The organism is Pseudomonas sp. A214 (assembly GCF_900156295.1).
GTDB classification, from domain to species: domain Bacteria; phylum Pseudomonadota; class Gammaproteobacteria; order Pseudomonadales; family Pseudomonadaceae; genus Aquipseudomonas; species Aquipseudomonas rhizophila.
In genome coordinates, this window is sequence record NZ_LT707062.1 from 3,929,514 (window position 1) to 3,986,711 (window position 57,198).

The following is a 57,198-nucleotide window of genomic DNA, read 5'->3' on the forward strand; positions in this document are numbered from 1 at the left end:
CCTCAAACGCGATACGGTTAGGTTCGGTGCAAGCTCTAGATCTCCCCTCAACATCAGCAGCTCCACCACATCCTGAGAGGTAAATCCGAATTTTTGCATCAGCCCCTGAAGCTTTCCGTAGAATTCCACGTCCTGCGCATAGCCTGGATCCTGCTGGAGCGTATCAATCCGTTGCTTGAGCGTTTCGATCTGCTTTTCTGCGAGGCGGATGCCGACTAAACCGTGTGGTGAGGGGCTCATAAGGACTCCGATGCTTGACCTTCGTGATCCGATAGGGAGAGTGTACTGCGCCACCCTCCCCCCCTAATACCGCCCGTCCGATTCAAAATCCAGATTGTTGCAACCTTGGTAACTCAGACCTGGCGTTAAAACGGGGCCTCAATAGATTTTTACAGATCTCGGTACAATGCCGAAAATCCGTAGGCGCCCTGCAATATTTGTGGCTCCAACCAAGGACTGCTTTAAGCATATATTGAAAGAGAAAAACTGCTCAGAAATTGGCCCCAGGTGCCGGGGGGGCCGAAAATTCAGCTCCCTCAGCGATGACACCCCACCAGGCCTGAGCCGCATGTCTTGATCGCTCGCAGACCCGTGCGGTTGCGAGAGATCGACTATGCCAATAATTGACCTTTGACGTTCCTGGTTGCTATGCCGAGCCGTCGTTGCACCGGCCAAGCGCGACAGTTTGGGTGTCTAGCCGCCCGTCCTGCACAGATTCAAATGCCCAGTCAGCCATACCTTCACAGCCCAGAGCCATCAGGACGTTAAGGCATCGGCGCTTCAAACCTGATTTCGCAGGGGACAACTGCGCTACGCCAAGCGGTCATCAATCCGAGTGGGAGAATGGGCGTTAATGGGTAGCGGCCCCTGCTACTCAGCCTTGATCCGTTTATTCACCGAAGCCAACCTGCGCTTAACGCCAATTTTTGGATTCAAAGCCAGCGCCTCCTCATAGACCTGGACTGCTTCCGGGTACTGGCCCAGCTGCTCGTGCGCAAGCCCCTGGACTTTGAGCGCTGTTGGCCTCCAGGCAGGGTTTTCATCTGCGCCGAGTGTACGAGCACGCTTTACAGCGGTCAGGACTTCCAGGGTGCGCTCGTCTGTCAGGTCGCCCTCCCCTAAAATCTTTTCTGCGGCGAGGATGATGCGGTCGTAACGGGATGAGTTGAGGTGGGCATCGCCGAGCTGATCAGCATCGATGAATTGGCCGTGGACGTTGTACCGGAAGCTCCCCATGTCCTTGAACAACGCCATGAGTTCTCCTGTGCTCTCGTCCACTTCGTAGCTATCAGGCCATCCGGCCTTCGGAGTGACGCTGTACATTTCGACCCGATTGACCAGGTCAAACAGGAACACCTTGTTGCCATGATCGGTTGGGCTGTTGGCGGTTGCGCAGAATGCGTATTTCCCGTGCCTGGAAATACCACTGGTGAGAATATTTGCCGTCAGCTCTTTAGCTAAGATCACAGAACCGCTGGGATCAAAAACGCTGAACGTCCCAGACAGGGTGCTACCAAAATGCCAATCTTCCAGGCAAAACACGCCGGAATCACACACATGGCCATTGTTTGGCCTAGGCATACTCCCATGGCAAACAACGATACCGCTGCTCACATCTGCAAGCACGTAAGCCCCTAAGCCGGATTCTCTGTGACCTCCCCGACCCGCGGATGGATCTGCGTCTCGCCAGGCGATCGCCCATTTCTTGGACTTTGACAGCTGATAGATGCCCGAGAAATCAAGCGATTCGACAGTGAGAAAAAGCTTATCTCGTCGGATCTGAGGAGCGGCCCGAAGCTCTGGCTGAGCGTTGAGGGATTGAGCCTGAGCGGACTGATGCTTTGCTGCGGTTTCGGATTTGGCAGCTTTGGGTCTGTTGAACAGCCAGCTGAAAATGCTCATCTCCTACTCCTTTAGACATTTGAGCGCACTGGGATGGAAGTGCATTCCAAGCAATACATCTGCGACTGTAGAAGCTGATGAGGATGAGGTTGATGCGCACTGTCGATGGGGAGGTAGGCCTCCCCATCAAACGCTTAAGGTACGTCGGGCCTTTCTACTTCAGCGTAGTGATGGATGTTGTCGAACCCCATTGCTCCATGCTTCCCAGCATTGAAGCCCTGAAACGAATGGCGTGATCCATCTTTGGAGTGGTCGGCCAGCACCACTTCGTTGATGACCCTTCCCGTAGATCGCGTTGCAATCTCACCGTCCTCATCCACGTATTCTTCTGACTCAAAGGTAGAGACGTGGAACCAGTACAAGCCTTCCGGTGCAGTTTCCTGATCGCATGGCTTCCAAACGAGTGACATGGTTTTCCTTAGCATCTTGCGGCAAAAGGCCAGTATAGAGGTGTGGGCGCCCCGGGCAAAGGTTGGATTTGACTGATGAACCGAGGACTGCTCGCCTAGCAGTTAGTGTTCGTTCAACTCACCCTACCCTGATCGGATCCGCGACCTAAGCCTAGCCACGCCCGTTGCTCCATTCGTATCCTGGAAAGACCCATAACGATAAGAACAAGAAGGTGCGCCCATGCCCAAAGCAATATCCACCATTCGCACAGTCAAATCCCCAATGGCAGCCGCGAGGTCTGTACCCATGCCATCGAGAAGAACGAGAGCCGGCAGCTCAGTAATTTTCAAGCGCTCGGTTACCTACTGCGCTGGGTTGATGCGCTATCCGAAGATCCAGCAGATCTAGCAGGGCCAATCGGGGCCATGCTGGGTTTCGATGCGGCGGTCGCAGCCCTGGGGTTTGAACCCTTCGACCCGGTGCACATATTGTCTGCGCCGACATGGAAAGACCGCATGCGTGCAGCTTGGTGCGTGATCGGTACGGCCGAGAGAACCAGAGCCCTGCAGCTTGATTACGACAAGCTACATAATTACTGGCCCAATACAGATTTCTGTAGTTCGGACTGGGATGTCGAGGTCGAGCAATGGTTAGCTCAACCGGCTGCGCACGATGTTAGCTATGAATTTAATGTTTGCTCGGTGGTGGGGAGCCCTCCTCGGCCTCAACTGGAGTTCAGGATCTGATAGCTGCCCCCATGGCGCTGGGGCTGAGCCAGGAGCTTTTTTTACAAGGTGAAGCATGCGATGGGGAGGATCTTAGATCCCTTCCCCGATTCAGATTCATCGTAGACCGAAGCCCGCGCCAGCTCCCCCAGCAGCTCCTCATGCCCATGCAGGTTAGGCACGCTCCGTAGCCTGCTGAGCACCTGCTCTGACCTGCCCGACGCCTTCTTCGCGCTGATAGAACGCACCCAGATGCTCATCGTAGTCCGCGAGAACCCCTCCTCGCCGTCGGCCGAGTAGGTTTCGTTCGGATGATCTCCTCCTGCGCACTGGTGGTCATCAGTACTAGCCAGCAGCGGTGTCTACCAGCGCCTGTAACTTGGCACGCAATTCCACCTGAGTAGCCTCGCTGCCTAGCCCCATCGTGGGTTCGCAACGTATTAGGCGGTGGTCGCGAGCTGGCCAACTGTGATCAGGATCATCATCAATTGCCAGCCAACGGGTGATGCCAGCGCGTGTAACAGCGGCACGTATTTGCTCATGCCTCGACCAACTGTCGTATCCCTCTATTGGGGATCGAGTCATTCGAGAGTGCCAGGTAGCCGACACTACGCGTGCTTGCAGCTCGGCCGGCAGTGCTGCCTTCGCTCGGCTGTAGCCCAGAAGCCTGGCCCAACTCGTGGACAGCACTATCCGAACCTCCGGAAAGTCCTGCAGCAAACTTGTGAGGATGTGGGCGTGCATCATCATTTCACCTGGTGCGCGCAGCTCCAGCCCGTGCTTTGTGTGGTACACAGCGTCAGGGTGCAGCACGCCGTCGTAATCCAAGAAGAGCACCAAGTCATTACTTTTCAGCTTGCGAGGCCTGGGATCCATCATCGTCTCAGAGACCTTAGCTGGCTCCGGCATTACTTCCGGACGCACTACTTGGGCGGCTCCGCTCAATGTCCAAACTTCCACCTAAAGGGCATCGTCTAGGCAACTCACGCAACAAACCCATGCTCCAGGCGCCTGATAAACTCGATGACCGTGTCCGTTTCCAGCCTCGTTGTGATCATGGCGGCAGGAGCTTTGCCACCAAACGCTGTAACGGGGCGCGCCATCCATTGCAGAGCTGCATCAAGGTCGCAGCCGAATAGGTTCTTTGCTGCTTCGAGTATTTCCAGGTAACGGTCGTGTTGATCAGGGGGCAAGGTGCTCATCTGAAGGCTCGCTCCGCTTTGGCGATGTACAGGTCGGGTATGTTGCTGTGTCAAGATCAAACGAGATCAATGGCCTGGGTACGATCTCTTAACTGCGGGCATCGTCGCTGAGAGATTCCCGGGTTCAACGTCCTCGCTGGGCTTGGTCAACGAGCCTAACGCCAATCAGCGCCAGACCTATGCTACGTGCTAGGCCAGTCATGCGTCCCCACAGTCGGAGCCGGAGACTGTGCTTCCCTACTCTGTTCGATTCCAGGCGTTCGATCTTGGTGATCAGCCTTGCGATCCCAGTTCGAGCTCTCTGCCGGCGTCCTTTCCTTCGCATCCGCTGCTCTCCGAATTGATCAAGCTTGGGCCATTCCGTTAGGTGAGTCAGGATGGTCAACGTACACCACTCGTTGGTGCAACATGAAATCTGGTTACATAGCGCCAGCGCCGTTATCAACTTATCAGGTAATGATCGAGCCATCGATGGCCATGATGGATCTGAACGCCACGCCATGAGCCTCGAACCCCAGCTTTGTCCATTCTGACCTGTAATCTAGGCAATCATGATGATGTCCATGCACGACCATTTTTGCGCCAATTCCCTGGGCGAGCTCATCGATCTCTGAAAAGCCGTGCGGGTGGCAGCTCGGAGCCTCGTGACAAACCAAAATGTCTGCCTTCTCCATCGCAAGAGAGAAGTAGTCGTCCGGGTAGATTGCAGAAAGCGCGTGCTGCTTCTTCGTCGCTACGATGTCTTCGTGCTGAGGTCTGAGCGCGAGGCGTTCGAGAAAGTCCCCGTAATTTTGGATGCCGGTATCAGGGCTGCCTGGTAGCCAGGCTTGCGACTCAAACGTGCCACCTAGCCCCGCTATACGACAGCCAGCAATCTCCACTACCCTGCCATGCAGGCTGCGATCAGCGAGGCCGCAGCCATGGAGGTTATGCCAGTAGTCCGGACGATCGCTGTCATGGTTGCCGTGAATGAACCAGATCTCAGTGATGTCGAGGATCGGGCGCAGGATCATATCCAGGGGCAAGCTGCATTCGAGGTCACCTAGGAACACCACTGCTTCGGGACGGTGAAGCTTCACCAGCCTGATCACATGATCAAAGCGCCCATGAACATCACCCAAAAACCAAATCACTCGTTTCCCTCATGCAATCGTAGCCAATGATGATGCCGCACTGGCACTACGCTTCGTGGTGCAGCACTGCCTGCTAGGGCAGCCGCCGCTTTACCTTCGCACGTCGGTCAGTGGATGGATAACCGACGCGGCATCCTGTCGTTCCGAAGGACTATTACTGCCCTGCTCCGGGCCTGCAGCGCTCTGAGCTGCACGACTCAGCGCCAACTGCTCTTGCATCCATTGCCCTGCCAATTTGAATTCTTGCATCATGTCAATGAACTCTTTGTCAGTCAGAGCCCTGGGAATATCTGGCCTCAACGTGCGCTTCCAAGCAACGAACCGGTTGGGATCAGAATACTTGATTTTCAGACCGGCATCGCTTCCGCTTTGAGATCGCCGCATCGTAGATGAGCTTGTGTCGGTGGAGGTGTTGAAAACCAAAAGCCTGCCCTTGAGCTGAGCCCACCAGCAATCGGCGATTTGCCTGAGGTACGTCAGGGTGGTCGATCATCGCTGCTAGAGAGCGTGCGGCGTTTTCTTTGACGAAGTACTCACGACAAATACTGCGGTAGGCATAGGGAGCTATCTGTTCGTGATCGAATGCCAGGCCGTCTAAAGGGAATTTGAATAGCGTGGACTTGCCCCGCGCGGATAGACTCATACTCACGGCGGCCCCTACGCGCCTTTGCTGGGCAGCGTAGACAGCTTCATCAAATCGCGAAAAAGTCTTCAGGGAAGAAAATAGATGGTGCAGTTCAACGATTGGTGCGATTGCGCTGATGAGCCTGTTGGAAACCACTTTCGCAGAGTGCTGACGGGTCAGATAGCCAACCGTCAGACAGGGGTTGAAGCAACCGCCTCTGTCATCCCAGGGCATTACGCCTCAGAAGAACGCATAGCACGTGCACTTGCGCGTCTTGGTAAGCCGGCTGCAGCAGAGTTAATTGAAGGGAAGCTTCCGACGTCCAAGCAGATTCGATCAGGTGACCTCGGTGAAATCTATGCAACGGAGTGGATTGATACGCAGAGCGGCGGCTTTCGGGCGTTGATCAAGAGACTTCGCTGGAAAGACCACCGGAACATGGCGATGCGAGGTGATGACGTCATTGGCATGCTGGAGGATCCTGCTACACACCGGCTGGTCTTTATCAAGGCAGAAGCAAAGAGCCGCGCCAAGCTCACCAACCAAGTGCTGACCGAGGCTCGCGAAGGTCTTGATAAGGACGGTGGTTTGCCTTCTGCTCACGCGCTCGCGTTCATCGCCGAGCGTTTGCTGGAGTTAGGCAATGAACCGTTGGCGGATGCTATCGATGATGCTCAGCTTATCGACGGTATACAGCCTAAGGACGTTCGGCATCTGCTCTTTACTTTTTCAGGCAATGCGCCTGAGGCGCTTCTGACCGCTGCTTTAGAACGCTATCCGGGGGCTATCAAGCAATGGGCTGTAGGCTTGCATGTGGATGAGCACCCCCTGTTCGTTGCGGCTGTCTATGACCGGGTGATCGTCAATGCCAACAACATCTGAAGCAATTGTCGCGACCATTGCCGAAGCGGCAACCCCAGGTTTCCGCGGCTGCCTCATCGCACGAGGCCAAGCAAGAGCAATTATCTGGCGAGACGGTGTGCTCCCCCCTGATGCCCCTGAATTCGCGCCCCAGCTTAGCTATGACCTGCACTCTTACGGCTACTCCCTACTCGGCCTGGGGTTAAGGTTGCGAGATCTTCAGGGCGACTCAGCGCAAGCTCGCACGGCTTTCGAACATGCGGCGACAGCTCTTGAGGCAGTGATCTCCAAGGGCAATCCCGAGGAAATAGATCGAGACTTTCACTTCGTCATGACAGCTGCGAGCTACCACCTGGCGCACCTCTCCGCTAGGGCCTACTCGTTGCTCCAGGTTGTAGTAGCTGAGAATAACTTCAGCTTAATAGAGCGTGCACTCGCTTTGCTTATGCGACGCAACCTCCAGGAGCTTCGCGCAATGGTCTTCGACTATCGTGCATCTGGGCAAGGTAGCGACGCTGCCATCGCTGCGGAGGTTCAGGGAAACCTCGACAGGTTGGAGGCTGCAGGAGAACCCTCGGAGGACAGCGACGACTTCCTTTTCGAAAGTCTCAGCACTGCATTGACCGATACGTTCATGGCGGGAATGGCGCTTTTCATATCCGCGCTTGAACGGGGTGAAGAAGTACTGCTTACGCAAGCGAAGGATCGGCTTGGAACTGGCCTCGCCATTTCCAGTGAAATGAACCTGCTTCCCCAGTGGTGGGCGTACCGAATTGCGATTCATTTGATCACAGACCTGTGGTCTAACACTTTCCACGTTAATGTACCGCCTCAACCCACCGGAGGAGAGGCAGCCGAGTGGCCACAGCTCCGAGAGCTGTTCATTGCCCTACTGCACCAGCGACCTCGTGCTGAGCTTGATCTTTGGCCCTCACAAATCGATGCTGCCCACCGAGCATCTGATCAAACTGACGATCTCGTGGTTTCGCTCCCTACCAGCGCGGGGAAAACCCGAATCGCAGAGCTTTGCATCCTTCGGTGCCTGGCTGCTGGCAAGCGTGTCGCGTTTATCACACCATTGCGGGCGCTTTCCGCTCAGACTGAGGTTACTCTGCAGAGAAGCTTTGGGCCTCTTGGTAAAACGATCTCTGCGCTTTACGGAAGCATTGGTGTCAGCGGCATTGATGAGGACTCAATCAGAGGCCGAAACATCATCGTCGCAACACCAGAAAAAATAGACTTTGCCCTGCGCAATGACCCAGACCTCCTGAACGACGTCGGTCTGCTGGTTTTCGATGAAGGCCATATGATAGGTCTCAACGAACGTGAAGTACGCTACGAAGTGCAAATCCAACGCTTGCTGCGTCGTGCAGACGCTGATCAACGCCGAATTGTGTGTCTATCGGCAATCCTTCCAGATGGCGATCAGTTGGAAGACTTCTCTAACTGGCTGCGCAAAGATCACCCAGGCGATCTGATCAAAAACGATTGGCGCCCTACCCGGCTTCGGTTCGGTGAAGTCACTTGGAATGCCTCCAACTCCACCGCCCGTCTCAGTCTGCGCGTTGGTGATGAGCGCCCTTGGGTGCAACGTTATCTAGAGGGGAGCGTTCCCCCAGCCTGGGTGCGGCCAAAACGCCGCCGGACGAAGATTTTTCCTAATGATCAACGCGAACTCTGCCTCGCTACAGCCTGGCGCCTTATTGATGAAGGGCAAACCGTACTCATCTTCTGCCCACAACGAAGCAGCGTCGAACCTTATGCGGATGTGATTATTGATCTCTACGAGCGCGAAGCGCTCCGATCTCTCCTTGAGGTTGATCCCGCCACGCTGAGGACTGCCATCGCACTTGGCGAAGAATGGCTCGGAGCAGAGAGCTCGATCCTGAAATGCCTGCGCCTGGGTGTTGCGCTGCATCACGGGGCGTTGCCTACGGCGTATCGCAAGGAGGTTGAGCGCTTGCTTCGCGAAGGTGTTCTCAGGGTCACAATATCCTCACCTACCCTGGCGCAAGGCTTAAATTTGTCTGCCACCGCAGTGGTGATGCATTCCTTGCACCGATCGGGCGAGCCAATTGATATTTCTGAATTCAAGAATGTTATTGGTCGGGCAGGACGAGCTTACGTCGATGTCGAAGGTATGGTGCTTTTCCCCATCTTCGACAAGGCAGGACAGCGACGGAAAAATTGGGAAGCATTGATCAGTGACCTAGGCGCCCGCAACATGGAAAGCGGACTAGTCCAGCTTGTTGGCACGCTGCTAGTGCGCATGTCGAAAAAAATTGGGGGCGATATTGACGCGTTAGTCGAGTACGTCGCCAACAATGCGATGGCGTGGAGCTTCCCTGAGCTTGACTCAGAGAAGCCTGAGGAAAGCCAGGCTGCTCGGGCCGCCTGGGAACGACATGTGGCCACTCTCGACACGGCTGTCCTGAGCTTGATCGGCGGAAGTGACGTTGAGGACAGCAACATTGAGTCTGCACTTGACGATATCCTTCAATCCTCGCTATGGCATCGCCGATTACTTCGTTGTGATGAAAACACTCAGAATGCGTTGAAAGCAGGTCTGAGGTCACGTGCCACACTGATTTGGAGCCAAACTAGCTCCGTCCAGCGTCGAGGCTACTTTCTGGCAGGTATCGGGCTGGCCACAGGCAAGACTCTTGACGCGTTGGCAGAGGAGCTCAATCTATTGCTGGTGACGGCGAACGCGGGAATAATCCAGGATGATGAAAGCGTTGCAATCGATGCTCTCACTGCTATTGCTCAACACGTGTTTTCCTTTTATCCCTTCATGCCCGACGCACTACCTGCAAACTGGCAGGACATTCTAAAGCGATGGCTGCAAGGTCAAGCAATAACCAGCCATTCTGCTGATGAAGCCTCAGAAACCCTGAGATTTATAGAGAACGGCCTTGTCTATCGCCTGCCTTGGGCAATGGAAGCGATCCGAGTTCGGGCAGAAGCTAACGATGATACGGTCGTTGAACTACCCCTCGATAATTTTGAGCTTGGCTTGGCCGTCGCAGCAGTTGAAACTGGAACGCTGAACCGGGCAGCGGCACTATTGATTCAAGCGGGCTTCAGCTCAAGGATGGCTGCCATCAAGGCCGTCACTGATACCGGAGCCACATTCGATACAAGTGATGGGCTCCGGAGCTGGCTTCTTTCAGAAGAAGTGACACAGCTAAACGCTTCGCCCAATTGGCCGACCGCCGAAACGAGGAACATCTGGCTCGACTTCATGGGCAGTTTCGAGCCGCGTGAGAGTCACACGTGGGCCAAACGTTCTTATTGGGGAAAGGTCGACTGGCTGGACGCCTCACCACCTCCAAGTACCCCGCTTCAGCTGTACGAACATGCAGGAAAAGCGCAAGTGTTAGCGGTTGACGGCGCACTCCTAGGAACTCTGCAGAATTCGATGAATCCCGCCCGGAAGGGATTGCTGCGCGTCAACGTTGGCCAAGACACGAGCATGATCGACATCATTTATCTGGGCCCACAGGACTTGACTGACGTATAGGTAGTTTGGGATTTGCCCCATAGCTCGCTGCGCATGACCTGCCGCTCCTGTCCAAGGATGCCGAGTGCACAGTGCTAACTTGGCGTACTCCAATGGGCGAACTGGCAGCTCAATCAGGATCCAAAATGGCCATCTGCCACTGGTCACGGTAATATGCATGAGCCGCCGCGCAGTAGCCTCGGATTCACCATCCCCCGAATGTCCTCATGGCAATAATAATGAGGTGTGCTTCGGGCACCCGCCAGGTTAGCCATGCAGTCAACAATCGATTTTGAAGCTCGAAAGCTCTTCGAAGCCATCAAGTACCAGATCCACGTCGCCATCGAGTACTGTCACAAGCTCGAAGATGATCAATCCCTCTGGATCGAGGTATTTGGCGATGTTGCCGTCGATCGGGAGGGCGCTGTAGAGGTCAAGATGTGGGAAGACGACCTCTCCGACGGGCATACCAATTTCTGGAATACTCTGCATAACTGGCTCAAGCCGGCGTTCGATCATGAGCGGTTTGAGGAGCTAGTCCTACTTACGACGCAAAGCTTCGGCAGTCGATCAACGCTTAGTCGATGGAACGAGAGCGACCCTTCCCAACGCCTAGGTCTGCTCACCTCCATCAATGCGGCGATAGGCAAGCGCAAGCCACGTAAGCAGGAGTCGGAGCTGCCCTCTGATGGTACTAGTCCCAAGCAAGGTAAGCTCACTTCGCAACGCAAAGCTGTCTTAAGCACGGAGATGCGGGAGTCACTCCTCGCCGTTATCCCCAAGATTCGGATTCTGCCAGAGCAGCAAAACCTGGCCGCCCTTATCGCCACGTACAAAAAAGAGAAACTGGGTGGCATCAACCCGAACCGGAAAGATGATTACGTCAATGACCTGTTCGGCTTCATGATGGACGCCACCCGTATCGCCCAGGGCTGGGAAATCAAGGGTCGCGAGTTCAACGCCAAGCTCCAGGAGCTTACCAAACGACACATGGTGGGCCCGGTGACCTTCCCCACTATCAACACTGAGCTAATTAGCCGTCAGGCAGCTGAGCCTCACATGCGAAGCCGGCGGTTTGCCCGCAAGCTGATCGAGATCGGAGCGGAGAAACATTTATCACGCGCCACCCTGAACTTGCTTGAGGCGCACGAGCACGTCTCAGGGATGATCCGGGACTGCTCAGTTAGCCCAGAAGATATTTCACGTTACCAAGATAATCATCACGAGGCCGCTTTTTGGGCGAGAGATTCGGCCATGGAAAAACTGGACACACATTCAGACAGGTCGACCAAGCTGGCGGCTTCTCGCCTTTTCTTCTCGGAGAGCTGCGCCGCCCCAGTTACTCCCTTGTGTAGTTTCCAAGACACTCCTCAAACGTTCCGAAACGGCATCTATCACTTGCTGGCGGATGAAGAGCCTGGCACCCGAAATGAAGAATTTCATTGGAGGCTATGGGACGAATGAATGCTCGCCCATTCGATCATCTTTACACGCTGCAGCGATCGCCCCTCGCGCTGGCGCCCGTCATCTACCAGTTTTACAACCACAGAGAGACCACGGAACAGGATGTGCTGCTGAGCTACCTCATTCTCCCGCTGGTGCTGTATCCACCTACTCAAGATTTTCTCCACAAGGCCAAGAGCACCAGCTCGCTGCGAACCATGTGCGAAAAGCGCGAGAGGTTGGCCGGGCTGGTCGAGAGAGTCCAGCAAATGAAGTCACTGACTAACGACTGTCTACTGATCCTGTCCGCCGAGGGATGCATCAGCTTCGACCAGCGGTTGGGAGTGACCTTACATGATGAGAACAGAGCAGAGAATGCCAATCCAAGGATCATGAAGGCGGCTGAACGCCTGGCTACCATCTTTGGGACAGAGCATATCGTTACGATTTACAGGATGTTAGGGCTCAAATCACTATGAATTGTTTTCTGCGTTGCATCGGCGTGGTGGATACTGACAACCAGCTGCATCACGTCCCGTTTGAGCGTGGGCTGAACATCATCACTGGCGCATCCTCCACGGGTAAAAGCGCGATCTTGGAAATTTTCGATTTTTGCCTTGGTGCGAGTGAAAACACCATACCCGTGGGACGCATCACCGAACGGGCGAAGATCTACCTCATCGCGTTTGAGTTCCCGAGCCATCTACTGGTGGCGGCCCGAACCAGTTCGGATGGTGGCTGCTACCTCACGGAATGGCCAGGTACTCATCAAGCTTTGCTCGAAGCGTTACAGGAAACCCCAGAACGGTTCACCGAGGAGCGCCATCAGTATCCTGAGGCACGCTTCAAGAAAGAGCTCGGCCGATATTTCAACATTACCCTCAAGAACGTGGATGAGGAGGCCTGGAGGCTGAATGTTCCCGGGGCGAAATCGCCCACGCCTTCAATTCGCACATTTGCAAGCTTCATGCTCCAACACCAAAATTTGGTGGCCAACAAGCATGCCGTCTTTTATCGGTTCGATGAGAAGGAAAAGCGTGAGCAAGCCATCGCGCATTTCAAAATCCTGATGGGGCTCGTGCATGAAGACTATTTTGACAAAGTCAAAGAGCTGAATATCGCCGAGGATGCGCTCAAGAAGATCGAGAATCAGATTCCTCGTGAGGCGAAGAAAAAGACAGAGGTTGTCGAACACTACCAGCACCTCCTTGATACCTACGAAGCCCTGGCCGGTCATCCGCTCACCAACGCCACAGCAGATGAGCTCTACGCCAAACCCCAGAAGTATCTAGAAGAAATTTCCCAGCGCGCGGTGCGAATCAATTTCCAGTCGGATTCGATCGAGGCAAAACGTCAGGCGCACGAGGATGCCGCTGCCGTGATCTTGCCGAAGAAAAGGGCAGCTACTCGACAACTTGCTCAGGTGCGTGAATCGATAATATCTGCGAAGAGTTTGACCAAGGCTATGCGGGCAGACGGGACGCCGAAATCGATTCAGATCTCACATACCCACTGCCCGATGTGTGACTCTCACACCGATCTACCCGCTGTAGCGGCAGGTAAGCTCTTTGACGCTATTACCTGGCTTAATGGCGAGCTAAACCTCTCAAGCTATGCCGTAGAGAGCTACGCCGACGAAGAGCGCGCCCTCATCAAAGAGATCGGTAAATTCAACGACGCGCTCGCTAAAATCCAGGCCGCCATCGACCCCCTCGACGCCGAACTTGAAAAGCTCACGACAACCAAGAACCCCAATGAACAGGCGATCTCGGTCAAGGTGGAGCTGGAGATCGGACTGAGGAGTCAAAAGCTGAAATCGGGCATTTCGCTCAGCGAACAAGAGCTCAAGCTCAGGGCAGAGGTGAAAGAGCTCAAGCGGTTGATCAAGGCCTACGACGTAGAGACCAAGGTAGCCGCCCTTTCTGAGAAAATTGATGCAGCGCTTGCTCGATACGGTGACAGGTTCAATTTCGAAGAAACCTACACACCCTGCAAGCTTAAATTTGACCTCACCACATTTGAGCTTTGGTACCAGCAAAGCGATGAGAAGCGGGTTTACCTGCGCTCCATGGGCAGTGGCGCGAATTGGCTTTACTCTCATCTGGCGCTCTTCATGGCGTTGCACTATCAATTTGCGCGACACGACGACCAAGACTGCAGGATCCCGCCAATTCTTTTCCTCGACCAACCTACCCAGGTGTACTTCCCGGCGCTGGACAAGCACAAAGCATTCGAGGCTACGAAAGCCTCCGAGGCAGCAAACAGATCCGACAAAAAGGATGCAGATCTGGTGGCAGTGAACAACATGTTCAGTCAGCTGGCGGCGTTCTGTGTGGAAACAGAGAAAGAAACAGGCTTGATGCCCCAGATCATCGTCTCAGACCACGCAGATAATTTGGATCTCGAAGATCCCTACGACTTCAACTCATTTGTTCGTCGTCGTTGGCGAGATCGTGGATTCATCGCTGATCAGGCTTCCCCGCCAGTGGGAGACTCCGAAGGCGAGGTAAGCCAGGATACTTAATGAGGTCGACCTTAGCCTCTGGCATCGGCTTGAACCTGCGCATTGATGGCTTGTAGCCCCACCCCTATACTCGACGCACCATAGACAGGAGCATCAAATGTCCAGACTCGCCGAATTCCGTAAGCTGGAGCAACAACTGGCTGCTCAGCTGGCCGAACTTGAGACCCTCAAAAACGATGATGGCCTGAAGCGCGAAATCGAATTTGAAAAAAAGCTCCGTAGCTTGCTCTCGGAGTACGGCTACAGCCTGCGCGATATCATAGCCATTCTTGACCCACAATCTGCCAGTCGACGTGCACCAGCTGCTGTGGCTGAAAAGTCCAGCCGCAAGCCCCGTCAGCTCAAGGTCTACAAGAACCCTCACACAGGCGAGCGCGTCGAGACCAAGGGTGGTAACCACAAGACCTTGAAAGAGTGGAAAAGCCAGCATGGTGCCGACGAAGTCGAGAGCTGGTTAGCTAAGTAACCCTTCAGAAGCAAAGATAAGGGGCCTCGTGAAGGCCCCTTTTTATTTACCCAGAACAGTGTGCCTCTCTGGGCGATCCAACGTAACCGTCCGGCCAACTCACCTTCCTGACACCGACGCCAAAGGCGATGGTGTCCACCTAATTAGGTGGACACCATTTCTAGCCTTTTAAGCGGGTCTTTCCATGCAGCCACAACGCCGATCCTATTCCAAATCCTTCAAGGCCCAGGTAGTCCAAGAGTGCGCTCAGCCCGGCGCGTCGATTGCCAGCGTCGCGCAGCGCCACAGCCTTAACGCGAACCTCGTCCATAAATGGATTCGGGTACAAACGAACAAAGCCATGGAGCTGCAACCTGCTTTCATTCCGCTACCTTTGCAGCTCGCCGGAGGGCATTCCCAGGCTCCGTCATCGAGCATCTGCGTTGAAATCCAGCACTCGCGTGGCACCGTCAAAGTGAACTGGCCGACCGAAAGCGCTGCCGTCTGTGCCTCCTTTCTGCGAGACCTGTTGCGGTGATTCGAATCGATGCGATCTGGCTCGCCACCGAACCGATGGATATGCGCGCCGGCACCGAAACGGCGTTAGCCCGGGTCATTGCCGTGTTCGGTGCGGCGAAGCCGCACTGCGCTTATCTGTTCGCCAATCGCCGCGCCAATCGGATGAAAGTTCTGGTGCATGACGGCGTGGGTATCTGGCTGGCGGCGCGACGATTGAATGAAGGCAAGTTTCACTGGCCCGGCATTCGGCACGGATCGGAGGTCGAACTCGATAACGAGCAACTTCAGGCTTTGGTACTGGGCTTGCCATGGCAACGGGTCGGTGCAGGCGGCTTGATCACAGTGCTGTAACGCCTGCCATTAGCCCATCGGTTTATCGCTGCTGACTTTCGGCTCTGGCACAATCAGCGGCATGACTTCCTCGCTCAATCTCGATCAAATGACACCGGAACAGCTCCGTGCCTTGGCCGAACAGGCCTTGCAGTTGCTGTCCCAGGTCGACTCGATGGGCCAGAAAATCCACCGCCTTGAAACGGTCAACGAGCAACTCGCTCATGAGATCGCCATCCTCAAACGACACAAGTTCGCCAAGCGCAGCGAACAGCTAAGCCCTGACCAAGGTAGCTTGCTCGACGACCTGCTCGACACTGATATCGCGGCCATCGAGGCCGAGCTGAAGGCGGTCAATCCGCCACCTGCACCGGACGAGCTACGTCAGAAACCCAAACGTGCGCCGCTGCCACCGCAGTTCCCACGTACAGTGATCCGTCACGAGCCAGAAAACACCCAGTGTGTCTGCGGCGGCCAACTTCAGCGCATTGGCGAAGACGTCAGCGAGAAGTGCGGTCAAGCTTCATCTGCAGTTCATTGCGTAGACTCGCTACCAGGCACTAGCTGCGTTGAGCATCACCCCTAGCATCGGTTTCCCCTTCATCGGCTGGTTCGGGGCTTTCGCTGAGCGACATGGCTTCCTTGGCTTCTGCGAGCTGCTGAGCCAGCTCCGCTGAAGTCGCTTGAAGCTGGATGACATGGGTATTGGCAGCCTCCGCCTCTCTGCGCGCGAGCACCAAGTGCTCCTGAAGCATCTGCTTCGCGCCCTCTGCTCGGGCAGCAGCCATGTTTGCGACGCCCAGATCACCTTCCAGGCGCCTCAGGGAGTCCTGAGTCTGGTGTAAAAGCTTGTTGTTCTGCCTTGCCTCTCCCAGCAATCGTTCGTTGTCACGAATGAGTCGAGACTGCTCATCCTGGCGCACCATCAAGGTTTGTTGGAGTTGCAGCGATTCGTGCTGCAACTGCTGAAGCTGTGTTTCGTGACGACGCTGGTCTTGTTCGCGTTGCTCCTTGATCGCATTGCGGTAGTGCTCCATGGCATCACGAGCATGTGCGTGCTTCTCCTCCAGAGATCGCACCAGCTCCTCCTTCTCCTGCACACGCAACTCGAAATCAGCACAGCTCTGGCTGATGCGCGCATTGCGATTGAGCTCCGCCTGTAACGAAGACTGCGCCGTCTTCAGTTCCTCTGCCTGGCTCAACAGCACGGCATCGCGGCTTGCGGTCTCTTGCTGAGCCTTCTTGAGCTCATCTTCAAGTCCCTCGATCTGCTGATTCAGCGCATTCACGCTCTGTTGATGTGAGGTGCGCTCCTCGGCCAACACAGCATTGCTCTCCTCCAGAAGTCGCTTCTTCAACTGAGCGACAAAGCCGGTGAGTTCATCGCTCAGTCGCGTCGGGTCGGACTGAGGGCGTGGATCTGCAGCCTCTAGCTCCTGCAGATACCGGGAAATCGTGGTTTTGGAGCCGGTATTCCCGAGCTCAACTCGCACGGCGTCGATGCTCGGGTTGAGGCCGCGCGCCAGCAGCGCGCTACGCGCTTTCTGCACAAGAGCTTTGTTAATACCACCGCGAGCCATGCCCATCTCCTACGATTTCGTACCGCGTTACATGTCATGTATTTACATCTCATCTTAAGCCATTTCTTGCTCCAGATAAACAGTATTCAAAAGAGTAAATAATGGAGTGTTATGTGTTCTCATGGCTGAAAATGCATCAGAATCGTGCTCAAAGCACGCACAGATGGCAGGAAACGGTAGATGGACAAGGCGCAGCGGTATCTCACGGCAGGCACGCGCGAAAACACGCGCAAGAGCTACCGGGCTGCGGTTGAGCATTTCGAAGTGACTTGGGGTGGATACCTGCCGGCGACTGCCGAGGGGATCGTCCGCTACCTTGCGGAGTATGCTGAGACGCTGTCGCTCAGTACGCTGCGTCAGCGTTTGGCTGCGCTAGCTCAGTGGCATGTAAGCCAAGGTTTTCCAGATCCAACAAAAGCACCCCACGTACGCCAGATGCTCAAGGGCATCCGCGTTGTGCACCCCACCAGGCAGAAGCAGGCTGCCCCTCTTCAGCTTCGCCACCTTGAGAAGGCGGTCAATTGGCTGAATAGCAAAGCAGCAGACGCAGTAGAGTCGGGGGACTACCGTGCACTTATGAGATACCGGCGCGACGCAGCCCTGCTACTCATCGGTTTTTGGCGCGGCTTTCGAAGTGATGAACTGGCTCGCCTTCAGGTCGAAGATACTCAAGCAGAGGCCGGCATAGGCATCACCTTCTATCTGCCCTACACCAAGGCTGATCGCGACCATCAAGGCAGTACTTTTCATACCCCTGCTCTGAAAAAACTGTGTCCAGTGGAGGCGTATATCAACTGGATAACCGTAGCCGGAATGACCAGAGGCCCTGTCTTTCGAAAGCTAGATCGGTGGGGCAACCTTTCCGAGAAAGGGTTTAAATCAACCAGCCTCATTCCGTTGCTTAGGCGTATTTTGGAAGAAGCTGGCATACCTGCTCAGTCCTACAGCAGTCATTCGATGCGGCGAGGATTTGCGACATGGGCGTCCGCGAACGGCTGGGATATCAAGGGCCTCATGAGCTATGTCGGCTGGAAAGATATGAAGTCTGCGCTGAGGTATGTCGACGCCAGCAACTCCTTCGGTGGCTTAGCTGCGTTTAGCCCAGGCCGGATCGATCATGATGATCCGGAGAGCTCATCTTAATGAGCTTTGCCTCCGCTGCACGTAGCTCAGCTGTGACGCCAGACCACATCACCACAAGGGTCGATATCTTTTCACGGCTTGCCTGCAGCTCATCCCCCAGTTCCGCAAGCTCGCTTTCGAGCAGGTCGCAGCGTTGCTCAAGGAGCTCTTCCCGGCTGAAAAATGGTTCGATCGGTCTGTCGTTGGCGTGGTCGTGCATGCGCTATGAGTCCTAAATGTGATAGGAGTACAAATGTTCTCCTGGAAGAATAAAGGCGAGCACTGTATATTTCAACAGTGCTCGCCCACCACTGAGCGGTTTGATCGACCGTGCTGGGATGGTGAAAATCGACCCCGCTGGAGTGGCTGTTAAGGGGACATAGGCATCAAATGCTGGAATCCGGGCACCAAGGAAGATTCAGAATCATGCGTGATGATCATCTCGATGCGAGGAAGGCCTCATGGCACTGAAGTCGTCATTTGCTGTGGTGCTGCGTGCGCTGCGCAGCAAGCGGAACATCACCCAGCGTGAATTCGCAGATACAACGAGCAGGACATACCTGTCGAAGCTAGAGAGCGGAAAATCCAGCATCACCTTGGACAAGCTGGAGCAACTGAGCGAACGGCTTGATCTCTCCCCGCTGGCCTTGCTCGCTTTGACGGTTAGTGAGGAGACCGGTGAGCCAGCGGCGGCTTTAGTCGACAAGTTAGGGGTCGAGCTGCGCGAACTGGCCCGTGATGGAGGTGTGCCTGGCCTTAAGGCATTGGTACCCGTCCCCGAGGTAACTACATCTCCAACCAGGATGCAGCGCCGACCTTCCAGACCGGCTGCAGGGCAAACAGAGCTTCCCTTCTAGGCTGATGCCTTGAAGATGCCAGGCCCCTTCTGTTGACGCTCATATCGATCAGCTTGGCTGATTCTGAGTGACCAGTTCTACCCCGTTATCCAACAGTTCCCGCAGAAAGCTATCTCTGGGTTGTGTAGCCTGGCTCGCGTAGTGAACGACCGCTGCCGCGATTGCTGCCGCCAAACGTCGTGCTTCAACACGCTTGAACGTTGAGATTTTTTCCATGCTCTCGCGTCCATGGATGAAGGCGCTCCGCAAATCGAACAGCTCGGTATAAAGGCCAGCAGCTGAAGCATCGTCCAGGATCGATGCCACTCGTGCCCCCACTCGCCTGGTGGCCCACCATCCTGGGTGGTGAAGACTCCGGGCCCTACGATCGTGATCAGCATGAAGCCCCAGAGCAGCCTCAATCGTCGTCATATGAGCCATGAACTCATCAATGCCGTCGGATAGAAATGCCCTCACCAAAAAATGCATGATCGGTGGTTTCAGCAGATCGGATCTGAGGGCGGTTTGGAAGCTGTTCCATCGCTCCTGACAAAACTGAGACATCTCGCGCTCCGCAGAAGCTGTCAGCGGGAACTCGATAGGACGCTCTGTTTCAACACACTCTCCATATTCATTTGTGTAGATATGCGGCTGCCATGCAAGGGTATCTGCGCCAGGAGGCGGCGCCGGCGGGACGAACAAGTCATCGCTCCGGGTGTAAATCCAAGGCACTCGGAAGCCACGCCAATCTACCTCGTTCATAGTTGACCATCGTTCCCAGGGAGCTAGCAGTAGGAAAAACAAAGCTGTCTCAACCGCTTGGGGAAAGCGGCCTTCGTGGGGGTCGATAGCACCATTGTCCCTATCCATGAACCCGAGAAAATCCGGTAATGCGCGCCTCCCGGCGCTTTCCGCGACAGGCCGGCTTTCCTTGACCACAAGCCAGTGAAATTGCGACAGCCGCGCAGCGTCAAGCGAGCGTTCTGGATAGTGCCTGGCGAGCCTGGGCAGATCGAAAAGCGCTTCGAGATCCGCTTTACTGAATCGCTCAAGATTGATCGGGCCGAATTCGAGGGATGGCAAGTCCTCTGCGTAATCAAGCGGACAGATGTGCGTGTAGCCCGCGTGCGTCTGCCTGAAGGCTTTATCGATGGCCTTTGCAGATACCACTACATCGCCGATATTTCCCTGGCCCCCTTGAGTCTGTAAGCACGGGGCGCCAAGAGATCTCAATGCATGATTGAGAGCGAGAGTACGCCCAAGATTACGATCTCCTACCTCGTACAGATCAGCGCAAACCTGCTCAAGCCGCTTGAATTCAGGTTCTGCAAAAACTCCATTCTGAGAGCTGTGTATGCTCCACAGATCACACATGGCTTGAAAAAGCCTGTCATCAACCTCTGCCATTTCAGTCCTCCATTGACTTCGCGCTTGATGTTATCACTCACCTCTTCAGCGGATTCAAGCTAGATCTAAACAGCCAAGCAATGCGAGCGGCAGCGCGCTCACGGCCTTGGTAGACCCCGGTCTTGGCTCGTTGCTGAATTTAGCTTCGTATTTAGCGAAGCCTCCCTTTTTAAATGCTCAATTTCTCACTGCTCCTCATACGTGCATGCTTAACCACAAACATTAAGTGGCAGCGGAAATGAATCATCACATTGTTATCGTAGGGGGCGGCGCTGGCGGCTTGGAATTGGCAACACGACTCGGCAAGCGGCTGGGGCGCACAGGACGGGCACAAATCACGCTCGTAGACGCCAACCTCACCCACATCTGGAAGCCACTGTTCCACGAGGTTGCGGCAGGCTCACTCAACACCGGGCTCGATGAGCTCAACTACGTGGCGCAGGCACGTTGGAACCATTTCAGTTTCCAGTATGGCCGGATGTCGGCCATCGACCGCAACGCCAAACTGATTACTCTGGAAAGGACGCTTGATGCCAGTGGCAAGGAGATCAGCCCTGAGCGTACGATTGCTTACGACACGTTGGTACTCTCCGTCGGTAGCCAAAGCAATGACTTCGGCACCCCTGGGGTCTACGAGCACTGTGCGTTCCTAGACAGTCGCGGCCAAGCTGAGAAACTGCATCAGACACTGCTGAACCATCACCTAAATGCCCACGCCACCAACAGCGATACGCCGTTGAGCATTGCAGTGGTGGGCGCAGGTGCAACAGGCGTTGAGTTATGCGCTGAACTTCAGCATGCAGCACGCCTCCTGCAAGGTTATGGTGTCCGAAAAGCTTCTTGCGACACCTTGAAGATTTATCTCGTTGAAGCCAGTGAGCGCATTCTGCCGGCCCTACCTGAGCGCATTAGTCAGGCGGTTCACAGAGAACTGGTTAAGCTGGGCATCGAAGTGTTGGTGAGAACAGCTGTTCAGGAAGTGACGGAGAGCGAAGTCGTCCTCTCCGACAATGAGCGTGTGCAGGTCAACCTGACAATCTGGGCGGCTGGCATCAAGGCGCCCGCCTTCCTGGCGCAACTGGATGGCCTGGCTACCAATCGCATAAACCAACTGGAAGTGCACCCTACCCTGCAATCTGTTTCAGATGTGAGTGTCTTTGCCATCGGCGATTGTGCGGCGTGCCCTATCGAAGATAGTGAAGGCAAGCGTGTGCCACCCCGAGCACAAGCCGCGCATCAACAAGCCAAGCTTCTGGCCCAGAACCTGGAACGACAGCTTACTGGGGAGCCTCTGGAATCCTTCAGTTACCGAGACTACGGCACACTCGTTTCTCTGGCCTCATTCAGTGCAGTCGGCACATTGATGGGTAATCTCTCAGGAGCAACGTTCGTAGAAGGCTTGCTGGCGCGTATGTTCTACATGTCCCTGTATCGCATGCACCAAGCCGCTCTTCTTGGGAAGCGTCGAGTAATGTTCCGGATGCTGGGTGATCTTCTCTCAGGGCGCTCAAGGCCACGACTGCGTTTGCACTGAATACGACTACGCCATAGCCCCCTGATCGGGGGCTTCTCAGTGCTGCAGGAGATGATCGACCATTTCCCTCGCGATGACTGACAAAGCATCTCGACTACGGACGCAAAGCCTGAGTTCGCGCCGTGCCCAGGACTCATCAAATTCGACCTTGCTCAATTGCATCTGCGGTAACTGGTGCTGGATTGCGTGGTGCGGAAGAATGCCGATGCCCATTCCGGCGTGAATCATTCTACAGATGGCTTCAAAGCTGCGCAGTTGCACCCGGATGCGTAGGGATCGATCCAAGTCGATCGCCGAGTTCTGCAGGCGTGCGTGCAGAGCAGTGTCTTGCTGAAAACAGATATGTTCGTAGTCAAGCGTGTCCTCGAACCTGACACGGGTTTGTCCAGCCAGTGGATGGTCTGAGCGAGTAACCAAGACCAGGCGATCCTGCCGATAGCTGAAAACCTGAAGCTCTTCTGCAACGACATGACCGGCGTAGATGCCTATATCTGCGGCGCCTTCTCGTACGCTACGCACGATTTCAGCACTGGGGCGCTCCTCCAGGTCGATCTTCACCTCAGGGAACGCCTCTTTGAAACGTGTAAGACTTTCCGGTAGATATTCGATTGTGGCAGAGGCATTCGCCTGTATGCGGACGTGCCCTTTGATGCCACTGCTAAATTCGCTTAAGTCAGCCTGCATCTGCTCGACGTTAGAGATCAATATGCGGGCGTGATGCAGCAGAGACTGACCTGCGGGCGTCAGCGTGACGCCCTTGGGTTGTCGATACAGCAGAGCTGTACCGAATCCGTTTTCCATGTCGCTGATCCGCTTGCTGACGGCGGCCAGCGAAAGATGCGTCCGCTCTGCCGCCCGAGTGAGGCTCGATTCTTCTGCCACCGCTACAAAGAGTCTCAAACTGTAGAAGTCAGTGCGCCGCATCTAACGCTTCACTCCGCCCTTGATGTGTCAGAGGGCCTGCGTAACGCACAGTACCCATCACCTCGAACAGAGCTGAGCGATGGTGCATGGCCTCTTCGGCACCTGCAACTACGACGTCCAGCGCGCCAGCGTCGCCGTGGTCAAAATCACCTTTCAGCTCTGCACTCAGGTAGTCCACGGAATGTTGAGCCAAGGCTACGGATAGCATCAGACATGCCTCGGATGCTCGTAGGTTGATCACACAGGTACCAGGCTGAAGCAGCCTGGCAAGCCCATAAGTACCGACGAGCATCGCTGCAGTATTCTTCGCATCAGGGAGCGCCACTATGACCGTCTCGATGCTGCTGAGATCCCTCGCCGGCTCCAGAGGATCAACACCTTTTTGAACGCAAAACGCGTCCAGGACATTTCGATCATTGTCGCAGACCACAATCGGGAATCCTGCATTGGCTATGAGGGAAGCCAGAGACCACCCGCTATCCCTCAAGCCAATGACACAGATCTTTGGTGGATGGGCAGACATGATCAGACGTCCATCTCTTTGAAAACTTCCTTGGCTACCCGGAAGCTATCGATGGCGGCAGGAACGCCACAGTAGATGGCGACCTGCAGGAAAATTTCTTTGATCTCATCTTTGGTCAACCCGTTGTTTAGCGCGCCACGAACATGGAGCTTGAGCTCGTGTGGACGATTCAGCGCAGAGATCATTGCGAGGTTGAGCAGGCTGCGACTCTTGCGGTCGAGCCCAGGTCGATTCCAAACATCGCCCCAGCAGTACTGGGTGACAAGGTGCTGAAGATCTAGCGTGAATTCATCTGCATTTTTGATTGCAGCATCGACGTATTCGGCGCCCAACACCTCACGGCGTGTGGCCAGACCTTTTGCAAAGAGCTCTTCGTTCATATCCATGTCTCGTCGGGTTGTTGTTTTTGATCGACGACATGCCTGACCGGTTGCCAAGCATGACGGTTTCAACCTAGATCATTGTCTTACAATATGTCAATGTTACCCGACCTGTGTCATTCTTCTCCGGCTTTCTAAGCACATGCCCATGCCCGCTAAGCGGGCCGTGCCACGCACGCCCGCTGAGGATTCAGTGGCAGAAATTCCAATAAGGACAACACTATGCAACTGAGAGACTCAACGCTGTTCCGCCAGCAAGCCTTCATCAACGGTGAGTGGCTGGACGCGGACAACAATCAGACCATCAAGGTGACCAACCCGGCCACCGGTGAAGTCATCGGTACCGTGCCGAAGATGGGCACTGCTGAAACCCGCCGCGCCATCGAAGCTGCCGACAAGGCTCTGCCGGCCTGGCGCGCACTGACCGCCAAGGAGCGTGCTGGCAAGCTGCGCCGCTGGTTCGAGCTGATGATCGAGCACCAGGACGACCTGGCCCGCCTGATGACCACCGAGCAGGGCAAGCCGCTGGCCGAAGCCAAGGGCGAAATCGCCTACGCAGCTTCCTTCATCGAGTGGTTCGCTGAAGAAGCCAAGCGCGTCTACGGCGACGTCATCCCGGGCCACCAGCCGGACAAGCGCCTGATCGTCATCAAGCAGCCGATCGGCGTTACCGCTGCCATCACCCCATGGAACTTCCCGGCCGCGATGATCACCCGTAAAGCCGGCCCGGCCCTGGCCGCCGGTTGCACCATGGTGCTCAAGCCTGCGTCGCAGACCCCATACTCTGCCCTCGCCCTGGTCGAACTGGCCACCCGTGCCGGCATCCCGGCTGGCGTGCTGAGCGTGATCACCGGCAGCGCCGGCGAAGTCGGCAGCGAACTGACCGGCAACTCCCTGGTACGCAAGCTGTCCTTCACCGGCTCGACCGAAATCGGCCGCCAGCTGATGGAAGAATGCGCCAAGGACATCAAGAAGGTTTCCCTGGAGCTGGGCGGCAACGCCCCGTTCATCGTGTTCGACGACGCTGACCTGGACAAGGCGGTCGAAGGCGCGATCATCTCCAAGTACCGCAACAACGGCCAGACCTGCGTCTGCGCCAACCGTATCTACGTGCAGGACGGTGTCTACGACGCGTTCGCCCAGAAGCTGGCCGCCGCTGTCGCCAAGCTGAAGATCGGTAACGGCCTGGAAGAAGGCACCACCACCGGCCCGCTGATCGACGGCAAAGCCGTTGCCAAGGTTCAGGAACACATCGAAGACGCCCTGTCCAAAGGCGCCAAGGTGCTGGCCGGCGGCAAGATCATCGAAGGCAACTTCTTCGAGCCGACTATCCTGGTCGATGTACCGAAAACTGCTGCCGTTGCTAAAGAAGAGACCTTCGGCCCGCTGGCGCCGCTGTTCCGCTTCAAGGACGAGGCCGAAGTCATCGCCATGTCCAACGACACCGAGTTCGGCCTGGCCTCGTACTTCTACGCCCGTGACATGAGCCGTGTGTTCCGTGTCGCCGAGGCCCTGGAATACGGCATGGTCGGCATCAACACCGGCCTGATCTCCAACGAGGTCGCGCCATTTGGTGGTATCAAGGCGTCAGGCCTGGGCCGTGAAGGCTCCAAGTACGGCATCGAGGACTACCTGGAAATCAAGTATCTCTGCCTGAGCGTATAACTCAGCTAAAGCACGAGAGCTGAAGATCAGCTCTCGTGCTTTGATCACCTCTAGCGGACGTAGGACTGCTGTCCCGCGCCCAACGCTACCTCCACCAATTGATGACCGTTCTTGGTCACCCTGCTCGGATAAAGCGAAGCGATTGAGGGCTCGTGCGGCGCCAGCACACGAGACATGTCATCCCCGACTGCTTTCAGGATGGCATCAGTGGTCATGAGAAGATTGGTCTGGCTCCCAGAGGCCAATCCGACCGGTAGATAGAAAGGATCTGCTGGATTGCCACCATGCAGGTTGTCGTGGCGGTAAACCAGATCTCCGGTATAGACGAACACGTCCTCGCTATCGCGCTTACCATCGTTTCGGATCACGATGTATTGCGATGCGGCGGTATGAGTGTCCTTCGCAAGGCGTACATCCACCCCAGGGAACAGATCATCGATGTCCCCTTTCAGCCCTCGCATCCTTCCTTCTCTCGCCAGCTGTACCGCGTAGATCATGTCCCCAGTGTCTACCGCCGTGAGTAACCACCTGAAACGTCTGTCCATGGACATGATGGACACCCAGGAAGCCAGCTCCTCCTCCTGAATATAAAACGTAGCGTTGGGGAAGAGCTCAAGGCCACCCATGTGGTCAAAGTGGGCGTGCGTGAGAATGACGTGGGTTACCTCCTCTGGTGTGCAACCCACCTCAGCCAGCACGTCGCGCGGTGAGAACCAGTTTTGGACGTTGAACCGTTTCACAAACTGTACGCCATGGGAGGCATTGTTCAGGCCGCAGTCGAGCAAAATGGTTTGCCCATGGCCTTTGAGGAGGGTGTAGCAATAGGGCAGCTCGACGGTTCCGCCATTGTGCTTGCCGTAAACCAGCGAGCTCATGGCAGCATCGGGCACTCTCGCGTACTCAAGCATCCAGATTGAATAGTCCGACATAGATCCTTCCTTTTTGTTTTTATTGAGCAATCGCTACATACGACTCGGATGGGCTGTGTGCTGGGCGCAGCAGGAGTGACTGAAATCGACTACCTCAAACCCCGGCAAGCACTTCGAGGCGTTTTCAAGCTCACGCCAGCCATCGACAAGCAGTGGCAAAGGATCGAGCGCTTGTGCCCGGTTGGCCAAGGTCTGATCGATTGCTCTGGAGCTTTGGATCAATCGCTCAAGCCCCGTGCTTAGGTGCCGATGAAAGTGAGCTGTTCGCTGGGTGGGCTTGAGGCCCAGGAAGCACTCTCTACCACTCGCAATCTGCGAGGCAGCGGCCTCCCGAGTGGCATGGTCAAGTGCATGCCGAGAACGCTCGAACGACATCAGCAAGAGGATTGAGGCGAGGCGACTTGCAGCATCCTGCAATTGTTTAAAGCACTGGTGGGCTGCGGCTGCGTATTCGACCGTCGCGTCATCAAAATCGGTGCCCGACCTCACCCGAGAGTGTTGAGTGCCCATACTCATACGGCGACCTTCACTGCAGGGAGTTGTTGGCCAAGGATCATGTCCGAAGCCTTTTCCGCAATCATGTAGGTCGTGGCATTGGTGTTTGCCGAGGGCATGCTCGGCATGATCGAAGCATCTGCAACACGCAGCCCTGTCAGACCATGCACGCGAAGTTGATCATCCACTACCGTCAAAGGCTGATCCACAGGGCCCATGCGTGCAGTGCCAATCATGTGGTACACGGTCGTGCCCATATTCCTTGCGAAATCGAGCAGTTCATCATCGCTTTGCAGATCGGGACTTGGTGAGGTTTCCGATTCCACATAGCGCGACAGTGCGGGCGCTCGGAACAACTCGCGCGCCAGCCTCATGCCGCCAACCAAAGCACGCTGATCAGTTTCGTGAGTGAGGTAGTTTGGCTGAATGATGGGCTTTTCGAACGGGTCGCGACTGCGCGCTCGCACATAACCGAGGCTCTCTGGGCGCTCCTGCCATACACCGAGTGTTAGACCGGGATGTGTGTCCAGCAGACCTACCACACCCTCTTTGAAGCTGGCAGGTGAGCAGGCGAACTCAAGATCTGGTCGCTCAAGCATTGGATCAGATTTACAGAACAGGTGAACCAGGGAAGGGCTTACCGCCAGCAGGCTCGGTCGACGCATCAACCAGCGGCCAATCTCCAGCAGAAGTGCCGGGCCCTGCACCATCTGGTTGATGGTTCTGATCCCTTTCACCCGGGACACCATTCGCACGGCATAGTGATCGCGCAGGTTCTGCCCCACACCTTCCAGTGCGTGGACGACCGGCACGCCAATGTCGGCCAAGACTTTGGCCGGCCCTACTCCGGAAATCTGAAGCAACTTGGGTGTATTCAGCGCCCCAGCGGTGAGCACCACTTCTCGCCGCGCTCGAACCTGGTGAATCGTACCGTTCGGGCCTTGGCTCATATAGCGGACACCAACAGCGCGCTTCCCTTCGAAGATGATGTTGGTCGCTTGGGCATCCGTGCGGACGCTCACATTCTTTCGTTTTTCAGCTGCGCGTAGAAACGCTTTCGCAGAGCTGAAACGCATCCCCTTGTGGATGGTGCGCTGGAAGAATCCAACGCCTTCCTGACGCCCGGCGTTGTGGTCTGCATTTCGGGGTATGCCGATAGACTCTGCCGCCTCGATCAAAGCATCGCTGACAGGGTGATGCCAATCCAACTCAGAAATAGGCAGTTCGCCGCCCTGCCCTCTGAACATGCTACCAGGGCCTTGCCACGCCTCTGAGCGTTTGAAATATGGCAGGACGTCTTGATACGACCAGCCCTTATTCCCCGATGCTGCCCAGCCGTCATAATCCGCCGCTTGTCCTCTCACATAGTTAAGGCCGTTAATCGAGCTGGATCCACCAAGCACTCGCCCTTGTGGGAGGGAAAAGCGTCTGTTGTTGGTACCAGGGCCTGGCTCAGCCTCAAAATTCCAAGTCAATGTCTTGCTGTAGATGTTCTTGATGTAGCCGGCGGGAATGTGAATCAGAGGGTTGGTGTCTCGCGGCCCGGCTTCGAGTATGCAAACCGAAGCGCCACTGGCACTCAAGCGATTGGCCAGCACGCACCCAGCGGTGCCTGCGCCTACAACGATGTAGTCAAACTCATCGTCTTGACGAGCATTCATGACCATTTTTCGGCCTCCTTGATTGGGGGGCGAGCATCTGTGTGCTCGACCCTGTTTTTGTAATTTTGGGGCCAAATGACGCTATATGATTGTAGTACAGTCAGTCAATATTATTGATTTGTCATCATGCGTAGGCTGACTGGATGGCCGCCCGTCGAATCCATTGGGTGGAAAATGCGCTGACCCTCTTGGCAGCTTAAGCCAGCGGGTCTAGAGTGGCCTGTACCACATTCATATTGTAATACAATAATAAGGAAGCAATCATGACTGGAAAGGCACAGGCGTGGTCGGAGGCATCAGCGTCTGCAGGGACGGTGATTGATGCTGGGAAGCGTAAAGTACTCATCTCCAGCATCATCGGAAGTGTGATTGAGTGGTATGACTACACCCTCTATGGGGTCGCTGCCGCGCTCGTCTTCAATCATCTGTTTTTCCCCAATTTCAGCTCAGGTGCCGGCACGATTGCGGCCTTCGGATCGTTTGCTGTGGGCTTTATCGCTCGCCCTCTCGGAGGTTTCTTCGCTGGGCAAATGGGTGACAGGGTGGGACGCAAAACCACGCTTGTTCTTACCCTCATGCTCATGGGGGTATCGACCACTCTGATAGGGCTGCTTCCCACCTACGAACAAATTGGGATCTGGGCGCCTGTGCTTCTAATAGTGATGCGGGTCATTCAGGGATTTGCCGTCGGAGGTGAATGGGGCGGCGCCGTCCTGATGGCGGTTGAACATGCGCCAGCGAACCGGCGCGGTATGTGGGGAGCTTTCCCGCAAACAGGCGTTTCAGCTGGCTTGGTGCTCGGCTCTGCCGCATTTGCGGTTGCCTCAGCATTGCCTGAGCAGGATTTCTTGAGTTGGGGCTGGCGAATCCCGTTCCTTTTCAGCGTCGTACTTGCTGCAGTGGGTCTGTTCATTCGACTCAAAACCGAAGAGTCGCCAGCTTTCCTTGAAGTGAAAAATTCAGTTGCCGAGCGCAAGAGCCCGCTTGTTGAGGTCTTTAAGACACAGCGTAAGGCGTTGCTGCTCGCCCTTGGTGCCCGCTTCGCTGAGGGCGGTAATTACTACGTCTATACCGTGTTCATCCTGGCATTCACCTCTCAGTACACCTCACTCGCTAAGAGCGACGTGCTACTGGTGGTCATGCTGGCGGCCCTTTTCAACATCGTTTCGATCCCGTTCTGGGGGGCGGTGTCGGATAAGGTCGGGCGCCGTCCAGTCTTCATCGGTGGGGCTCTGTTTATCGCCGTGACAGCCTATCCCTTCTTCCTCATGGCGATGAGTGGATCGCTGATGCTGCTCGGGATGGCTCTGATCACAGTACTGTGCTTGGGTCATGGGCCGGTGTACGGCACCTTGGCTGCCTATTACGCTGAGCTTTTCCCCACTTCTGTTCGCTACAGCGGTATTTCCATTGGCTACCAGGCAGCATCCATTTTGCTTGGAGGTATCACCCCCATGCTTGCAAGTGCGCTGATCCTCTGGGCAGATGGGTCGCCCTGGGCGGTGGTAGTAATGATGGTCGTCAGCGCTCTCATTGCAGCATTCACGATGTTGGTGAGCCCTGAAACGTACCGAAGAGATCTCAAGTCCATCTAGGCGGAGAACCGAGATAGCGTCGCGCAATACCAAGTGTCGATCCCGTCAGATCAAGCGCTGCTCCTGAAAATGGCGCAGAACCTGCCTCCCGGGCAGAAGTGGTGGATGTCAAGCGTATTGGTATACAATCTGCTCGTCCTATAATCAGATTGAAAGCCGTGGGTGGCCCTGTGCCCTCCATGTGAGGAGTAGAAATGGCCCGTGATGATATGCCGGTAATGAGCCGACCTGAAACGCTGCGAGGTCATGTCGAAGGGTTCTTGCGCGAAGCCATTATGAATGGCCGCTTTGTACCTGGCGAGCGACTGATCGAGCGTGAACTGTGTGAAATGCTCGCCGTCAGTCGCCCTCCTCTGCGTGAGGCACTGAGGAAGCTTGAGGCAGAAAAGCTCGTTGTGATCGTGCCTCATCGAGGGCCGGTGGTTGCCAGCCTCGATATTGAGGAAGCACGGCAGCTCTATGCCCTTCGCGCGTTGCTGGAGGGCTTTGCAGCTCACGAGTTTGCTCGCCTTGCTTCTGATCGCGAAATTACTGCGATGGAAAAAGCGGTCAAGAATCTGCACAAGCAGGCAGCTAACCCGGATCGCCGTGCCCTGATCCAAGCGAAGTCGAAAATTTACGACGTTATGCTTGGCGGCTGTGGCAACCAACTGATCACCGAAGTCCTGCACGGCCTGTTGACCCGGATCAATCTGCTCCGGGCCACCTCCTTCTCACGACCAGAGCGGCTTCACGAAAGCCTGGCAGAGATTGATGAGCTGTTGGAGCGTATCAAGCAACGGGACTCGGAGGGCGCTCAGAAGATGGCAACCCTGCACATCAAGAACGCTGAAAATGCCGCCATGGAAATGCTTGCGTCAGCCCCTGCTGAAAGCGAGTGACCTCGCTTACTGAATCGCTCTTGCGGTAACCGATCACAAGAGCGATTCAATTCAGATCTACTCTCGCAACGACAGGTGATCTCCCCTCCTCAATCTTTCACATTCATCGCTTGGCCGATGGCATAGAACTGCCCTCCTGCGATGTAATGAATGCTCCTCAAGCCTGATGGCGCCTGCTCATATTTCCAATGGCCGTCCTGGAACACGCGACTGTCTGCCCACGCTCCAACGACCTCGCCAATGAACAAGTCGTAGGTTTCTTGATTGTGAGGCTCACTGATCAGCTTGCAGATCAGCCAGGCTGAACAGCCTTTGACAAGCGGCACATCAGAGTTCGGCATCTCGAACAGCTCCACCCCTGCATGCACAAGTTTGTCAGGATCTTGAGATTGACTGATGTTTCCCAGTGCATGGGTGAGATCGAGCTGATGCTGAGTCGGTACCTGCAGAGCGAAATAGCCGCTTCGCTCAATCAGCGCCCGCGTGGCTGCGATCTTGTCAATCACAACCGTGACCTTAGGTGGTTCAAAGTCCAGGCCACACGCCCAGGCAGCAGCCATGACGTTGTCACAGCCTCCATGACGCGCGGAGACCAACACCGTAGGCCCATGGTTGATCAAGCGGTAGGCCTTAGACAGTGGGACAGGCGTGATGCAAGGCCCCCCTTCAAATCCTTCTGCGTATAACTGATCACTCAGTATGTAGTCTTCCAGACCTTGATGGCCATCTCGCAGAAGATTGCTGACTGCCGTCGTCATGCTGCCTACATCGATACCGGAAAGCACATCGAATCCTGCCCTCCAGGTAATGACGCAGGCCCCAGTGTCGGACAGCGGCTGAACGCTGACACTGGCTTCATAGTTCTCGACTGGCAATGGTGTGACTTCCATCCGATAGCCAACAGTTCTTTGCTTCGGCTCAAGCAAAGTGAGGCGCTCCGTGAGTACCTCGCCCGTGGGCAGATGAAGCTCTCGGACACTACCCACGCGCGCCTCTTCACTGAAGAGCCTGCTCGCAGAGATACCAGGATGCCAGGCTGCAATGTCTCCAAAGCGCTCAACAACAGTCCATACCGCTTCAGCCGAACACTGGGCGATCGCGGTGTATTCCAAACTTGGCACAACATAGCTCCTTTGTGAGGAGCAACCCACCGGGAACCGCAGCTCTTCCTTTTCGAGAAACTAAGCCGTGGTGGGCCGCCGCCTATAGAGGCGCCGTGTCACCGATGAACAGGCGGCACGCCGCAACGCACTTACCAGTTCTGTCGAGTGGGCGAGATGATCAGGTCGTTAACCGTGACGTTCGGAGGCTGGTTGAGCGCATACACCACCGCGTTGGCCACATCGCTTGGTGAGATCGCGATACGGTTTAGCTCTTGGGCCGCTTTGCGACCTTCGGGGTCAGACACCTTGTCAGCCCAACCCGTGTTGATTACACCAGGGCTGATGGTATTTGCACGAATCCCATGCTGGACACCCAGCTCTTTGCGCATGGATTCAGTCATGGCCTGCACAAAGAATTTACTAGCGCTGTAGACGCCGGCCGACTCCCCCACTTGATGGCCAGCCACAGACGCCATATTCAAGATGTGCCCGGACTTCTGCTCGACCATCAAAGGCAGAACGGCAGCAATGCAGTTCAGATAGCCCTTGATGTTGACGTCCACCATGCGGTTCCAGTCGTCGGTCGCCACATCGACCCAATTGGAGAACAGCATCAGCCCGGCATTGTTCACCAGGATATCGACGGCCCCGAAGGTATGCTTTGCATAATTTGCGAGTCCTTGCGTCTGAAGAGCGTTAGTCACGTCTGCAGGATAGGGGTAAACCTCAGCTCCGCCCTGCCCGACCTCATCAACCAGCGCATTCAATTGAGGTTCATCGATTGCCGCCGCGATGATCCGAACGCCTTGCGCGGCCAATGCCCGAACTGTCGCAGCGCCGATGCCAGAGGAGGCGCCCGTAACGACCGCGACCTTGTTTTCTAGGTAATTCATTCAAATTCCTCGGACGCGCAGAGGACTCTGCGCGTCTATAGGTGGTGGCGAAATGGGAGTGATCAGTAGTTGCCTTTTGGCCAGTCTGTGTAGCCCTTCGCGCCACCGCCGTAGTACGACTCGCGTGGCGCGATGGTCAGCTCGGCGCCCACTCGCAGGCGTTCCACCAGATCCGGGTTCGAAATGAAATAGCGCCCAAATGCGACGGCATCGATCAGATCTTCGCTACGGCGCTCAATGGCCATTTCCAAGTCATAGTTGTTGTTACCGATGTATGGGCCATGGAACCTGGCACTCAGCGCATCCATGTCAACGCCGGCAGGGATCTCGCGAGTCGTGGCCGTCGCACCCTCCACGAAGTGCATGTAAGCCAGGTCAAACTGGTTGAGTTGGTCGACCAGGTAGCCGTAGAGATCCATCACATTACTGTCAGGCGGCGTGTTGCCTGCGTCGGGAGTAACCGGCGAGAGGCGAATGCCGACGCGATCATTACCCCAGATCTCTACGATGGCGGCAGTGACCTCCAAAGTCAGGCGTGCACGATTCTCGATTGAACCACCATAGTGATCGGTGCGCTTGTTGGTGGAGTCGCGCAGGAACTGGTCAAGCAGATAGCTGTTCGCCGAATGCACCTCTACGCCATCGAATCCAGCACGCATGGCGTTGCGTGCCGCGATTCGGTACTGCTCGATGATTCCTGGGATCTCGTCAGTTTCTAGTGCGCGGGGCATCGATACCGGAACAAAGCCATCAACCGTGTAAGTGTTACCTTCTGCCTGGACGGCTGAAGGGGCTACTGGTGCTTCGCCGTTGGGCTGCAGTTCGACACTGGAAAAACGGCCGACATGCCACAGTTGGCTGACGATTTTGCCGCCGGCGGCATGGACAAGATCAGTGACCTTTTTCCAGCCCGCAACCTGCTCCTCGCTCCAAATACCTGGTGTTGCGGCATAGCCTCTGCCCTGAGGAGAAATATTCGTCGCCTCAGCAATGATCAGCCCTGCACTGGCTCTCTGTGCGTAGTAAGTCGCGTGCAATTCGTTCGGGATACCGTCTTCGCAGTACCGGCTACGAGTGACTGGCGCCATCACAATACGATTCGCCAGTTTGATGGCCCCCATCTCCATAGGGGAGAAAAGATCCGTGCGCGTGCTGTTATCGGTCATAAACACCTCTGTAGTAGACCAGTCGTCTAGTAGGTAGACAAAATTTTTTAGTGGATGAGGCAGTTCACTGCTTGGCTCGCAGTTTCGAACGCCTTAGTGGATTTTTGCAGCTTCGCTTGCAACGAAGCGCCAAGCCAAAGCTGATAGAGCGCTTCCGCCAATGCATTGGGTTCGATTGCCGACGTGATGCTGCCGTCCTCAACCCCCCTGCTGATGCAGGACGCCAAGGCACTGACGATTCGGGCAGTGCCCTTCTCCAGAACATCGCGCATATCTTCAGAAAGATCGCAGACCTCAGGGCCGAGCTTCACCACCAGGCACTTTTGCTGGGGTACATCGGTGCCTTGAGTCTCAACCCAGTACTCGAAATACCGACGCAGGCATTGAGCTCCGCTCTCCTGGGCCGCCAGAATCGGAAGAATTCGGCTGATGTACTCGGAGAAATACTCCTCCAGAAGTGCCTTGCCGAAATCTTCTTTCGACCGGAAGTAGTGATAGAACGACCCCTTTGGGACACCAGCATTGCTCAGCACTTCGGCCAAGCCCACAGCGGTGTATCCCTTGATGGTCATCAGATTGCGCGCTACATCCAAGATGTGCTGACGCATGTCATTTGGCTTGTTCATGGCAATCACCTTACCTCCGTACCGACCAGTCGTCTAGTAATTTCTAGACCAGTCGTCTACTCGCCTCACTCCCTTTCCCCCTAATTCCTCCCAAGAGCGATGTGCAGACGCTCCGTAAGCAGAGAAATTTCTATCCGTATTTCAGCCAGTTAGGCACTGAATCCAACTCTCATGCACGACTTGTTCCTGTTCATAAGCGCGTGTGAATAGCGCCTGTCCGAGATGAAATCAAGGCCAAAAAGCTCCCTTGCTTTTTGATTTTTTCGGGATATATTAGCCTACAACACGTCGATAAGATTGTAATACAAGAACACAAAGGTCGCGGCGTGATAGGGGCTTAGCTTCGCTCTGGAGGCGCATACGCGTCGGCTTCCGTGACCTTTGAAATGCTTCAAGTCACCCGAGCGTCCTGAAGGCGCCTAAGGAGAATGCTAATGCCTCGTATCACTGCCGCTGTGGCAACCAGGGCCAAGAGCCCTCTTGAGTTAAGAGAACTCACGTTGGCCGAACCTGAAGGGAACGAGATCCTTGTTCGCACCGTTGCATCCGGTATCTGCCACACGGATCTCTTGCTCAGGGACGGGATCTTCGGCCCGAGCCACCCGGTGATTCCAGGTCATGAAGGCGTTGGCGTCATTGAAGCGGTAGGCGCAGATGTCAAAAGTCTGCAGGTAGGTGATCACGTAGCACTGAGTCAGAGCTCTTGCGGCCACTGCGCGGATTGCCGCCGTGCACACCCCATGAACTGCCGAAACTATGTCCAGTACAACCTGACCGGCGCCCGTCCAAACGGAAAGCGTGCAATTCTGGATGCTGACGTCGCCTCCAACTTCGTGGGCCAATCTTCCTTCGCCACTTACATTCTCGCGACCGAAAACAACGCCGCGAAGCTGCCGAAGGATTTCGATCTCAAGATCGCCGCGCCACTGGGTTGTGGCATGGCAACCGGGGCAGGCACCGTCATGAACGCCATGCAGCCACCGGTAGGCTCCACCATTGCAGTGTTCGGCTGCGGTGCCGTAGGCCTGGCCGCGATTATGGCCGCCAAGATCCGCCGCTGCAGCGTTATCGTCGCTGTCGATCTGCATGACTCGCGCTTAGAAATGGCTAAGAGCGTGGGCGCTACTCACGTAATCAATGGTCGCGCGGAAGATGTCGTGGATCAGATCCATCGGATTACCGAGGGTGGTGCCGATTTCAGCATCGACGCGGTGGGCCTGGCGCCTGTTGTGCGTAATGCAGTTGCCTCCACCCGCCCGGGGGGACATTGCGCCCTTCTTGGCCTCGATAGCCTGGGTAAAGACATCCCGATCCTGCTGGATTGGATCGCCTTTAATCGCAAGCTTCAGGGCGTAATCCTGGGAGATCAGATTCCCCAGGTCTTCATCCCACAGATGGTGCAACTGCAGAAAGAAGGCCTCTTCCCCTTCGAGCGGTTCATCACTCACTACCCCTTCGAAAAGATCAACGAGGCTATCGCCGACGCTGAGTCCGGCAAGGTCATCAAACCCGTCCTGCTGTTCTGATGGAGTGCTCTATGTCTGCTGCCTATGTCGTCGCCACCTTCAACGTAAAACCCCAACACCTCGAACAGGGAAAATCTCTGATTCTGGGTTTTGTAGAGCCTTCGCTAGCGCAAGAAGGCTGTCTCTTCTACGACGCCTATCAGTCGAATGAAGACCCGTCTGAATTCGTCATCGTCGACGGATGGGCCACACAGAAAGACCTGGATAACCATGCGACGAGCGAGCACGTCGCTCTGACAGTGGAGCAGCTCTTGCCGCTCTTGGCCAAACCAGCATCCGTAAAAACTTATCGAAAGATCTCCTGATCGAGCGCGTGCATCTCCCAAAATAACAATACGAGGCAATAAAATGCAGAATGTACAAGGAAAGGTGGTAGCCATCACCGGCGCAAGCAGTGGCATTGGTGAAGCGACTGCCCGCTACTTGGCCGGCCTGGGTGCTCATGTCGTCATTGGCGCACCTGCCAATACCGTACCGGCCATGGAAACCATTGTTCAGCAGATCCAGGAAGCTGGTGGCAAGGCCGCTTTCGCTGTCCTCGACGTTACCCATCGCGAGGATGTCCAGAATTTTGTCGATTTCACCATCGACAAGTTTGGGCGTCTGGACGTGATTGTGAACAACGCCGGCATCATGCCGCTGTCTCCGATCGAGGCCCTCAAGGTTAACGAGTGGGACGCCATGATCGACATCAACATCAAAGGCGTCCTCTATGGCATCGCTGCAGCGCTTCCTGTGATGAAAGCCCAGGACAGCGGCCATATCATCAACATCGCGTCGGTTGCAGGCCACATCGTAACCCGCAACAGCGCTGTTTATTGCGGTACCAAGATCGCGGTACGCGCCATTTCGGAAGGTTTGCGCCAAGAAGTCGGTGAGAAGATTCGCACCACTATCATCTCGCCCGGCGCGGTTCAATCCAACCTGGCATCGACCATCAGTGATGCTGAAGCCAAAGCTGAAGAGCAGAAGGTGCGGGATATTGCTGTGAAAGCTGAGGCCATTGCCAGTGCCATTGCTTTCGCGATCTCCCAACCGGCCGAAGTCGATGTCAACGAAATCCTGATCCGCCCTACTGCTCAACCGTTCTAAACCTTGCTTTACCGGGCAGCTGCGCTGCCCGGCCGCTGGCTTACAAATACAATAACGGAGTCAAGCATGAAACCATCCATCAAGCGTTGGGCGACCGCGCTCGGCCTTATTTCGGCCTTATCCCTGTGTGCCCCTCTGACTTTCGCAGAAGACTTGGTGCTCTTAGCGGACACCGCTCCCGCGTCCGGCGACAACCCCCTCACCAAACCAGATGAGTTCAAAAAGACCGGCCCATGGAAAATTGGCATGAGCCACTATGGGCTGTCTGGTTCCACCCACACCTACCAGACGGCACACGAGGCCGAGCAGGCCATCAAGGACATTCCTAATATCGGCCAATACCTGTTCCGCAGTGCTGACCTCAGCCAGTCCAAACAAGCTGCAGATATTGAAGATCTCATTGCTCAGAAAGTAGACGTCCTGATTGTCGCGCCGTTAACCACCACATCGGCTTCAGCAGGTATTGAGAAGGCCCGAGCTGCGGGTATTCCGGTGGTGGTGTACCTGGGCAAAACCAGCACTGATAAGTTCACTACCGAGATACAGGGGGATGACTTCTTCTTCGGCAAGGTCATGGCCGACTACCTCATCAAGAAGAACAACGGCCAAGGCAACATCTGGCTTCTGCGGGGGGTTGCTGGTCACCCAATCGATGAGGATCGCTACAAAGGCGCAATGGAGGCATTCAAGGCCGCTCCGGGCATCAAGGTGATCTCGGATCAGTACGCAAACTGGTCTTATGACGATGCAAAGCGCATGTGTGAAAGCCTGTACCTGTCTAACCCTCAAGTCGACGGTGTGTGGTCTGACGGCGCAAACATGTCTCTGGGCTGTGCTGATGCACTGCAGCAGATGGGGGTTTCCTCCCTGCCTCCCATTACTGGCGAAGCTATGAATGGATGGCTTCGTCGCTGGAAAACCGATGGCCTCCAATCCATCGGCCCGATCTGCCCGCCCGGGCTTAGCGCCGCAGCGGTGCGTGCCGCTGTTGCCCTTCTTGAAGGCAAGCAGGTTCACAAGCACTACGTGAACCGCCCAGCCCCGATCACTGATGAAACTTTGGATAAGTACGTGCGAATGGATCTGTCCGACGCCTACTGGAGCCCTTCCGAAATCCCGGAAGCCAAGCTCCAGAGCTTTTACGGCAGTAAGTAATTCGTCATTCTGCGATGGCGTCGGCTTAGGTCGCGCCACCGTCTATTCAGAGGATCGGGCCATGCTGCGCGCAAAAAAAATCACCAAATCTTTTGGCAATACCACCGTGTTGCATGGCATCGACTTTTCCCTTGAGAAAGGTTCGATCCATGCACTAACAGGCGAAAACGGGGCAGGCAAATCGACGTTGATGAAGATCATCGCCGGGGTGCACAAACCAGACAGTGGGACACTTGAGCTGAACGGCAGCCCTCTGGCGCTCACCTCCCCTCTGGATGCGCTTCATCATGGCATCTCCACCGTGTTCCAGGAATTCACGCTTATTCCGAATCTGTCGGTAGCAGAAAACATCTTCCTTGGACGCGAGCCACGCACGCCTTCTGGGGCACTGGATTACGCCCAGGCCGAAGCGAAAGCTACCGAGATTTTGTCCCGTGTGGGGCTGGAGTTTGATCCCAAAACGCTGGTTAAAAACCTCACCGTTGCCCAACAACAAGCGGTAGAAATCGCCAAAGGGATCTCGGCAGACGCGGACATCTTCATTTTCGATGAGCCCTCCGCCGCACTCAACGCAGCGGATGTGGTTCGCCTTCAACAGCTCATCTTCGAGTTGCGTGATGCCGGCAAGGCCATCATCTACATCTCCCATCGTCTTCGAGAGATCTTCGAGATGTGTGACACGGTGACTGTGATGAAGGACGGCCGCCATGTCGCCACACATCCCACCAGTGAACTGAACGAGCACGACCTGGTGGCTTTGATGGTCGGGCGCGAGTTGGTGGATTTCTTCCCACCACGTGGCACACCTAGCGCTACTCCAGCGTTGGATGTTCGCTTACTGCAGGTCTCTGAAGGCAGTACGCCCGTTCAATTCACGCTTAACCGAGGTGAAATACTGGGTGTCGCGGGCTTGGAAGGCGGGGGGCAACGTGAAATTGCGCGAGCCTTGGTCGGCTTGGAAAGCCTGGCTCAGGCTGACATCTACAAGTACGACTCAACCAGCTCCATTGCTGCGTCGCTCGATCCTTCCGCAGGTATCCAGGCGATGATTCGAGCTGGTATTGGGTTCATTCCCGAGGACAGGAAGAGCGAAGGTCTTTTCCTGAATCTCTCTATCGCAGACAACATTGCATTGGGAACCCAGATAGGACGCCCGATGGGATCGATCCTCCACAACGCCCGCAATCTTGTCGCGACCCTTGTGAAGGAAATGAAGATCGGCACAGGCAACTCAAAAGCTGTCGTGAAATCGCTCTCTGGGGGTAACCAGCAAAAGGCGCTGATCGGGCGCTGGCTTGCCTCTGGCGTCGACATCATCGTTATCGAGGAACCTACGCGCGGCGTTGACGTGGGCGCAAAAGCAGAGATCTACCGTCTCTTGCGAAGCTTTGTGGATCAGGGTGGCGCTTTGCTTGTCTTGTCGCGCGAACTGTTGGAGCTAATCGGTCTTTGCGACCGCATCCTTGTAGTTCACGACGGGCGCCTTGTCGCGCAGATGCCTGGCAACGAAGCCACCGAACAAGGGATTCTACAAGCAGCGATCGGAAGTACTGCTTCGACCCTGGTAGATACCACCGCCAATGGAGCAGCGACCTATGAGCGTGCTTAATATTCTCAGTGCACCACGCAATTCCCGTAGCGGAAATCTTCGCTTCGCCTTTGCAATCCTCGCCGTTTTGGTGGTGATAGCAGCTGCCAGTTCACCGGAGTTCTTCACTGCGCAGAACATCAAAAACGTCATCGCGCAAACCGCTCCACTGATCCTTGCGTCAATTGGGCAAATGATGGTTGTGGTCACCGGGGGACTCGATGTTTCAAACGGCGCCGTAGTCAGTCTGACGACCACCTTGGTGGCCATGCCTTACCATGATGCAATCAATCTGAGCCTTGCCTTTGGCGCCGCCTTGATGATTGGTCTGGCGAATGGTTACGGCGTCGCACGGCTGAATGTGCATCCCATCATCATGACGCTGGCCACCATGAGCATTGCTCAAGGTATCGCATTATTGCTCAGGCCAATCCCCGGTGGGGACGTGCCAGCCTGGTTGATCGGGGCTGTGAATGGCAACCTTGGGGCAGTTCCCGGGTCGCTGTTCTGGGTGGTAGTTCCAGCCTGCGTTGCAGCATGGCTATTGTATCGCCGACCGTTTGGTGTGCACCTCTTCGCTGCCGGCAGCAATGCGGAAAATGCGCGTCTGAACGGCATCAAAACCCAGCGCATCATCATCGCTGCATACGTGCTCAGCTCGCTCTTCGCCTTTATCGCGGGTCTCTATCTGGCAGGACGGCTCTCATCTGGCGATGCCAAGGTGGGTAACGCATTCAACATCGACTCAGTGATGGCGGTCGCGTTGGGCGGCGTGCAGTTAAGCGGTGGCGTGGGTAGCTTGCTCGGCACTGTCATCGGAGCGCTCCTGGTTAGCCTCATCGGCAACACCATGAACCTTTCAAACATTTCCGCCTTCGTTCAACTGGGCGTCAAAGGCCTGCTGCTGCTTGCTGTGGTGAGCCTCCAGCGCCGCAAGGAGATCGGACTGTGAGCACTCGATCGACAAATGAGATATCACTGAACATGACTACCCCCAAGCAAAATACACAGTCGGTTTTCCAGTGGCTGCTGAGACTTCCACCGTCCTACATCGTGCTTGCCGGGTTACTGGTCGTCATTGGCATTTTTGCCAGCAATCTCCTCAGCCCGCTGTTCACCTCGATAATCCTGAGGCAGTGCGCTCCTCTCGGAATCATCGTTCTGGGCCAAGCGTTGGTCATGAGGGCAGGATCGATCGACCTCTCGGTGGTTGGTGTCTCGGCGATGACCATCTACCTGGTGACCTCCGGCATCCTCTCGGGGCTGCACCCGGCCTTCACCATCGTGATCCCGCTACTCATGGGGGTATTAGTAGGTGCCGTTAACGGAGTACTGATTGCCTATGTGAGAGCATCGGCGGTGATGATTACGCTCGGGGTCACTACTGTCCTGCTTGGCCTGGTGTCTTGGATGACTGCGGGCCAGCCGCCTGGCGCCGTGCCTCGTTGGCTGAACCTGGTCACCAGTGAACGCTTGTTTGGGTTGTCCTACGCGGTCTACATATGGGTCGGACTGACGTTGGTGTTCGCCGGAGCACTTCGTTATCTGGTGTTTGGCAAGCTGCTTGCCGCAATCGGCGACAGCCCCAAAGCCGCAGCAATCTCCGGTCTCCCTGTGAAGCGTGTCATTTGTGTCAGCCACATCGCTGCAAGCTTGCTGGGTGCGATGGGTGCGTTGTTGCAAACCTCGGCACTCGGGGTCGGCAGCATCAAGCCGGGCCTTGATTTGGCCATGAACGCGATCGCAGCGGCGATCCTTGGGGCCGTGACATTCGGTAGCGGTCGCGGGGGTGTCCTTGGCCCATTTGTCGCAGTACTTGCCTTCGGGTACCTGTTCGCTGCACTCACAGTGTTCGGTGTTCAAGAACCGGGGCGCCTGATCGTCCAGGGTGTCGTTATCGCCGTCGCTGCCATCAGCGCAGGCATCCGCCAGAAGTAGCCACCTCCTCCATAAGCTCCATCTGAAGAATTCAGCTCACTGGCCAGTTAAAAGGCCGGTGGGCTGATGTGTGGCCGCTCGCGGCCAAAACAGTGCGAAAACAATAACAAAAGGTCACCTCACTTCATGAACAAAGCATTGAAACACGCGCTCATCTTCTCCATGGCCCCGCTGGCCCTCACTGACTTAGCCCAAGCGCTGGAGTTTTCTGGATACCTCCGCTCGGGCGTCGGGGGTTCGACAAGCGGAGGAACGCAGTCGTGCTTCCAACTGCCCGGAGCACAGACGAAATATCGCCTGGGCAACGAATGTGAACAGTACAGCGAGCTGGAGCTTCGCCAGGATGTCATGAGCTTCAACGACGGATCAGTCTTGAGCGTTGATGGTATGGCTGCGCTGTGGGCTGACTATGGTCATTCACCCACGTTCACGGGAGACAACGGTTGGGCAAGGATGGCTCAGATGTACGCGCAATGGAGCAACGTCTCAGCGCTCAATGGTGGTTCAGTATGGGCAGGACGCCGCTTCTACAAACGTAACGACATCCTGATCTCCGACTATTTCTACTGGAATCAGAGCGCCACTGGCGCCGGCATCGAGGATGTGAAAATCGGTGACTACAAGTACAGCTATGCATTCTCACGGAAGGACAACGTCTTTCAACGTGACTACATCAACCGACACGACTTCAACATTGATGGCATCGAGGTCAACCCGGGCGGTGTGCTGCAGCTGGGCATTAGCTACATCGAGAATCCAGAGAAGGCTCAAGTCGACAGTGGCTGGGCTTTCACTGCGCAACACAAACAAACGCCCTTCCTTGGTGGTCACAACACCTTTGCAGTGCAATACGGTGAAGGGTCGGGCACCGGCTTGGGTTATACAGGGGATCCTAGTCTGGATAACAGCTCCAAGAGCTGGCGGGTCGTCGAGTATTTCGATTGGCAGATGACGCGCCAAATGAGCGGCCAGTTCGATGTCGTCTTCCAGAAAGACAAGAAGCCAGGCGGTGCCGATCAAAACTGGCTCTCCGTTGGCATACGCCCTGTCTATGCACTCACTGACCAGTTCAAGCTGGTGGCGGAGTTCGGCCATGACCAAGTCTCGGCCCCGGGTGGAACACGCAAGCTCGACAAATTCACCTTCGCGCCGACCTGGTCACCTGCCGGGCCTGACTTCTGGGCTCGTCCGGAAATCCGTCTGTACTACACCTACGCGCAGTGGAACAAAGAAGCTCAAGCCGCCGCGTCCGAGCTGGTAGCTGGATCGGCCTTGTCGGACACTGGTGCCTTCGGCACAGATAGGCATGGCTCCAATTTCGGCGTACAAATCGAATACTGGTGGAAGTGATCCCTAAGAAAGAGCCGTGAAAAGTCACCACCAGGTGACCAGCAAAATAGGCCTGGAAACGCCATTGAGCTTTTGGTGGTTTTCCAGGCATGTTACTCCACCTGACATTGCCATTTAGGATCGCATATGGGTTCGGCCAGAAATCGGAAATAAGCTTTCCGAATCCAAATGCTATTGACCAGATCTGCGCAGAGACTTGTCCGACCCGGTAATTTTTCCACCATTTTTCTCGACATCTCGTCGAATTTGCTCTTGATTCACCTTGTCCATTTTAGCCTTTGAGTTCACGAAGTCTTTATAGATCTTCGCGATGTAGTTTTTCAAAATATCCGGCACATCCTGAATCTTGCTTACGTCAAGGTCACCCACCTCAAATTTTGTTGCCTTGGATACTTCCTCGCAAGGCCAGCCAGGGCTGAGAATGTAAAAATACATGAATGGGAGCTTAAACACTGCAAAAAAACGGTGAGGATCATCAAAGAATCGAATATCCTGGGCTCCGATCCCACGATCTAAACCATAGGTATATTCTTTAGGCAGCCCGTAAAATGGAGGTTCCCCGCAGAACGGCGCAAAGTAAATAGTCGTACTACATCGATTATTAAGTACATCTTCTTTAGCAGACTTCAGAAAAACTTCTATAGCGATTTTATCCTCATCCGTCCAGCCATTGTCATCATCCTTTCTTGTGAGCAGTGCTCGCCAGAATACTGACAGAACAGCCAGCTTTGCTTCCTCGCTGATATCCACTGTCGAGGCTTGCTTTTGATAGTTTGCTATTTTTCTGAATAACCCCTCGGCAAGCTTTTTCTCCCAGACGGCAAGCTTTCTCTCGCAATTTCCGCACAAAAGATGTTTTTTTGGCCCATCCTGGTGTCGGGTATTGACGTCCCTAGTATCCCTTATGAACTGCGTGGGTGACGTCTTTTTGAGCCAGTCATACGCAAATTTTGGAATACTGTGAGACTCTTTCAGTAAAACATTTTTGCCATCACACAGCGCGCAGTCTCCTAGAACACCGCCCTCTGCTGACACATCCAACTCTTTCTCAGTAGTGTTACTTTCCATTGTCGAAATTTTCCCTTGAGTCCTATCTGATGAGATTCGCTAAAGCCAGACATCTGCGTTGCTAAAGCAAGCACTTGTGGCATGAGACGTCTACACCTAGTTGCCGAAAGTAGCGGAAGAAACATAACGATATCAGCTAGCCATCTTGGAGGCTAGGAAACCGAGGGGGCAAGCGGCTTTTGCAGGAAGGGAATACTTCGAGGGGCTACAGAAAGGCTAAGAGCCTGGAGCCGACGATATCGACCCCAGGCTATGGAAGAGTTATCGAGCGCCGTTCTCTTCTTCCCAAGCTTTGATTGCATCACCAGCAACGCGGAAGGCAGCCAGGGCCAGCGGCACGCCGGCGTAGATACCCGCTTGCATCAGGACGGCGCGAATTTCGTCCTTCGTTACGCCATTGGTGAGAGCACCTTTGACGTGAACACTGAGCTCATGGTGTTGGCTCATGGCGGTCAGCATCCCGATGTTCAGGAGGCTGCGGGTCTTGAAGGGGAGCGTGTCATCACCCCAGATCGCGCCCCAGCAGTACTCGGTGACGAGCGCCTGCATCGGTTTGTTGAAATCGTCGGCGGCTGACCAGGAACGCTCTACGTGGGCAGCGCCCAGGACAGCTTTACGGTTGTTGAAGCCTTTTTCGAACAGTTCGCTGCTCATGGTATTTCCTCTGTAAATGCAACGCTTTGAAGCGCCTGATGCGATTGTGTTTGGGTGTATGTAGCCCGGCTAGAGCATCCAATAGGGGTGGCTGCGCTCTAGCGATATGCTTTGAAACCTTGAACCCACTGCTTCCCAAAGCGTCCCAGCAGAGGTGGAGGCAAATAAGCCCCCTGCCCCATACTATTTAGCTAGGCATTACACGGTAAGGCTCAGATCGGAGGTACCGGCATTGCCGACAAGTCAGCCAGCAATGCCAGGTGTATCAGCCGTGGTGACCCACAATGCGATACATCTCAGTGTGGTCGGTGCGAGGATTGGACTCTTCAGCAGCATCCATCCACACCTCAAGGCACTCATGCCCAAGCTTCATGTCCTCGCCCATTTGCTCCGCCAGTGCGACAGCGATTTTCAGGTCTTTGACCATCAGCTGAAGCGCAAAACCCGAGGCGTAGGTGCCGTTCAGCATGAACTGATGCACCTTGTTGAGGGTGGCGTTGTTAGAGCCTGACGCACTGTTCAGGACATCAGTCATCACTGCCGGATCAAGCCCAAACTTCTCGCCGACATGGAGCGCTTCAACAGCGGCCAGCAGCCCAGCTGCGGAGACATAGTTGTTCAATGCTTTGATCGCATGCCCGGCGCCAACAGGGCCCACATGCGTGGTTTTGCCCATTTTGGTCAACAGCGCATCATTTTGCGCGGCCAGTTCAGCGGTACCACCCACCATGATGGCAAGGGTGCCGGACACTGCGCGCTTAACGCCACCCGACACTGGAGCATCGAGCAAGCCAATCGACAGAGCTTCAAGCTCAGCGGCCAGCTCGCGAGTCTGCAGGGGCTCCGACGAACTCATGTCGATGACCACGGCGCCCTTTTTTACCTGAGCAGCAATACGTTGTTTGCCGACCAGGACATCTCGAACAATGGCGGAGTTGGGCAGCATGGTGATGACGATGCCAACGTCGCTGATCGTATCAGCCGACTTCAGATCGGATGCGCCAACCTCGTTGCACAGCTCGGCAACAGTGACCTCGTTCATGTCACTGACGATCAACGGGTAGCCGGCCTTGGCGATGTGGGTGGCCATAGGACGGCCCATCATGCCGAGACCTATGAAAAGTACTTTGGGCAAAGACATACGCGTGATCCACCTTTTGCAAATAAACCGTTGAGACCCCCGTCAATCGACGGGGCCCATTATCCATTTCTCAAACCGACCCGTGACCGGACTGAGCAACCTCAAATTCTTCGGTGTGTTGCTTCACTGGCGCAGCGAAGAACAACATGAAGCCAGACAGTACACATGGGACAGCGCCAAACCAGACCGCAGCTTGCAGCCAGGAATCACCAGCACCCAAGAACATTGCCGAGCCCGCGCTGGCAATGATTGCCCCTACCGGGCCAATGCCCGTGACGATCGATGCGCCGGTGCCCCGCACAGAGGAGTCATAGCTTTCACCGACGTAGAACAAGAGGCACGAGTAAGGGCCGATCAGGAAGAACTGGCCGATGCTGTAAAGAGCAATGACCATCCACGTCTCGCTAGGGCCGTTGAGCATGGCCCAGAACGCAGCGCCACCCAGCATCCATCCCACAGCAATCACATTGCGTCGACCAAAGCGGTCGCCGAAGTAACCGTGGGTCAGGTATCCGAGATAAGCCACCAGATTGGACAGGAGCAGGATGATCAGCGAATTGCCAAAAGAAACGTGGTGCACGCTCATCAGTACTGTGGTGCCCAAGACGCTAAAGATCTGAACGGGGAACCAGTTAAGCAGGTGCGCGCAGCCAAGTACCAGGGTGGCTCGACGCGCTTTACCCTTGAGCACGCTGGCCAGCCCAGCAGAGTGTTCGTGTTCTATCTGTTGGCTCTGGGCAAGCGCCTGAGCCTCACCGTTCTTACCCGAAGCCTTGAGGGCTTTGATTTTGCTCAGCGCCTCAAACTGAGGGCTTTCACGCAAGCGCGTTGCCATGAACGCTACGATCAGGGAAGGGATTGCGGCGAAAATGAAGCACCCCTGCCAGCCGACATGAGGAAGCAAGACTGCGGTCAACCCCGCTGCCAAAAGTGCACCAATTGGCCAGCCGCCTTGCACCAAGCTGTAGATCAGGCCACGACGCTTCGCAATACGGGGATCTTTCGATGCGGAGTACAGCTCACTCAGGTAAGCGCCATTGACGCCTTGCTCGGCGTAGCCAAGACCTGCCAGCGATCGGATGAGGGTGAGCATCAATGTTCCGATCGAGCCAGCCCCTGCCGTCAGCGCAGAGCAGATACCCGCACCGCCCACAGTGATCACCATGCCAGCCCGACGACCGAACCGATCTACCAGTGGCCCTACTGCGAGCGCTACAACAACCGTACCAAAAGCGACCCAGGTCGCGAGACGCGCTTGAGCAGCATCATCCAAACCTGTCGCTTTACCAATTTCTGGCAACAACATGCCGAAAAGAATGAAATCATAAACAGCAAATGTCCAAGCCAGAAATGCCACTAGCGTTGCATATTTTACTTGAGCATTAGTCACGGACGCAGGTCGCCAAGCACCATTTTCCGGGCACTGAGACATTTTTAATACTCCACGAGTAGAATTTTATTGATTGGCAGATGCGCCGATCATTCTTGTTGTTTTAAATCGCGGTTCTTTGGATGGGAGGACAGTACTGTTACTGCCTCCCGTCCGGACATTACAACGACTTGGTGTGAATCTCATTCAGGATGGGGAGCAGATACTCCCTGAAGGCCGTGTAGTCTTCGGTGGCTGGGAAGTGCCCCAGCTTTTCCATAGGCCAGAACTTAGCGCCGGGAACCAGATCGGCCACCATCTGAGTTTCGGCAGGCGAAGTGTTCGGATCATATTCGCCTGTCAGAAGGTAGAGCATGCACTTGCTGGTATCGATAGTGCGTGCTTGTTCCGGAGTTACGTTGTGCTCGTAGTAGTAATAGTTCAGGTCACCGGCAAAGACACCTGGGCCACCGCACATATACTCCCACTGAATTTCACGGACGTTCGCTTCTGGCGAATACGGTGAGATGTTCAGCATCATCGCCGCGCCGATGGAGTTACGGCTGACGTTGGGGTTGTCAAACTCCCGACGGATGCCTGCCATACCGACATCAACGTACTCTTGAGCGGACTGCAGCGCGCCTTCAACCGAGATAGTGGCGCGGTAATGATCCGGACGGTACAGCGCCAGGTCAATTGCCAGATGGCCGCCCATCGACGAACCCATGTAGATTGGCGAGTCCAGTTGCAGGGCTTCGCTCAGTGCTTGCGGGAAGTCCAGCATGAAGTCGCGAGTCATCTTGTATTCCTGCTCCCACCAGTTCACCCCATACGGCGGCAGGGACTTACCGTGGTAAGGCAGGTCGAACGCGATGACGCGGAACTTGCTGGTGACCTCTTCATCACACAGCAGATGACGATACTGGCGACCGTCGGAACCTGCGGTGTGGCCAACCAGCAGCGGAATACCCTGCCCTGCTTCTTCGTAGTACACCCGGTACTCGATGCCTTGGACGTTCAGGTAGATATAGCGACCTACAATTGGATCATGCTTGGCCATTTTTCAGCACTCCTGCGAATGGATTTTGCGGAGCAGCTGCATCATCCGATTCAGTGCTGGCAGATAGGCGAAGGTGGCATGGCTGTCACTGATAGACAGGCCGTGCTTGATGGCTGTGGACTGCAGGCTCTGGAAGAACGGCTTCGGCTTCTCAGCGAGCATTTCTTTCCACAGTTCAGGTGTGCCCTTGACCATGATCTCGGTTTGAGTGTCGTCCGGCGCTCCCGACTCCACAGCTTCCAGTTTCCCTTCGTTGAAGGTCAGGTGATGCTGTTCTGAACCGGCAACCAGCTTGAGGGTACCGTTGAAATAGCGAGTCTCCCGAACGAATTCCGGATCCGTTTTGGCGACCTTTTCAAAGGCTTGAATATTGATGATAGGCATATCGTCACCTGATTATTTTTGTTGATTTCGCATCCCTGCGATCGGTATGGCGCTGGTACAGCTCCTGCCATACCGGTTTCGATTCCAGAGCCACCTAGGAGCCTTCGATTCGGCAGCTCCTCGTTATGATTGTAATACAATAATACCGCGACTCAACGCCAATATACCCCCTCTGCGACGAGTTGCAAGTCCCTGAAGAAAAATTTCCTAGACTGCTCTACCCCCCGTATTCTGCGGGGCGCGGCCTACAAGGGCTTGACCAGAACATTCTCTTTGCGAGAACGATCCCTTCCTTCGAATTCAGTTTTTTTGCAGGTCGAGCAGCGCTATGTTTCGCGATGTCACCCTGCACAGCCACGGCGCTCCTACGCCGTACGGGTGAACTCAGGTAACGCTGGTCTGCTTACCGTCTTTGCCCGCCCTGTAGCATTGGGGCGGGCTTTTTTTGGCCTAAAGAACTTAAGCCGTGGCTGTGCCTAAGGGGTCACCAGCATCACTCTGCGGCAGATCAGGGCTAAGCAGTTGAAGGAGAGCACTCACGTTTGGGTGCATGAACCCTTTTCGCCAGGCCAGCCAGATCTCCACCTTCGAGAACGACCCCGACAGTGGGAACGACTCCACCATTTCGGCCCCCTGCATCGCGCTGAGCATGCTCCTCGGAAACATCGCGATCCCAGCCCCTGCGGACACACAAGCGAGCATCCCGTGATAGGACTCCATTTCGAAAACACGGGCCGGCCGAACCCTGGCAGATGCAAACCAGTTTTCGAAGTGGCGACGGTATGAGCAATTTGAACGGAAGGCATACACCGTCTCGCCGGCCACATCACGCGGATGCCGAATCGGTGCGTGTTTGCGCGGAGCGATGACCAGCATGTCCTCTTCAAAGACCTTTTGACCATCCAATGCCAAATGCCCGATGGGCCCATCGATGAACGCCGCTGCGAGGCGCCCCTCGCTCACACCAATGATCATTTCTGCTGAGGAGCCAGTTGTCAGATCGAGCTGCACTGCAGGGTAGTGCTGGTGAAAGCTTGCTAGAACCGCCGGCATCCTCACGGCTGCCGTGCTCTCCAATGAGCCAATGGCAAACATGCCATGCGGTTCGCCACCCTTGATTACCCCTCTTGCCTCACTCACTAGATCGAGGATCTTCCTGGAATAGTCCAGAAAGACTGCCCCGGTGGGAGACAAATACAGGCGCAGCCGTTGCCTGATAAAGAGCTCGACACCCAGCTCGCTCTCCAGTTGCTTCAGCCTTGTCGTGACGTTTGAGGGTACGCGGTGTAGGCGCTGCGCCGCAGCGGTCACGCTTCCCTCCTCCGCAACAGCCCGGAAAATCTCAAGCTGCGTTAGATCCATAAATTCACTAAAAGAGAATGGTTCATTCTGAAATATTCATTTTTTGCCGATGCGCACCCGGCGTATGGTAGGAGCAAGAAATCGATAATGCTACAACCAGATTGTATTACAGGAATACGATATATAGCCTCGGAGCGCAACGGGTTCCTGCAGTTGCAACACCGCCCACCGACACGCGCCCGACGCCAAAGCGGCAGGAGCGCGATGACTGATTAAGAGGAGATAGAAAATGGTCTACCCGGACTACCGTAACGAAGCCGTGTCACTGAACCCTTCCACCGGCGAGGTTGTAGCTCGATACCCGTACCAATCTGATGGCGAGCTTGATGAGGCCTTGGAGCGCGTGCAGAGTGGCTTCAACGCTTGGCGAACAGTACCTGTCGTAGAGCGTGCGACCATCCTGACCAACATGGCTCGCGCGCTGCGTACCAATGCGGCCGACCTCGCACGTATGGAGGCCGTCGAGATGGGCAAGCCCGTCAGCCAAGGCCTCGCCGAGGTTGAGAAGACTGCGGCATTGTGCGAGTGGTATGCGGAACATGGCCCATCGATGCTGGAGCCCCAACCGACGCTGGTGGAAAACAATCAAGCGTTCATCGAGTTCCGCCCACTAGGCGCAGTTCTGGCCGTGATGCCTTGGAATTTCCCGATCTGGCAAATCCTGCGAGGCGCCGTCCCGGCCATTTTGTCAGGTAACCCATACGTCCTGAAGCATGCGCCGAATGTCATGGGTTGCGCCTACCTGCTGCAGCAGACCTGGGAAGCAGCTGGGCTTCCTGCAGGCCTCTTTGAGGTTATCAACGTCGCACCAGACGGCGTAAGCCGGGCGATCAAGGATCCTCGCATTGCATCCATCGCCGTCACGGGCAGTGTACGCGCGGGATCTGCCATTGCCGCTCAAGCTGGCGCGGAGTTGAAGAAGTGCGTCTTGGAGTTGGGTGGGTCGGATGCTTTCATTGTTCTCGCCGATGCCGACATCGATGAAGCAGTGAAAGCCGCCACTGTTGGTCGTTTCCAGAACACTGGCCAGATCTGCATCGCTGCCAAGCGAATCATTGTCGAGAAGGCCGTGGCCCAAGAATTTGAAGAAAAATTCGTAGCAGCCGTTAAACAGCTCAAGATCGGTGATCCGCTCCACGAAGCCACCTACATTGGGCCGATGGCTCGCTTCGACCTGCGGGAAGAGCTAGACGGCCAAGTCCAGGCGACGATCAATGAGGGAGCCCGTTTGCTGCTGGGTGGTAAGAGGATTCCAGGCGACGGCAACTACTACGAGCCAACCATTCTGGCTGACGTCAAACCCGGGATGACCTCCTTCGTCCAGGAGGTCTTCGGGCCGGTCGCATCCATCATCGTGGCGGACAGCCCTGAACATGCCATTGTGCTCGCCAACGACAGTGAGTTCGGGCTTGCTGGAAGCCTGTGGACGGGGGATGTCACTAAAGCTAAGCAGTATGCGGCCAGGCTGGTGACCGGAGGGGTGTTCATCAACGGCTACACCGCTTCTGACCCACGCGTCCCGATTGGCGGCGTCAAGAAAAGTGGCTTTGGACGCGAGCTCTCCCATTTCGGCCTGCATGAGTTCTGCAACATCCAAACCGTTTGGATTGACCGGCGTTAAAGAAAGACCCTGCGCAGGCATCACGCCTGCGCGGTTTTCCGGCAATGCCAAGGATTTCTGGTCGGCTCTCTCAGTGACTATCACCTCTGCGGCTCACCCCTTACTCCCAGGTTCCGCAGTGCTGAAATTCGGATACCCGCCATACGTAAAACGCGCTGCTGTGAACTATTCAGTTAGGCGCACAAAAGTCCTTAGCGCAGGTTCGGTGGCGCCGTGTACATTACGCCACCCCTGTTGGCGGGCCACCGCAGGCCAAGGCTTGTAGTGAGCAACAGCGGTTACCAAACCCGGCGCATGGACGCTGGTTGCTCAATTTTTGACTGGATGGGTGACTCACATGGATCTGGATCAGATGCGACAGAACGCTCGGCATGCTGCTGCAGCGGGTATTTTTGCTGCTATGTCTTCAGAGGAAAAAAGCGAGCAGTTGCTCGCTCGAATCCAAGGACAATCCGATGCCCAAATCGATTTCGGTGCACGCTATGAGGGAGTGCCAGCTGACCAACTGGAAATCTATCGTGCCATGGTCAGAGGCCAAGACAACGCGTTCAACCGAGAGCTCAGCCTTGTCCACAATCTGCTGCAACCTGGTGATGTGATTCTCAGCACGGGAGACACCTTCGGAGCGAAAGTCATTACTAAGGGGCAAAAATTCGGCTATGAGCATGCGAGATCAAGCCATGTCGCGCTAATGCACGCAGAGTTCGTATGCGTCGATGCGATGCCCAGCCTGGGAGTTTCCAACAGGCTAGTGTCGGAGGTGTTGACTGATGTAAAGCCCGGTTGGCGTGTAATCCGGTGCAGGAAACTGGGCTCAGAACACATGGACAGAGTCTATCAGGCCTGTGCATTCTACTTGGCACAACCCTACAAAATCCTGCCGTCTAAGAAGCCGATGAAAGCCGCTGCATATTGCTCGGAGCTAGCGCGCAAGGTCTTTCTCCACACCGGCATCACGGGAATTGGCATTCCTAACGACCGCGTGTTGAGCCCGGGGAAATTTGATGAATTAGCTGACAATCATCCCCAATGGGAGGATGTCACCGAACAGGTCAAGCCTGCGATCGAATTCTGTATGAAGTACCCCAAGTTGATGGGCATGACCACTCGACTCATGATCGAAGGCCTCAAGCTAAACCGGAAGCGCTTCGAAGAAAGAAAAGCTCAGATCAAGCAAATTCAACTGGCGGCCAGCAAAAACGCAATTTCCAAAGAAAAGGCGAAGGAGCTGATCAAATCCATCCGCGAGATTGAAAACACGATGAACCACAAATTCTGGGACTACACGAAGTAGTTCCGGCTGGCAGGGCATCTATTGACAAGCGCTGTAGCACAGCGTCCGAGTGCATGATTGCCATCGATTGGGCCTACACCTGGCGCAGTCGAACCCAGTGAGAATATCTACACCATCCTGATGTCCTAAGGGCAAGCCGCTTACGCCTACGCAACTATCCTGGCACGCATCATATTGATGAGCTCACGCAGGCCCGGCGGCATTTGACGCCTCCCAGGGTAATACAGGTAGTAAGGCGGCTCTATCGGCGCCCAGTCCGCAAGCACTACCTGCAAGCGCCCGGTATCGAGATACGCTCGGATGCGCTCCTCGGGGCAATAGGTGATGCCTCGATCGGCCAGCGCCATCTGTATCCCAAATTCGGTTTCATTGACACACAACTGGCCTGGGACATCGATCACCTGGTGATCACCATCCTTCTGAAAATCCCACCGGTAGATGGTGCCCTGCCCCGTTCGGATCTGGATGCACTTGTGATTGAGGAGGTCTCCCGGGGTTTCCAGCCTTGGGGCCCGGTTAATGTACCGTGGTGACGCTGCCGCAACCCATCGGATACGGTCACTGATCGCTACCGCGATGAAGTCTTCTGGAATGGTTTCCCCGTACCGCACACCTGCATCGAATCCTGCAGCGACGATGTCCACCATTCGATCATCAATCGCAATTTCAACGGACACGTCAGGATAAGCATCCAGGTATGCCGGGAGATGCTTGACGAATAGCAACCTGGCGCCATCGCTCAGAACGTTAATGCGTAAACGTCCAGATGGTCGATCACGATGCTGATCCACTTCTGCCAATGCACCTCCTATCTCCTGAAAGCCAATGGCCAGACGTTTCGCCAGGGTTGTGCCTGCTGCCGTCGGTGAAACAGTTCGATTGGTACGATTCAGGAGGCGTACCCCAAGCCGCTCCTCCAGATTTCTGATGGCGTGACTGAGCGCAGAGGTCGTCACACCGAGTTCAACCGCTGCTTTTGTGAAGCTGCGATGCCCCTCTACGACCAGGAATGAATTCAAGTCGGCTAGGTCAGCGCGCGACAGTCTGGCGATAGGAAGGACGGGCATCAGGCGCTCCATGTTGAGCAAAATTCAATAAAGCATTCAAAACCCCTAAACAAATTCGGGGGTTCATCTCGCTATCATAAATACGCCTCAACCAAATTCAAGGTAGTCCTGGTGTTTCATGCTTATGTCCTAGCTGCATCCTTGTACTTGATCTGGCGTCTGGTGCTGCCCCTCCCCGTTGCCAAAATGTGGCGGGTAGCTGGCACGCTCATCGTTCTCATCATTGCGCAGTACCACGCCATTCAGATCGCTATCTTCGGCTCGATGTTTTCGCCCGAGATGCCTCGCAGTTGGATAATCGTTTGTGGTTGGGCCTTCTGCTCGCTTGTGCTGCTCACCGTGACCATCCTCGTGCTTGACCTCATCAGTTTAGGGATGCGGGTGCTGTCGAAAGATCCAGGACGGATCATGACGACGCGAAACAAGACCATCGCAGCAATGCTCGTGGGGCTGATGTCCGTTTACGGCGTTCAACAAGCTATCCAGGTACCGCCCATTCGGCGCGTGAGCATCAAGGTACCGAACCTGCCGCCGGAGTTTGAAGGCATGCGTATCGTGCAACTGTCGGATCTGCACATCAGTGGTTTGTTCGATGCGGCGTGGACGAGAGAGCTAGTTGCGAAGACCAATGCGTTGAATGGCGACCTGGTGGTGATCACCGGCGACTTGATTGATGGGACGCCTGAGGCAAGGCAGCACGACGTGGCTGCTTTGGGCGACCTGCGGGCTTCCCTTGGCGTCATCACAATCCCAGGCAACCACGAGTACTACTTTCAGGAACGTCGCTGGCGAAAAGTCTTCGAACAGCTGGGCATGAAGGTGTTGATCAACGAGCACCTCACCGTTGACCGTGGTGATGCGAAGCTGGCGATAGCCGGCGTTACCGACGAGGTGGCCGCGAAGTACAACGGAGCCGGGCCAAATCTCAGCAAGGCGATCTCTGGCGTTCCCGTCAACGTACCTATCGTGCTGCTTAAGCATCGTCCGGAAAGCGCCGATGACTCAGCCGCAGCAGGTGTCGCTGTCCAGCTCTCCGGGCACACACATGGCGGCATGATTTGGGGTCTGAATCAAATCGCACGCTATGCAAATGGCGGCTTCATTTCTGGCATGTACCGGGTTGGGGCCATGACCCTTTATGTCAGCAATGGCACAGCCCTTTGGAACGGCTTCCCAATCCGACTCGGTGTTCCTCCTGAAATTACCGAGCTGACACTGCATACCCGCCATCACTGAGGAGGTGAACTCATGAATCATCCAGCCATTCGTAAGGGCTGCGTTGCCGTCATCACGGGCGCTGCGGCAGGCATCGGCTTCGCGATCGCACGTCGACTCTGCGAGGAAGGCATGAAAATCGTGCTGTTCGACAAAGACCAAGCTGCGCTTGATGCCGCTGTCAGCAAGCTATACCAGGCTGTTCCGGGTGCACAGCTGTTGGCCGTTACCGGTGACGTCACCTCCGAGCAGTCGTTGCAGGAGCTGTACGATCGCGCCCAAGGATTTGGTGACGTATCACTGGTTGTGAACAACGCTGCTATCGCCAAAGGCGCAGGGCCGTGGAGCAACCTGGGTCAATGGCGCCAGACCATGGAGGTCAATTTCTGGAGTGTGCTGGCTATCCAGCAGCTTTTCACCGAATACCTGCTCAGCAATGGCACTCCTGCGGCCATAGTGAACCTCGGCTCCAAAGAAGGCATCACCACACCACCAGGCAATGCGGCTTACAACGTTTCAAAGGCTGCATTGAAGGTGCTGACCGAGCAACTGGCGCACGAGCTCTATCAGCGCTCAGGAAATCGTGTCAGCGCCCATTTGCTGATCCCTGGCTATACCTACACACCGATGAATTTCCCCGAGATGGCGAAGAGTTCCGCAAAGCCGGAGGCACCTTGGACAGCCGACCAAGTGGCCGATCGCATGGTTGAGAGCATGGCCCGGGGCGAGTTCTACCTGTTCTGCGAAGATAACGAAGTCACGCGAGAGCTAGACCAGCGCCGCATGCAGTGGTCGGCAGACGACATGATTAAAAACCGCCCTGCACTTTCCCGCTGGCATCCAGCGTACGCAGATCAATTCCGCGCCTACATCGCCGACCTGAAGTAATACCTCTCTCGATCAACACCACGCAACCCCGTTCCGCTCACCCGGAACGGGGGCAGGCCTTTTCACGCTCAAAAAAGGGCATCCTGATGAATACCCAAGTGACGCACTCCACCCATGACGCGAACGCTATCTCTGCACCTCACGGGGTCGCAACGGCGATCGTGACCCTCGGGATGGGCGGTCTGTTCATTGGTACCGGCGAATTCGTCTCCATGAGCCTTCTGCCCGAGATCGCCAAAACCACCGAGGTCTCAATCCCCGCTGCAGGTAGCTACATCACGGCGTATGCGCTAGGGGTAGTTGTCGGCGCTCCACTCATTGCAATCCTCGCCGCACGTTGGCCCCGCAAGCTCTTGCTCATTGCACTTCTGGCCCTGTTCGCCTTGGGCTATACGACCAGCGCTATTGCTTGGAACCACCCTTCTCTGCTCATCGCCCGCTTTATCAGCGGCTTGCCGCATGGAGCCTACTACGGGGTTGCCTGCTTGGTCGCAGCGACCTTGGT

Annotated in this window: 54 protein-coding genes and 2 pseudogenes (2 of these 56 running past the window's edge); 29 read left to right on the plus strand and 27 right to left on the minus strand. The window is 55.5% G+C overall.

The window, feature by feature from the left end; genetic code table 11:
- From BW979_RS17550 to BW979_RS17560, 3 genes are all read right to left on the minus strand, one after another.
- Nucleotides 1–240, minus strand: the 5' portion of a protein-coding gene (locus tag BW979_RS17550; protein WP_076384741.1) for a hypothetical protein. It extends 51 nt beyond the left edge of the window; 240 of the gene's 291 nt are visible here — the first part of the coding sequence; it begins with the start codon at nt 238–240; its stop codon lies off the left edge, out of view.
- Between the two features lie 630 nt (nt 241–870).
- Nucleotides 871–1,902, minus strand: a complete 1,032-nt coding sequence (locus tag BW979_RS17555; protein ID WP_231990579.1) for a tetratricopeptide repeat protein — start codon at nt 1,900–1,902, stop codon at nt 871–873.
- Nucleotides 1,903–2,036: 134 nt separating this feature from the next.
- A complete protein-coding gene (locus BW979_RS17560; RefSeq protein WP_076384743.1) occupies nt 2,037–2,312 on the minus strand; it encodes a hypothetical protein in 276 nt (91 codons plus the stop codon).
- A gap of 405 nt (nt 2,313–2,717) precedes the next feature.
- On the opposite strand from BW979_RS17560, the gene BW979_RS27840 reads away from it, so the two are divergent.
- Nucleotides 2,718–3,038 carry a hypothetical protein gene (locus BW979_RS27840; protein WP_231990580.1) on the plus strand — a complete coding sequence of 107 codons (321 nt, stop codon included), beginning with the start codon at nt 2,718–2,720 and terminating at the stop codon, nt 3,036–3,038.
- Between the two features lie 324 nt (nt 3,039–3,362).
- On the opposite strand, the gene BW979_RS27635 is transcribed toward BW979_RS27840, so the two are convergent.
- The 3 genes from BW979_RS27635 to BW979_RS17585 all read right to left on the minus strand — a co-directional run bounded on the left by BW979_RS27635 (nt 3,363) and on the right by BW979_RS17585 (nt 5,352).
- On the minus strand, nt 3,363–3,926 hold the full coding sequence (locus BW979_RS27635) for an HAD domain-containing protein (protein WP_331717226.1): 564 nt from the start codon (nt 3,924–3,926) through the stop codon (nt 3,363–3,365).
- Between the two features lie 74 nt (nt 3,927–4,000).
- On the minus strand, nt 4,001–4,219 hold the full coding sequence (locus tag BW979_RS17580; protein WP_076384745.1) for an antitoxin Xre/MbcA/ParS toxin-binding domain-containing protein: 219 nt from the start codon (nt 4,217–4,219) through the stop codon (nt 4,001–4,003).
- A 449-nt stretch (nt 4,220–4,668) separates the two neighbouring features.
- Nucleotides 4,669–5,352, minus strand: coding sequence for a metallophosphoesterase family protein (locus tag BW979_RS17585; RefSeq protein WP_076384747.1), 684 nt, complete (start codon nt 5,350–5,352; stop codon nt 4,669–4,671).
- A 727-nt stretch (nt 5,353–6,079) separates the two neighbouring features.
- On the opposite strand from BW979_RS17585, the gene BW979_RS17595 reads away from it, so the two are divergent.
- The 9 genes and pseudogenes from BW979_RS17595 to BW979_RS17635 all read left to right on the plus strand — a co-directional run.
- Complete coding sequence (locus BW979_RS17595; RefSeq protein ID WP_076384751.1) at nt 6,080–6,859, plus strand: Hachiman antiphage defense system protein HamA; 780 nt, start codon at nt 6,080–6,082, stop codon at nt 6,857–6,859.
- Complete coding sequence (locus BW979_RS17600; RefSeq protein WP_076384753.1) at nt 6,843–10,361, plus strand: DEAD/DEAH box helicase; 3,519 nt, start codon at nt 6,843–6,845, stop codon at nt 10,359–10,361. The genes BW979_RS17595 and BW979_RS17600 overlap by 17 nt, the downstream gene beginning before the upstream one ends.
- A gap of 252 nt (nt 10,362–10,613) precedes the next feature.
- On the plus strand, nt 10,614–11,804 hold the full coding sequence (locus BW979_RS17605) for a hypothetical protein (RefSeq protein WP_076384755.1): 1,191 nt from the start codon (nt 10,614–10,616) through the stop codon (nt 11,802–11,804).
- A complete protein-coding gene (locus BW979_RS17610) occupies nt 11,801–12,262 on the plus strand; it encodes a three component ABC system middle component (RefSeq protein ID WP_076384757.1) in 462 nt (153 codons plus the stop codon). Before BW979_RS17605 ends, BW979_RS17610 begins: the two co-directional genes overlap by 4 nt.
- Nucleotides 12,259–14,307 (plus strand): DUF3732 domain-containing protein, encoded by a 2,049-nt coding sequence (locus tag BW979_RS17615; RefSeq protein ID WP_076384759.1) that lies wholly within the window; start codon nt 12,259–12,261, stop codon nt 14,305–14,307. Before BW979_RS17610 ends, BW979_RS17615 begins: the two co-directional genes overlap by 4 nt.
- A 97-nt stretch (nt 14,308–14,404) precedes the next feature.
- On the plus strand, nt 14,405–14,773 hold the full coding sequence (locus BW979_RS17620) for a histone-like nucleoid-structuring protein, MvaT/MvaU family (protein ID WP_024651979.1): 369 nt from the start codon (nt 14,405–14,407) through the stop codon (nt 14,771–14,773).
- A gap of 184 nt (nt 14,774–14,957) precedes the next feature.
- Nucleotides 14,958–15,290 carry an IS66-like element accessory protein TnpA gene (tnpA, locus tag BW979_RS27460; protein ID WP_076384761.1) on the plus strand — a complete coding sequence of 111 codons (333 nt, stop codon included), beginning with the start codon at nt 14,958–14,960 and terminating at the stop codon, nt 15,288–15,290.
- A complete protein-coding gene (gene tnpB / locus BW979_RS27845; RefSeq protein WP_076384763.1) occupies nt 15,287–15,622 on the plus strand; it encodes an IS66 family insertion sequence element accessory protein TnpB in 336 nt (111 codons plus the stop codon). The genes tnpA and tnpB overlap by 4 nt, the downstream gene beginning before the upstream one ends.
- Nucleotides 15,623–15,683: 61 nt before the next feature.
- Nucleotides 15,684–16,181, plus strand: a pseudogene (locus BW979_RS17635) (IS66 family transposase); the annotation flags it as partial.
- Here the strand turns inward: BW979_RS17635 and BW979_RS17640 are convergent.
- The gene (locus tag BW979_RS17640; RefSeq protein ID WP_076384765.1) at nt 16,162–17,181 is read right to left on the minus strand and encodes a DNA-binding protein; all 1,020 of its coding nucleotides are present in this window, start codon (nt 17,179–17,181) and stop codon (nt 16,162–16,164) included. The pseudogene BW979_RS17635 and the gene BW979_RS17640 sit on opposite strands and share 20 nt — an antisense overlap.
- Before the next feature lie 180 nt (nt 17,182–17,361).
- Here BW979_RS17640 and BW979_RS17645 point away from each other — a divergent pair, with 180 nt between their 5' ends.
- The gene (locus BW979_RS17645; RefSeq protein WP_076384767.1) at nt 17,362–18,324 is read left to right on the plus strand and encodes a tyrosine-type recombinase/integrase; all 963 of its coding nucleotides are present in this window, start codon (nt 17,362–17,364) and stop codon (nt 18,322–18,324) included.
- On the opposite strand, the gene BW979_RS17650 is transcribed toward BW979_RS17645, so the two are convergent.
- Nucleotides 18,278–18,523, minus strand: coding sequence for a hypothetical protein (locus BW979_RS17650; RefSeq protein ID WP_076384769.1), 246 nt, complete (start codon nt 18,521–18,523; stop codon nt 18,278–18,280). The genes BW979_RS17645 and BW979_RS17650 overlap by 47 nt on opposite strands.
- A 241-nt stretch (nt 18,524–18,764) precedes the next feature.
- On the opposite strand from BW979_RS17650, the gene BW979_RS17655 reads away from it, so the two are divergent.
- A complete protein-coding gene (locus BW979_RS17655) occupies nt 18,765–19,160 on the plus strand; it encodes a helix-turn-helix domain-containing protein (RefSeq protein WP_076384771.1) in 396 nt (131 codons plus the stop codon).
- Between the two features lie 48 nt (nt 19,161–19,208).
- Here BW979_RS17655 and BW979_RS17660 read toward each other — a convergent pair whose 3' ends face one another.
- Entirely contained in the window at nt 19,209–20,546 is a 1,338-nt protein-coding gene (locus BW979_RS17660; RefSeq protein WP_076384773.1) for a hypothetical protein, read from the minus strand.
- A gap of 238 nt (nt 20,547–20,784) precedes the next feature.
- Here BW979_RS17660 and BW979_RS17665 point away from each other — a divergent pair, with 238 nt between their 5' ends.
- Entirely contained in the window at nt 20,785–22,080 is a 1,296-nt protein-coding gene (locus BW979_RS17665; RefSeq protein WP_076384775.1) for an NAD(P)/FAD-dependent oxidoreductase, read from the plus strand.
- Between the two features lie 36 nt (nt 22,081–22,116).
- Here BW979_RS17665 and BW979_RS17670 read toward each other — a convergent pair whose 3' ends face one another.
- From BW979_RS17670 to BW979_RS17680, 3 genes are read right to left on the minus strand one after another with little or no spacing between them, the layout of a single operon-like run.
- The gene (locus tag BW979_RS17670; protein WP_076384777.1) at nt 22,117–23,004 is read right to left on the minus strand and encodes a LysR family transcriptional regulator; all 888 of its coding nucleotides are present in this window, start codon (nt 23,002–23,004) and stop codon (nt 22,117–22,119) included.
- A complete protein-coding gene (locus tag BW979_RS17675; protein ID WP_076384779.1) occupies nt 22,991–23,527 on the minus strand; it encodes an NAD(P)-binding domain-containing protein in 537 nt (178 codons plus the stop codon). Before BW979_RS17675 ends, BW979_RS17670 begins: the two co-directional genes overlap by 14 nt.
- A 2-nt stretch (nt 23,528–23,529) precedes the next feature.
- Nucleotides 23,530–23,907 carry a carboxymuconolactone decarboxylase family protein gene (locus tag BW979_RS17680; RefSeq protein WP_076384781.1) on the minus strand — a complete coding sequence of 126 codons (378 nt, stop codon included), beginning with the start codon at nt 23,905–23,907 and terminating at the stop codon, nt 23,530–23,532.
- Between the two features lie 222 nt (nt 23,908–24,129).
- Between BW979_RS17680 and gabD the strand changes: the two genes are divergently transcribed.
- On the plus strand, nt 24,130–25,572 hold the full coding sequence (gabD, locus tag BW979_RS17685) for an NADP-dependent succinate-semialdehyde dehydrogenase (protein WP_076384783.1): 1,443 nt from the start codon (nt 24,130–24,132) through the stop codon (nt 25,570–25,572).
- Between the two features lie 50 nt (nt 25,573–25,622).
- On the opposite strand, the gene BW979_RS17690 is transcribed toward gabD, so the two are convergent.
- Together BW979_RS17690 and BW979_RS17700 are read right to left on the minus strand one after the other, a co-directional pair.
- Complete coding sequence (locus tag BW979_RS17690; RefSeq protein WP_076384785.1) at nt 25,623–26,501, minus strand: N-acyl homoserine lactonase family protein; 879 nt, start codon at nt 26,499–26,501, stop codon at nt 25,623–25,625.
- A 512-nt stretch (nt 26,502–27,013) separates the two neighbouring features.
- Complete coding sequence (locus tag BW979_RS17700) at nt 27,014–28,663, minus strand: GMC family oxidoreductase (protein WP_076384789.1); 1,650 nt, start codon at nt 28,661–28,663, stop codon at nt 27,014–27,016.
- A gap of 257 nt (nt 28,664–28,920) precedes the next feature.
- Between BW979_RS17700 and BW979_RS17705 the strand changes: the two genes are divergently transcribed.
- Together BW979_RS17705 and BW979_RS17710 are read left to right on the plus strand one after the other, a co-directional pair.
- Nucleotides 28,921–30,252, plus strand: a complete 1,332-nt coding sequence (locus BW979_RS17705) for an MFS transporter (protein WP_076384791.1) — start codon at nt 28,921–28,923, stop codon at nt 30,250–30,252.
- Nucleotides 30,253–30,446: 194 nt separating this feature from the next.
- On the plus strand, nt 30,447–31,133 hold the full coding sequence (locus BW979_RS17710; protein WP_076384794.1) for a GntR family transcriptional regulator: 687 nt from the start codon (nt 30,447–30,449) through the stop codon (nt 31,131–31,133).
- Between the two features lie 89 nt (nt 31,134–31,222).
- Here the strand turns inward: BW979_RS17710 and BW979_RS17715 are convergent, their stop codons facing one another.
- The 5 genes and pseudogenes from BW979_RS17715 to BW979_RS17735 form a co-directional block, all read right to left on the minus strand.
- Entirely contained in the window at nt 31,223–31,786 is a 564-nt protein-coding gene (locus tag BW979_RS17715) for a flavin reductase family protein (protein WP_076386658.1), read from the minus strand.
- Nucleotides 31,787–31,852: 66 nt separating this feature from the next.
- Nucleotides 31,853–32,284 (minus strand): annotated as a pseudogene (locus BW979_RS27850) (SRPBCC family protein); the annotation flags it as partial.
- Nucleotides 32,285–32,385: 101 nt separating this feature from the next.
- The gene (locus BW979_RS17725) at nt 32,386–33,129 is read right to left on the minus strand and encodes an SDR family oxidoreductase (protein WP_076384796.1); all 744 of its coding nucleotides are present in this window, start codon (nt 33,127–33,129) and stop codon (nt 32,386–32,388) included.
- Nucleotides 33,130–33,191: 62 nt separating this feature from the next.
- Nucleotides 33,192–34,295: an alkene reductase gene (locus tag BW979_RS17730; RefSeq protein ID WP_076384798.1), complete on the minus strand. Its 1,104-nt coding sequence runs from the start codon at nt 34,293–34,295 to the stop codon at nt 33,192–33,194.
- Between the two features lie 47 nt (nt 34,296–34,342).
- Nucleotides 34,343–34,921 carry a TetR/AcrR family transcriptional regulator gene (locus tag BW979_RS17735; protein WP_076384800.1) on the minus strand — a complete coding sequence of 193 codons (579 nt, stop codon included), beginning with the start codon at nt 34,919–34,921 and terminating at the stop codon, nt 34,343–34,345.
- A gap of 434 nt (nt 34,922–35,355) precedes the next feature.
- Between BW979_RS17735 and BW979_RS17740 the strand changes: the two genes are divergently transcribed.
- From BW979_RS17740 to BW979_RS17775, 8 genes are all read left to right on the plus strand, one after another.
- Nucleotides 35,356–36,447, plus strand: coding sequence for an NAD(P)-dependent alcohol dehydrogenase (locus BW979_RS17740; RefSeq protein WP_076384802.1), 1,092 nt, complete (start codon nt 35,356–35,358; stop codon nt 36,445–36,447).
- Between the two features lie 11 nt (nt 36,448–36,458).
- Complete coding sequence (locus tag BW979_RS17745) at nt 36,459–36,752, plus strand: putative quinol monooxygenase (RefSeq protein WP_172833798.1); 294 nt, start codon at nt 36,459–36,461, stop codon at nt 36,750–36,752.
- Between the two features lie 43 nt (nt 36,753–36,795).
- Complete coding sequence (locus tag BW979_RS17750; RefSeq protein ID WP_076384806.1) at nt 36,796–37,539, plus strand: SDR family oxidoreductase; 744 nt, start codon at nt 36,796–36,798, stop codon at nt 37,537–37,539.
- A 66-nt stretch (nt 37,540–37,605) separates the two neighbouring features.
- Complete coding sequence (locus BW979_RS17755; protein WP_076384808.1) at nt 37,606–38,694, plus strand: ABC transporter substrate-binding protein; 1,089 nt, start codon at nt 37,606–37,608, stop codon at nt 38,692–38,694.
- A gap of 61 nt (nt 38,695–38,755) precedes the next feature.
- Nucleotides 38,756–40,303, plus strand: a complete 1,548-nt coding sequence (locus BW979_RS17760) for a sugar ABC transporter ATP-binding protein (protein WP_076384810.1) — start codon at nt 38,756–38,758, stop codon at nt 40,301–40,303.
- Nucleotides 40,290–41,234 (plus strand): ABC transporter permease, encoded by a 945-nt coding sequence (locus tag BW979_RS17765; RefSeq protein WP_076384812.1) that lies wholly within the window; start codon nt 40,290–40,292, stop codon nt 41,232–41,234. Before BW979_RS17760 ends, BW979_RS17765 begins: the two co-directional genes overlap by 14 nt.
- Before the next feature lie 32 nt (nt 41,235–41,266).
- Nucleotides 41,267–42,220: an ABC transporter permease gene (locus BW979_RS17770; RefSeq protein ID WP_076386660.1), complete on the plus strand. Its 954-nt coding sequence runs from the start codon at nt 41,267–41,269 to the stop codon at nt 42,218–42,220.
- A gap of 126 nt (nt 42,221–42,346) precedes the next feature.
- Nucleotides 42,347–43,570 (plus strand): maltoporin, encoded by a 1,224-nt coding sequence (locus BW979_RS17775; protein WP_083714417.1) that lies wholly within the window; start codon nt 42,347–42,349, stop codon nt 43,568–43,570.
- Nucleotides 43,571–43,741: 171 nt separating this feature from the next.
- On the opposite strand, the gene BW979_RS17780 is transcribed toward BW979_RS17775, so the two are convergent.
- The 7 genes from BW979_RS17780 to ptrR all read right to left on the minus strand — a co-directional run bounded on the left by BW979_RS17780 (nt 43,742) and on the right by ptrR (nt 50,608).
- Entirely contained in the window at nt 43,742–44,638 is an 897-nt protein-coding gene (locus tag BW979_RS17780) for a hypothetical protein (protein WP_076384814.1), read from the minus strand.
- A 261-nt stretch (nt 44,639–44,899) separates the two neighbouring features.
- Nucleotides 44,900–45,292 carry a carboxymuconolactone decarboxylase family protein gene (locus BW979_RS17785; protein ID WP_076384816.1) on the minus strand — a complete coding sequence of 131 codons (393 nt, stop codon included), beginning with the start codon at nt 45,290–45,292 and terminating at the stop codon, nt 44,900–44,902.
- Between the two features lie 265 nt (nt 45,293–45,557).
- Complete coding sequence (locus BW979_RS17790) at nt 45,558–46,433, minus strand: NAD(P)-dependent oxidoreductase (protein WP_076384818.1); 876 nt, start codon at nt 46,431–46,433, stop codon at nt 45,558–45,560.
- A gap of 70 nt (nt 46,434–46,503) precedes the next feature.
- The gene (locus BW979_RS17795) at nt 46,504–47,865 is read right to left on the minus strand and encodes an MFS transporter (RefSeq protein WP_076384820.1); all 1,362 of its coding nucleotides are present in this window, start codon (nt 47,863–47,865) and stop codon (nt 46,504–46,506) included.
- A 118-nt stretch (nt 47,866–47,983) separates the two neighbouring features.
- Nucleotides 47,984–48,862: an alpha/beta fold hydrolase gene (locus BW979_RS17800; RefSeq protein ID WP_076384822.1), complete on the minus strand. Its 879-nt coding sequence runs from the start codon at nt 48,860–48,862 to the stop codon at nt 47,984–47,986.
- A 3-nt stretch (nt 48,863–48,865) separates the two neighbouring features.
- Nucleotides 48,866–49,246 carry a hypothetical protein gene (locus tag BW979_RS17805; RefSeq protein ID WP_076384824.1) on the minus strand — a complete coding sequence of 127 codons (381 nt, stop codon included), beginning with the start codon at nt 49,244–49,246 and terminating at the stop codon, nt 48,866–48,868.
- A gap of 459 nt (nt 49,247–49,705) precedes the next feature.
- Nucleotides 49,706–50,608: a putrescine utilization regulator PtrR gene (gene ptrR, locus BW979_RS17810; protein ID WP_076384826.1), complete on the minus strand. Its 903-nt coding sequence runs from the start codon at nt 50,606–50,608 to the stop codon at nt 49,706–49,708.
- A gap of 229 nt (nt 50,609–50,837) precedes the next feature.
- Here ptrR and BW979_RS17815 point away from each other — a divergent pair, with 229 nt between their 5' ends.
- Both BW979_RS17815 and BW979_RS17820 read left to right on the plus strand, forming a co-directional pair.
- Nucleotides 50,838–52,229, plus strand: a complete 1,392-nt coding sequence (locus tag BW979_RS17815) for an aldehyde dehydrogenase family protein (protein WP_076384828.1) — start codon at nt 50,838–50,840, stop codon at nt 52,227–52,229.
- Between the two features lie 337 nt (nt 52,230–52,566).
- Nucleotides 52,567–53,523, plus strand: coding sequence for a hypothetical protein (locus tag BW979_RS17820; protein WP_083714419.1), 957 nt, complete (start codon nt 52,567–52,569; stop codon nt 53,521–53,523).
- A gap of 146 nt (nt 53,524–53,669) precedes the next feature.
- On the opposite strand, the gene BW979_RS17825 is transcribed toward BW979_RS17820, so the two are convergent.
- The gene (locus BW979_RS17825) at nt 53,670–54,590 is read right to left on the minus strand and encodes a LysR family transcriptional regulator (RefSeq protein WP_076384830.1); all 921 of its coding nucleotides are present in this window, start codon (nt 54,588–54,590) and stop codon (nt 53,670–53,672) included.
- A gap of 111 nt (nt 54,591–54,701) precedes the next feature.
- On the opposite strand from BW979_RS17825, the gene BW979_RS17830 reads away from it, so the two are divergent.
- From BW979_RS17830 to BW979_RS17840, 3 genes are all read left to right on the plus strand, one after another.
- Entirely contained in the window at nt 54,702–55,826 is a 1,125-nt protein-coding gene (locus BW979_RS17830; RefSeq protein ID WP_076384832.1) for a metallophosphoesterase, read from the plus strand.
- Between the two features lie 12 nt (nt 55,827–55,838).
- Nucleotides 55,839–56,693 carry an SDR family NAD(P)-dependent oxidoreductase gene (locus BW979_RS17835; protein ID WP_076384834.1) on the plus strand — a complete coding sequence of 285 codons (855 nt, stop codon included), beginning with the start codon at nt 55,839–55,841 and terminating at the stop codon, nt 56,691–56,693.
- A gap of 173 nt (nt 56,694–56,866) precedes the next feature.
- A protein-coding gene (locus BW979_RS17840; protein WP_231990627.1) for an MFS transporter crosses the window boundary here: on the plus strand, nt 56,867–57,198 show its beginning. Its footprint extends 799 nt past the window's final position; the window shows 332 of its 1,131 coding nt (coding positions 1–332); its start codon is at nt 56,867–56,869; the stop codon falls past the right edge of the window.

Coding starts and splice junctions, on each gene's coding strand:
- BW979_RS17800 (WP_076384822.1), bottom strand. CDS start 48,862: ATGGCCAAGCATGATCCAATTGTAGGTCGCTATATCTACCTGAACGTC.
- BW979_RS17610 (WP_076384757.1), top strand. CDS start 11,801: ATGAATGCTCGCCCATTCGATCATCTTTACACGCTGCAGCGATCGCCC.
- BW979_RS17795 (WP_076384820.1), bottom strand. CDS start 47,865: ATGTCTCAGTGCCCGGAAAATGGTGCTTGGCGACCTGCGTCCGTGACT.
- BW979_RS17580 (WP_076384745.1), bottom strand. CDS start 4,219: ATGAGCACCTTGCCCCCTGATCAACACGACCGTTACCTGGAAATACTC.
- BW979_RS17640 (WP_076384765.1), bottom strand. CDS start 17,181: ATGGCTCGCGGTGGTATTAACAAAGCTCTTGTGCAGAAAGCGCGTAGC.
- BW979_RS17815 (WP_076384828.1), top strand. CDS start 50,838: ATGGTCTACCCGGACTACCGTAACGAAGCCGTGTCACTGAACCCTTCC.
- BW979_RS17760 (WP_076384810.1), top strand. CDS start 38,756: ATGCTGCGCGCAAAAAAAATCACCAAATCTTTTGGCAATACCACCGTG.
- BW979_RS17700 (WP_076384789.1), bottom strand. CDS start 28,663: ATGGTCATGAATGCTCGTCAAGACGATGAGTTTGACTACATCGTTGTA.
- BW979_RS17710 (WP_076384794.1), top strand. CDS start 30,447: ATGGCCCGTGATGATATGCCGGTAATGAGCCGACCTGAAACGCTGCGA.
- BW979_RS17670 (WP_076384777.1), bottom strand. CDS start 23,004: ATGCGGCGCACTGACTTCTACAGTTTGAGACTCTTTGTAGCGGTGGCA.
- BW979_RS17605 (WP_076384755.1), top strand. CDS start 10,614: ATGCAGTCAACAATCGATTTTGAAGCTCGAAAGCTCTTCGAAGCCATC.
- BW979_RS17735 (WP_076384800.1), bottom strand. CDS start 34,921: ATGAACAAGCCAAATGACATGCGTCAGCACATCTTGGATGTAGCGCGC.
- ptrR (WP_076384826.1), bottom strand. CDS start 50,608: ATGGATCTAACGCAGCTTGAGATTTTCCGGGCTGTTGCGGAGGAGGGA.
- BW979_RS17690 (WP_076384785.1), bottom strand. CDS start 26,501: ATGTCGGACTATTCAATCTGGATGCTTGAGTACGCGAGAGTGCCCGAT.
- BW979_RS17620 (WP_024651979.1), top strand. CDS start 14,405: ATGTCCAGACTCGCCGAATTCCGTAAGCTGGAGCAACAACTGGCTGCT.
- BW979_RS27840 (WP_231990580.1), top strand. CDS start 2,718: ATGCTGGGTTTCGATGCGGCGGTCGCAGCCCTGGGGTTTGAACCCTTC.
- BW979_RS17680 (WP_076384781.1), bottom strand. CDS start 23,907: ATGAACGAAGAGCTCTTTGCAAAAGGTCTGGCCACACGCCGTGAGGTG.
- BW979_RS17750 (WP_076384806.1), top strand. CDS start 36,796: ATGCAGAATGTACAAGGAAAGGTGGTAGCCATCACCGGCGCAAGCAGT.
- BW979_RS17730 (WP_076384798.1), bottom strand. CDS start 34,295: ATGACCGATAACAGCACGCGCACGGATCTTTTCTCCCCTATGGAGATG.
- BW979_RS17645 (WP_076384767.1), top strand. CDS start 17,362: ATGGACAAGGCGCAGCGGTATCTCACGGCAGGCACGCGCGAAAACACG.
- BW979_RS27635 (WP_331717226.1), bottom strand. CDS start 3,926: ATGCCGGAGCCAGCTAAGGTCTCTGAGACGATGATGGATCCCAGGCCT.
- BW979_RS17615 (WP_076384759.1), top strand. CDS start 12,259: ATGAATTGTTTTCTGCGTTGCATCGGCGTGGTGGATACTGACAACCAG.
- BW979_RS17780 (WP_076384814.1), bottom strand. CDS start 44,638: ATGGAAAGTAACACTACTGAGAAAGAGTTGGATGTGTCAGCAGAGGGC.
- BW979_RS17600 (WP_076384753.1), top strand. CDS start 6,843: ATGCCAACAACATCTGAAGCAATTGTCGCGACCATTGCCGAAGCGGCA.
- BW979_RS17705 (WP_076384791.1), top strand. CDS start 28,921: ATGACTGGAAAGGCACAGGCGTGGTCGGAGGCATCAGCGTCTGCAGGG.
- BW979_RS17785 (WP_076384816.1), bottom strand. CDS start 45,292: ATGAGCAGCGAACTGTTCGAAAAAGGCTTCAACAACCGTAAAGCTGTC.
- BW979_RS17835 (WP_076384834.1), top strand. CDS start 55,839: ATGAATCATCCAGCCATTCGTAAGGGCTGCGTTGCCGTCATCACGGGC.
- BW979_RS17805 (WP_076384824.1), bottom strand. CDS start 49,246: ATGCCTATCATCAATATTCAAGCCTTTGAAAAGGTCGCCAAAACGGAT.
- BW979_RS17650 (WP_076384769.1), bottom strand. CDS start 18,523: ATGCACGACCACGCCAACGACAGACCGATCGAACCATTTTTCAGCCGG.
- BW979_RS17765 (WP_076384812.1), top strand. CDS start 40,290: ATGAGCGTGCTTAATATTCTCAGTGCACCACGCAATTCCCGTAGCGGA.
- BW979_RS17775 (WP_083714417.1), top strand. CDS start 42,347: ATGAACAAAGCATTGAAACACGCGCTCATCTTCTCCATGGCCCCGCTG.
- BW979_RS17675 (WP_076384779.1), bottom strand. CDS start 23,527: ATGTCTGCCCATCCACCAAAGATCTGTGTCATTGGCTTGAGGGATAGC.
- BW979_RS17825 (WP_076384830.1), bottom strand. CDS start 54,590: ATGCCCGTCCTTCCTATCGCCAGACTGTCGCGCGCTGACCTAGCCGAC.
- BW979_RS17790 (WP_076384818.1), bottom strand. CDS start 46,433: ATGTCTTTGCCCAAAGTACTTTTCATAGGTCTCGGCATGATGGGCCGT.
- BW979_RS17555 (WP_231990579.1), bottom strand. CDS start 1,902: ATGAGCATTTTCAGCTGGCTGTTCAACAGACCCAAAGCTGCCAAATCC.
- BW979_RS17655 (WP_076384771.1), top strand. CDS start 18,765: ATGGCACTGAAGTCGTCATTTGCTGTGGTGCTGCGTGCGCTGCGCAGC.
- BW979_RS17820 (WP_083714419.1), top strand. CDS start 52,567: ATGGATCTGGATCAGATGCGACAGAACGCTCGGCATGCTGCTGCAGCG.
- BW979_RS17740 (WP_076384802.1), top strand. CDS start 35,356: ATGCCTCGTATCACTGCCGCTGTGGCAACCAGGGCCAAGAGCCCTCTT.
- BW979_RS17770 (WP_076386660.1), top strand. CDS start 41,267: ATGACTACCCCCAAGCAAAATACACAGTCGGTTTTCCAGTGGCTGCTG.
- BW979_RS17725 (WP_076384796.1), bottom strand. CDS start 33,129: ATGAATTACCTAGAAAACAAGGTCGCGGTCGTTACGGGCGCCTCCTCT.
- BW979_RS17560 (WP_076384743.1), bottom strand. CDS start 2,312: ATGTCACTCGTTTGGAAGCCATGCGATCAGGAAACTGCACCGGAAGGC.
- gabD (WP_076384783.1), top strand. CDS start 24,130: ATGCAACTGAGAGACTCAACGCTGTTCCGCCAGCAAGCCTTCATCAAC.
- BW979_RS17595 (WP_076384751.1), top strand. CDS start 6,080: ATGGTGCAGTTCAACGATTGGTGCGATTGCGCTGATGAGCCTGTTGGA.
- BW979_RS17660 (WP_076384773.1), bottom strand. CDS start 20,546: ATGGCAGAGGTTGATGACAGGCTTTTTCAAGCCATGTGTGATCTGTGG.
- BW979_RS17755 (WP_076384808.1), top strand. CDS start 37,606: ATGAAACCATCCATCAAGCGTTGGGCGACCGCGCTCGGCCTTATTTCG.
- tnpA (WP_076384761.1), top strand. CDS start 14,958: ATGCAGCCACAACGCCGATCCTATTCCAAATCCTTCAAGGCCCAGGTA.
- BW979_RS17665 (WP_076384775.1), top strand. CDS start 20,785: ATGAATCATCACATTGTTATCGTAGGGGGCGGCGCTGGCGGCTTGGAA.
- BW979_RS17745 (WP_172833798.1), top strand. CDS start 36,459: ATGTCTGCTGCCTATGTCGTCGCCACCTTCAACGTAAAACCCCAACAC.